Origin of the sequence: Nonomuraea sp. NPDC023979, from assembly GCF_040639085.1 — a bacterium.
In the GTDB taxonomy this organism is placed as follows: Bacteria; Actinomycetota; Actinomycetes; order Streptosporangiales; family Streptosporangiaceae; genus Nonomuraea; species Nonomuraea ceibae.
This window is the reverse complement of record NZ_JBEZZG010000039.1, coordinates 1-55,933: the sequence shown is the minus strand read 5'-3', so window position 1 is coordinate 55,933 and position 55,933 is coordinate 1. Positions and strand designations below refer to the sequence as shown.

The following is a 55,933-nucleotide window of genomic DNA, read 5'->3' as shown; positions in this document are numbered from 1 at the left end:
CCCCGCCCGGCGGGCGGCCGGCGTCGGAGCACAGGCGGTCGAGGTCGCGGCGGGCCTGGGGAGCCAGCCAGCCGTCGTCCGAGCGCACCTGGCCGGTGCCGACCATGAGCAGCGTCGTCGCCGCCGTGTCGTGCAGGGAGTTGGCCAGCTCGCGCTCCTCGGCGCGGACCGCCTCGGCCACCAGCGACGCGCCGCGCGCCCGTACGGCCTCGGCCGCCGCCCGGTCGGCGCGGCCGGCGGCGTGGTGGACGAGCACCCAGGCCAGCCGGGACAGCGCCGCCGCCGCGGTCGCCCACATGGCCTCCCTGACCAGCGACTCGCCGCCGGCCAGGGCGACGATCAGCGCCGCCCCGCCTCCGGCGGCCACCGCCGCCGCACCGCCGGCGGCGGGCGTGGTGTGCCACTGCCAGGTGACGCAGGCGAAGGTCACCAGCAGCCGCAGCCAGCCGGTGTTGGTGTCCTCGATGGCGCCGGTCCACGGCACGCTCGAATACAGGCCCAGCAGGACGAGCACGTCGAGGGCGACCGGCCAGGACCCCCGCCCGGCGCGCAGCCACCACGAGAAGCCGCACGTCCAGGCCGCCGCGACGGCGACCACGGCGGCGGTGGCGGCGAGCTGTTCGCCCTGGGCGCGGAACAGGGCGATCCCGCAGATCGGCGCCAGCGTGGCCAGGCGCACCGCGGCCGCGTAGCGGCGGCCGAAGCGCACCAGCAGCAGCGCCGCCTCCCCAGCCACCCGTCACCCTCTCCGCCGGCACCCGCGCGATCTCCGTGACGAAGCCTAACGAGGAAGAGCTCTCATGTTCGCGCTATCGCCAAGCTGCCTGCCCGCCTCCGGGTTGCGCGGTTGACTCGTGCGACCGCCCGTGCCTGGAGCGCGGCGGTCGCCTGCGCGGGCGAGCCCCCCGGCCCCGCCCGCGCGCTCGTGGGTCGTCAGGCGACGACGAGGGACTCGGCGGTGAACTCCCGCCCGGCGACGATCTCGGAGACGAAGCCGTCGGGCCCGACGGGACGGTCGCCGATCAGCGTGACCCGGTGCAGGGTCCGCTGGACGTCGAGGTGGTCGAGGTCCGACGGGGCGAGGTGGGCCGTGGCCCGGTTGTCCCAGAACGCCAGGCTGCCCGGCTGCCAGCGCCAGCGGACGGTGTACTCGGGACGGGTGATCTGCTCGTAGAGCAGGTCCAGGACCCGCCTGCTCTCCGGCTCGGACAGGCCGACGATGTGGTCGGTGAAGCCCGGGTTGACGAACAGCGCCCGCTCCCCGGTCTCGGGATGCACCCTGACCACGGGATGCACCGAGACCAGCAGGTTGTCGTTGATCCGCTTGGTGAGCCGGCCGTCCTCCTCGTCCGGCCGGTATCCGGCCAGGAAGCGGTGCTCGGCGCGCAGCCCGTCGACGAACGCCCGCAGCGGCGCGGACAGCCCCTCGTAGGCGGCCACCAGGTTGGTCCAGGTGGTGTCGCCGCCGAACTCCGGCACGGTCTCGGCCCGCAGGATCGAGGCGGCGGGCGGGTTGACCGCGGCGGTGACGTCGGTGTGCCAGCCGGAGGCGTAGGAGTAGCGCTTCTTGCGGTACAGCTCGCGGTAGCCGGGGCCGTAGCGCTCCTCGTAGCGGCGCGGGTCGATGGTGAGGATCTGCGGGAACCGCTCGGGCGGGGCGTCCTCGTGCGGGTGGGCGTGGGTGAGGTCGCCGAACTGGCGGGCGAAGGCGATCTGCCCGGCGTGGTCGAGGGTCTGGCCACGGAAGAAAAGCACCTTGTGGGCGAGCAGGGCCTGGCGGATCTCCTGGACGGTGGTGGGGTCCAGCGGGTGGGCGAGGTCGAGGCCGACGATCTCGGCGCCGATGTGCCCGGCCACGCGTTTGACGGTCAGGATGCTGGTCATGGCCTGATCGTGCGCCACATTTCCCACAAAAGCAATAGGCAATTAGGGGAATTCGGGTGGCGGATCTTCCGGCATCCCGACGGCGAGCCGCTGTTCGCGCGGCGGGCGGGGCGGGCCTGGTGTGGCGCAATCCTTCCGTTATCCCTATTTACCTACCTGCTTGCTAGGTTATAGCCCAGGCCGAACGGGAGGTGTGGAGATGGGACAGGTCGCGCGACGCCGGGCGGACCGGGCCAGACAGGTCGCCGACCTGCTCAGGCGCCAGATCGTGCACGGAGGCTTCCCCCAGGGCAGGCTGCCGCCCGAGGCCGCGCTGGCCCGCGAGTTCGGCGCCTCGCGCAACACCGTGCGCGACGCCCTGCGCCTGCTGCGCGAGGAAGGGCTGGTCGAGCGTTGCCCCGGCGTCGGCACCACGATCGCCGGCGAGAAGTACCCGCACGGCCTGCACCGGCTGCTCGGCCTCGCCGAGACGCTGGACGAGCACGGCCGGGTGACCAACCAGGTCAGGACCATGACGCTGATCGAGCCGCCGCCCGCCGTGCGCGCCCGGCTCGGCCTGCCCCCGGGCGAGCCCGTCGTCTACCTCGAACGGCTGCGCAGCCTCAACGGCCTGCCGCTCTCGCTCGACCTGACCTACCTCGTCCGCGACGCCGGCGAGCCGCTGTTCGACGCCGACCTGACCAGCAACGACATCTTCGTGCTGCTGGAGCGGATCACCGGCAGCCCGCTCGGCACCGCCGAGCTCACGCTGGAGGCGGTCAACGCCGACCCGCACACCGCGGCCATGCTCGCCGTCCCGCGCGGAGCCGCGCTGCTCATGGTCGAGCGGCTCACCCACCTGGCCGACGGCAGGCCCGTCGACCTGGAGTTCATCCGTTTCCGCGGCGACCGGCTGACCATGCGCGGGCAGCTCGACCGCGCCACCCAGGAGGAGGGGCGATGGCCCTGATCGACCAGCGGGTCGAGGTGCCCGTGACCATCGACGAGGCGCTGTGCGTCGAGGGCTGCACGCTGTGCGTCGAGGCGTGCCCGCTCGACTCCCTCGCGATCAGCGACGAGACCGGCAAGGCGTACATGTACGTCGACGAGTGCTGGTATTGCGGCCCGTGCGCCGCCCGGTGCCCGGTCGACGCGGTCACCATCAACATCCCCTACCTGCTGCGATGAGGACGACGATGACGCGCGTGCTTCTGGCGGCCCTCGTCCTGCTCGCCGCCGCCGGCTGCTCGGTCACCGGCGGCGGCGCCGACAGGACGACGGTCGTCGTCGGCTACCAGTCCAAGACCATCAACACGGTCACCGCGGGCACCCTGCTGCGCTCGCTCGGCTACCTGGAGAAGCGGCTCGGCGACCGGTACGCCGTCGAGTGGCAGGACCACGACACCGGCGCCCCGATCACCGCCAAGATGGTCGCCGGGAAGATCGACATCGGCTCGATGGGCGACTACCCCCTGCTCATCAACGCCTCCCGCACCCAGGGCGTCCCCGAGGCGCGCACCGAGCTGATCTCCACCACCGGCTACAACCTGCGCGGCGGCCTCAACATGGTCGTCGTGCCGCCCGGCTCCCCGGCGACGACCCTGGCCGACCTGCGCGGGGCCAAGGTGTCGGCCAGCGTCGGCTCCGCCGGGCACGGCACGCTGGTGCAGGCCCTGGAGAAGGCGGGCGTCTCCGGGGTCGAGGTGGTCAACCACCAGCCCGCCGTCGGCGCCTCGCAACTGGAGGCGGGCGGCGTCCAGGCGTACGCCCAGTTCGTCGCCTGGCCGGGGCTGGTGGTCTTCCAGGGCAAGGGCCGCCTCATCTACGACGGCTCCGCGCTGGACGTGCCGACCTTCCACGGCGTGGTGGTGCGGCAGGCGTACGCGAAGGAGCACCCGGAGGTGGTGGACGCCTTCCTCAAGGCGCAGCTGGACGCCACCCGCTACCTGCACGAGCACCCGCTGGAGGCGGCCGAGACCGTCGCGCGGATCACCGGCCTGCCGCCCGAGGTCGTCTACCTCTACAACGGCCCCGGCGGCATCTCCACCTTCGACGTCACGCTCAAGCCGCAGCTCAAGGCCGCCCACGAGCACGACGTGCCGTTCCTCAAGCGCATCGGCGACGACTTCGCCGGCGTGGACGTCGCCGCCTTCGTCAACGACTCCTACCTGCGCAAGGCGTACGGGCCGGACTACGACCGGGACGTGGCCGCCACCGCGAACCCGGCCGCGATCACCGGGACGGACCCGGTGTGCGGCGGCCCGGTCACCGACCCGGCGACGGCCTCGGAGCTGTGGCTCGACGGCGCCGCCACGACGCGGCCCGCCGCCACGCCCGCCTGCCTGCTGCGCCAGATCGCCGCCGCCCGGGCCGCCGGGACGGCCGTGCGCGCCGCGTACGTGCCCGACACCGTCACCGGCACCCGCTGGTTCGCCGGCCACGCCGTGTGGCTGCGCGCGGGCGCGGACTTCCTGCCCTTCACCACCGCCGAGGGCGCCGCCGCCTACCGCGCGGCGCACCCGGACGCCGAGCCGATCACGTACGAGGACGCGGTGAAGGCGGCAGGGAAGGCGGCGGGCAAGACGGCGGGCAAGACGGCGGGCAAGGCGGGTGACACGTGACCGGCTGGGCCGTCAGAGCGGCCTCCGTGCTGGCGGCGGCCGGGCTGTGGCAGGCGCTCACCGCCGCCGACGCCCGGCTGTGGCTCAGGTTCGACCGGCTGCCCACGCTCGACGAGATCGCGGGGGAGGCCGCCCGGCAGCTCGTCACCCCGGTGTTCGCGCTCGACCTGCTGCAGAGCCTGATCCGCATCCTCACCGGGTTCGGGCTGGCCACGGTTGCGGGCGTGGCCGCGGGCATCGCGCTCGGCAGGTCGCCGCGGACCCGGGACGTGCTGCTGCCGCTGCTGGAGGCGGTCCGGCCGATCCCGGCGATCGCGCTGGTCCCGGTGGCGATCCTGCTGTTCCCCACCGACGAGCAGGGCATCGTGTTCATCACGTTCGTCGCCGCGTTCTTCCCGATCCTGGTCAGCACCCGGCACGCCGTCCGGGCGCTGCCCACCCTGTGGGAGGACGCCGTCAGGACGCTCGGCGGGCGCCGCCTCCACGTGCTGCGGCACGTTGTGCTGCCCGGCATCCTGCCCGGCGTGTCCGGCGGGCTGTCGGTCGGGATGGGCGTGTCGTGGATCTGCGTGATCTCGGCCGAGATGATCTCGGGGGAGTTCGGCGTCGGCTACCGCACCTGGCAGGCGTACACGCTGGTGGACTACCCGGCGGTGATCGTCGGGATGCTCACCATCGGCCTGCTCGGCTGGCTCACCTCGGCCGCCGTGGAGCTGGCCGGGCGGCGGGTCACCCGCTGGCTGCCCCGGGCCGCGCGGGACGGTGTGTCATGACCGCGGTGCTGCCCGCCGTCGGGGCCGCGCCCGCCGGGATCGGGTTCACGCTGGAGGGGCTGGCGCTCGGCTACGGCCACGACCCGGTCGTGCGCGGCGTCGACCTGGACATCGAGCCGGGCGAGGTGCTGGTCGTCGTGGGCGCGTCCGGCTCCGGCAAGTCCACGCTGCTGCGCGCCCTGGCCGGGCTGCTCCCGCCCGCCGCCGGGACGGTCCGCGCCGGCGGCGCCGAGATCACCGGCACCTCGGCCGAACGGGCCATGGTCTTCCAGGACGACGGGCTGCTGCCCTGGCGCAGCGTGCTGCGCAACGTCGAGCTGCCGCTGCGCATCCGCAAGGTCGGCAGGCGGGAGCGGACCGCGGCGGCGCTGGAGTGGATCGACCGGGTGGGGCTGGCAGGGGCCGAGGGCAAGCTGCCGCGCGAGCTGTCCGGCGGCATGCGGCAGCGCGTGCAGCTCGCCCGCGCGCTCGTGGCCGCGCCCCGCGCGGTGCTGATGGACGAGCCGTTCGGCGCGCTCGACGCCCAGACCCGCGCCCAGATGCAACGCCTGCTGCTCGACGTGCTGGCCGGCACCCGCGCAACCGTCGTCTTCGTCACCCACGACGTGGACGAGGCGCTGCTGCTGGCCGACCGGATCGTGGTGCTCGGCGGACCCGGGAACGGGCACGGCATTCGCGCGTCCTTCGCCGTACGCGGCGCCGGCCGGGACGCCGGGCTGCGCGACAGGATTCTGAAGGAGCTGTAGATGGAGATTCCCTCGATCGACGACCGCCTGCACCTGGAGTGCGAGGTGCTCGTCGTCGGCGGCGGCACCGCGGGCACGATGGCCGCGATCACCGCGGCGGAGCGGGGCGCCCGCGTCCTGCTGCTGGAGAAGGCGCACGTCCGTCACAGCGGCGCGCTCGCCATGGGCATGGACGGGGTGAACAACGCCGTCATCCCCGGCAAGGCCACCCCCGAGGACTACGTCGCCGAGATCACCCGGGCCAACGACGGGATCGTCAACCAGCGGACGATCCACCAGACCGCCACCCGGGGCCACGACATGGTCCGCCGCCTGGAGCGCTACGGCGTCAAGTTCGAGAAGGACGAGTACGGCGAGTACGCGGTGCGCCGCGTCCACCGCTCCGGCAGCTACGTGCTGCCCATGCCCGAGGGCAAGGACGTCAAGAAGGTCCTCTACCGGGTGCTGCGCCGCCGCGACATCCGCGAGAAGGTGCGCATCGAGAACCGGGTCATGCCCGTACGGGTGCTCACCTCCGGCGGCCGGGCCGTCGGCGTGGCCGGGTTCGACACCCGGTCCGGGCGGTTCGTCACGGTGAGCGCGGGCGCGGTCATCCTGGCGACCGGCGCCTGCGGCAGGCTCGGCCTGCCCGCCAGCGGCTACCTGTACGGCACGTACGAGAACCCCGCCAACGCCGGCGACGGCCACGCCATGGCCTACCACGCGGGGGCCGAGCTCAGCGGCATCGAGTGCTTCCAGATCAACCCGCTGATCAAGGACTACAACGGCCCGGCCTGCGCCTACGTGGCCAACCCGTTCGGCGGCTACCAGGTCAACAACCGGGGGGAGCGCTTCGTCGACTCCGACTACTGGTCGGGCCAGATGATGGCCGAGGTGGCCGCCGAGATCGCCTCCGCGCGGGGGCCGATCTACCTCAAGCTCACGCACCTGCCGGAGGAGTCCATCGGGGCGCTGGAGAACATCCTGCACACCACCGAACGGCCCACGCGCGGCACCTTCCACGCCGGGCGCGGCCACGACTACCGCACCCACGACGTGGAGATGCACATCTCGGAGATCGGCCTGTGCGGCGGCCACTCGGCCTCCGGGGTGTGGGTGGACGAGCACGGCGCGACGACCGTGCCCGGCCTGTACGCGGCCGGGGACCTGGCCTGCGTGCCGCACAACTACATGATCGGCGCGTTCGTCTTCGGCGACCTGGCCGGCGCGCACGCCGCCGCCCGGGTCGCCGAGTCCGGCGGGTCGCCCGACACGCTGCCCGCCGATCAGGTCGCCGCCGCCCACGAGCTGGTCTACCGCCCGCTGCGCCACCCGGACGGGCCGCCGCAGCAGCAGGTCGAGTACAAGCTGCGCCGGTTCGTCAACGACTACGTGACGCCGCCCAAGACCGCCGCCAAGCTGGACCTCGCGCTGGAGTCGTTCGAGCGCATGCGCGAGGAGGTCGCCGCGATGGGCGCGCGCACCCCGCATGAGCTCATGCGCTGCGTGGAGGTCGACTTCATCCGCGACTGCGCCGAGATGGCCGCCCGCGCCTCGCTGACCCGCACCGAGAGCCGCTGGGGCCTCTACCACGAGCGGGCCGACCTGCCCGCCCGCGACGACGCGACCTGGCTGTTCCACCTCAACCTGCGCAAGCGCGACGACGGCGCGATGGAGTTCGTCAAACGCCCGGTCGAGCCCTACCTGGTGCCCGTGCCCGAGTACGCGCCCGTGGCCGCCGAACCGGTCGTGCTCGGCGCGCACACCGCCACCCCCGTACGGCGCGCCGCCGCCGCGCCCACCGGCCGGGCCGCCGTCGGCCGCTCGCCGCGCATCCTGGAGCTGCACCGGCTGGCCGAGGAGCAGCCCACCGCCGACCGGCTCGGCCCGTACCTGTCGGACCCCGACCCCAAGGTCAGGCGGGCCGCCGTCGCCACGCTCACCGAGGTCGTCCCCGAGGGCACCGGCGCCGCGCTGGCCGCCGCGCTCGGCGACGCCCACGGCACCGTGCGGCGCGCCGCCGCCACCGCGCTCAAGGAGCTCGTCGAGGTGCTGCCCGCCACGCCCGAGCTGGGCGCCGCCCTGGCCGGGCAGCTCGGCGGGGCCGACGCGGTGGTGCGGGCGTGCGCGCTCGACGTACTGCGCGCCCTGCGGCTGGCCGGGGCCGAGACCTTCGCCGCGGGGCTCGCCGACCCCGACCGCCGGGTGCGCGTCGAGGCGATCCGCGGGCTGGTCTCGCTCGACGAGGCCGACCGCGTCGCCGGGGCCGCCGCCGACCCGTCGCGCGAGGTGCGCGTGTGGGTGGCCAAGGGGCTGGGGCTCATCGGCAAGCCGTCCGCCGCGCTCGCCGCCCTCTCCGCGCTCGCCGCCGACGCCGACCCGCTCGTACGCGCCGCCGCGCTGGAGGCGTCGGGCGCGACCGGCGCCCCGCTCACCGCCGAGGCGGCGCGGGCGCTCCGCGACCCCGCCTGGGAGGTGCGGGTCGGCGCGGCCCGCTGCCTGGCGGCCGCCGAGGCGGAGACCGCCTGCGGGCCGCTCGCCGGGGCGCTGTCGGACGCCAACCTGGACGTGCGCAAGGCGGCCGTGCTCGCGCTGTCGCGCTGGGCGGGCAGGCCCGAGGTGGCCGAGGCGTTGCGCGCCGCCCTGTCCGACCCGGACGCCGACGTCCGCGCCCACGCCCGCGCGGCCCTGTCCGGCCTGGATGCCGACGCCCGCGCCGACGTCCAGGCCGACGCCCGCGCCGACGTCCAGGCCGACGCCCGCGCCGACGTCCAGGCCGACGCCCGCGCCGCCCTCCCCTGAGCCGGCCCGTACGCCACCGACGACCACGAGCCCCAGGAACCCCGGGGCGGACAGGAACCCCCGAGGGGTTGCGGAAGGGAACGACTATGCGTGGAGCAGGGAACGTCCAAGGGAGGGTCAGGGTCCGTGAAGCGCCGTGCGTCGTCGCCTAGTGTCGCGCCCATGTCGATCGATGAGAACGCCTTCCTGCCCGACCCGGACCGCTCCGTGGTGGCGGTCCCGCCGCCGTCACCCGGTGAGGGGCACTGGGCGGGCGCGCCGAGCGCCGTCGCGGCGGACGGGCTGATCTACCTCGCCTACCGGCTGCGCCGCCCGGTCGGGCAGGGGCGCGGGTACGCGGTGGTGGTCGCCCGTTCGGCGGACGGCGAACGGTTCGAGACGCTGACGACGGTCACGCGCGAGCGGATGGACGCCGAGTCGCTGGAGCGGCCCGCGCTGGTGCGCCTGCCGGACGGGCGCTGGCGGCTCTACCTGAGCTGCGCCACCGAGGGCACCAAGCACTGGCGGGTGGAGGTGCTGGAGGCCGCGGACCCGGCCGGGTTCGACCCGCGCTCGCGCGTCACCGTCCTGCCCGGCGACCCGAAGACCGGGGTGAAGGACACGGTCGTCGTCCAGCGGGACGGCGTCTGGCACCTGTGGGCCTCCTGTCATCCGCTGGCCGATTTCGACGAGGCCGACCAGATGGTCACCGACTACGCCACCAGCGCCGACGGCCTGGAGTGGACGTGGCACGGCACGGCGCTCAGCGGCAGGCCGGGCCTGTGGGACGCGCGCGGGGTGCGGGTGAGCGCGGTGCGGTTCGCCGGAGACCGGGTGCTGGCCTTCTACGACGGCCGGGCGGACGCCGCGGAGAACTACGAGGAGCGCACCGGCGTCGCCGTCGGCGCGGGCCCGGCCGAGCTGACGCCGGTGGGCGGGGCGCCCGCGGCCGCCTCCCCGCACGGCGGAGGCGGCCTGCGCTACCTGGACATCGTCGACCTGCCCGGCGGCGGCGTACGGCTGTACTACGAGTTCACCCGCGCGGACGGCGCGCACGAGCTGCGCACCGAGCTGCGCACCGAACTGCGCACCGAACTGCGCACCGAACTGCGCTGACCGGGCGGCGCGGCGTCAGCTCCGGCGGCCGTTGCGCGCCTGCCGCTGGCCGGGCGGCCGGACGCCGACGAGGCCGCCGGAGCGCGGCCGGTGCCGGAGCCAGTCGCCGTAGTCGTCGCCGGTGAGCTCCTGGAGCAGCCGGATGTCGTCGGCGAAGCAGGGGATGAGCCGCTGCCGCTGCTCCCACTCCAGCGGGCGGCGGGCCTGGCCGCGCCGCTGGAGCAGGCCCTCGACGGGCCCGGCCAGGGGCGCGGGCAGCCGTCTGCGGAGGGTGGCGAGCACGGCGTGCCGGGCGCCGGCCTGGGGGTGGGCGGTCACGTTCTGCCGGGGCACCTCGGTGAGCAGGCCGGTGCGGACGCCGAGGAAGGCGCAGACCTGGTCCAGGGTGGCGGCGGGCCGGTCGACGACGTCGCGGTAGCGGAAGATCAGCACCTGCTCGCGGGGGAACAGGCTGAACAGGTGGGCGAGCTGCTCGCCGTAGCGGCCCAGGCCGGTGTAGTGCCAGAAGTGCCCCCAGCCGTCGGCGATCCGCTTGGGCTCGGCCTCGCAGGCGCGCACCAAGTCGCCGATGGGCTCCAGCCCGGCCGACCACAGGTGTGTCCAGTTGGAGTGCGCCCGTTCGACCGGGTCCCGTAACGTCAGGATGATCTTCACGTCAGGGATCAGGGCGTGGATGCGCCGCTGGGCGGCCGTGTCGTACAGGTAGAAGGGGGTGGACTCGCCGGTGAGCGCGCCCGGGGGAGCGTCGGCGAACAGCGCCTCGTAGTCCGTGCGGCGCCAGACGTGCTCGCGGTAGGTGTCGGCGTCGCCCGGGCCGCCCGTGTGCGGGGGCGGGCCGTCGGTGAGGAAGAACTTCGGCTCCTTGACCCGGGACAGGAACAGGTCCGGGTGCCGCCGCAGCGCGGTGTGCAGGGCGGTGGTCCCCGCCTTGGGCACGCCGGCGATCAGGAAATCAGGCAGAGGCACGATCTTTCCCTTCACGAAGGAATAGATGCCTGATTTTCCTACCAATAGTGTGGGTTATTCAAGAGGGCCGGCCGTACGTCCCCGCTGAGCCCGAAAGTTCCGGGTCAGCAGCAGCGGCTCTCCGGCGCCGCCTCGCGCAGGTCCGATCGCCGCCGCTCGTACTCGCGCCGCGACATCGGCGTCCCGCCGTGGGCCGCGTGCGCGTCCGCGTACCGCTCGTAGGCCGCCGTCCCCGTCAGCTCGCGCACGTACCAGCGCAGGAAGCGCAGCGCCTTCACGACGACCGCGAGCCCGGGGTGGCGAACAGCCCCGACGGCGCGACGAGGGCCGACTCCACGTACGGGGCCTCCTTGAGCGGCAGCGGCTCGCGGGAGCGGAGCGCGCGCACGCACACCACGGCCGCGTCGGCGATGACGACCAGCACGAGCACGGCGAACAGCGCCGCCAGGACGCCGTCCACGGTGGAGTTGGTGACGACGGTCCGCATCTGGTCGAGGCTCCGCGCCGGGGCCAGCACCCGGCCCGCCGCCAGCGCCTCGGCGTACAGCTCGCGCTGCGCGAAAAAGCCGATCTTCGGGTCGGCGTCGAACACCTTCTGCCAGCTCGCGGTGAGCGTGACCGCGACGTCCCAGGCCAACGGCACGCCGGTCACCCACGCCCAGCGGAGCTTGCCCGACTTGATCAGCAGCGTCGTCGCCAGCGTCAGCGCCACCGCCGCCAGAAGCTGGTTCGCGATGCCGAACAGCGGGAAGAGCTGGTTGATCCCGCCGAGCGGGTCGTTGACCCCCGCCCACAGGAAGTAGCCCCACGCCAGCACCACCACGGCGCTGGTCGCCCACAGGCCCGGCTTCCAGCTCACCCGCCCGATCGGCTTCCACACGTTGCCCAGCGTGTCCTGGAGCATGAACCGCCCGACCCTGGTCCCCGCGTCGACCGTCGTGAGGATGAACAGCGCCTCGAACATGATCGCGAAGTGGTACCAGAACGCCTTGAACGCCGCGCCGCCGAACACCGCCGCCATGATCTCGGAGATGCCGACGGCCAGCGTGGGCGCCCCGCCGGTCCGCGCGATGATCGTGCTCTCCTCCACGGCCGCCGCCGCTGCCGTCAGGTCCTCGGGCGAGATCGTGAACCCGAGCCGCGCCACCGCCGCCGACGCGCTCTCGGCGGTGGACCCGAGCAGCCCCGCCGGGGCGTTCATCGCGTAGTAGAGCCCCGGCTCCAGCACGCTGGCCGCGATCAACGCCATGATCGCGACGAACGACTCGGTGAGCATCCCGCCGTAGCCGATCAGCCGGATCTGCGACTCCTTCTGGATCATCTTCGGCGTGGTGCCCGACGAGATGAGCGCGTGGAAGCCCGACAGCGCCCCGCAGGCGATCGTGATGAACACGAACGGGAACAGCGCCCCGGCGAACACCGGCCCGTCCCCGGTCAGCGCGAACTCGGTCACCGCCTCGTTGCGCAGCACCGGGGCCGCGACCACCACCCCCACCGCCAGCAGCCCGATCGTGCCGACCTTCATGAACGTCGACAGGTAGTCGCGCGGCGCCAGCAGCATCCACACCGGCAGCACCGAGGCGAAGAACCCGTACACGACCAGGCAGACGACCAGCGTCTGCGGGCTGAGCGTGAACACCCCGGCCAGCGCGGAGTCCTGCACCCAGCTGCCGCCCGCGATGGCCAGCAGCAGCAGCGCCACCCCGATGACCGACGTCTCGACCACCCGGCCGGGCCGCAGGACCCGCAGGTAGAAGCCCATGAACAGGGCGATGGGGATGGTCATCGCGATGGAGAAGGCGCCCCACGGCGAGGCGGCCAGCGCGTTGACGACGACCAGGGCCAGCACCGCCAGCAGGATGATCATGATGGCGAAGACCGCGACGAGCGCCGCCGCCCCGCCGATCGGCCCGATCTCCTCGCGCACCATCTGGCCCAGGCTCTTGCCGTCGCGCCGCAGCGAGAAGAACAGCACCACCATGTCCTGGACGGCCCCGGCCAGGATCACCCCCACGATGATCCAGATGGTGCCGGGCAGGTAGCCCATCTGCGCCGCCAGCACCGGCCCCACCAGCGGCCCCGCCCCGGCGATGGCCGCGAAGTGGTGGCCGAACAGCACCCGCCGGTCCGTCGGCTGGAAGTCCACGCCGTTGTCGAGCCGCTCCGCCGGCGTGGCCCTGCGGTCGTCGACGCCGAGCACCGTACGGGCGATGAACCGGGCGTAGAACCGGTACGCGATCGCGTACGAGCCGAGCGCGGCGGCGACCATCCAGACCGCCGACACGCTCTCGCCCCGCGACAGCGCCAGGACGCCCCAGGCGACCGCTCCGGCGATCGCGACCGCCGTCCAGACGACGATCGATCTGACCCTCGACATACGTGATCCTTTCTGACTGCGGGCGGGGGAGCGGCGCTCCTGTCGCAACCTAGAGACAACTGCGCAGCGTAGTCAGCCGATCACCGTATCCGGTCCTCACTCGTCGCGCCGGTCGGGCCACAACCAGCGGGTCGCCATCAGCGCGGCCAGCCCGCCGAGGAGGTTCATGGCCATCCGGGCCAGCGAGGCGGTCCACGGCTCCGGCCGGCTGAAGTCGCTGAGCAGCAACAGCATCACCGGCATCCAGATCGCCCAGTAGGCGTAGTTGGCCGCCCGGTAGGCGTGCGCCAGCGCCCCGGCGGCGCCCACGCACAGCGCGGTGACCAGCGTCGACGGGTGCCCGACGAGGATGAGCGCCGCCAGGGCGCTGCCGGCCAGGCTGCCCAGCATCCGCTTGGCGTAGCGGGTGCCGGTGGCCTCGGGCGTGGGCCGCATCGTGTTGAGGACGGAGGTCACCAGCCAGTGGCCCTCGGCGACGCGCAGCCCGAGGCTCGCGACCAGCGTCATGGCGGCGCCGACGAGCACGCCGAGCCGGGCGGCGTGCCGCAGTCTCGACCCGCCCGGCTCCGGCCGCGGGGAGCCGCCGCCCGACAGCCGGCCGAGCAGCAGCGCGACGAGCGCCCCCCACACCGCCCCGGCCGCCTGGGCCAGGCCGGGCACGCCCACGACGTCCGCCCCGCCCATGATCGCGACGAACAGGGTGGCGAGCGCGCCCGTCGTCCCCAGGATCGGCCAGAGCGCCCCGGCGACCGCGGAGGCCGTCACGGCCGCGGCCAGCAGCCACGGGTGCGCGCCGGTGAGCCAGGCGCACACGCCCGCCGCGGTGACCGCGACGCCGCGCACGAGCATGAGCCGGGGCAGCGGGAAGGCCGCCGGCATGAGCATGAGCGTGGTGGCCAGCGACATGGCGGCCCCGAACCCCGTGCCCACCCCTGTGCCCACTCCCGTGCCGGACCCCGTGCGGTCCAGCCAGGCCCCGGCGAGCAGCGGCAGCATGATCGACACTCCGGCCGCGACGCCCACCGGGACGTCCGGCCTGCCCTCCGGCCGCAGCAGGTCCCACGCCCGGCGCGGCCACCCGGCCGCTGCCCTCAGGGCTTGCGCCGGTCGGGAGCCGGGCTGCCGGTGATCATGCGCCGGGTGATGTCCCACAGCCGGTCCAGGGTCGCGCTGACGTGCGGGGTCTCCGCGCCGAGCAGCCTCGCCCAGGCGCCGGCGCCGTTCGGCAGCACGCTCGCCCCGCCCGCCAGCCCGCTGCCCGCCACCGCCTCGTGCAGGGCCCCGGCCAGCTCGCCGGCGTCCACGGCGGGCGTGATCGCGTACAGCGTGGACAGCACGCCGTGGCCGCCGAACATCGCGGGCCCGGTGACCGGCGCCCGCCCGGGGACGAGCCGGAGCGGATCGGCGAACAGCAGATCCCCGTCCGGCCCGTACGCCTCCAGGTCGTTGCAGAAGGCGGTGTACGCGTGCCGCTCGCCCCTGGCCAGCCGCCCGGCCAGCATGGTCTCGCCGACGACCACGCTCGCCCCGGCCCCGGCGCCGACCCGGGTGCGCTGGTAGAAGCGGGAGCCCTCGAACGGGATCACCGGGTCGGGCAGGTACTCGACGTACGCGCCCGGCCCCGCGGTGATCGTGACGAGCTGGGTGGCGTAGTCCTGCTCCATCCGGTAGACCTTCGTCGCCGCCTGCGTGGTCACGTGCACGCCGGCCCCCTCGCCGCAGGTCACGTCCAGCCTGTAGCGGTCGCCCTGCAGCACGCCGCCGCCCGTGGACATGACGATCACGTACGGCAGGTCGGGCCGCGCCGGGTCGAAGTAGAGCGGGCGCATGATCTGCAGCGGCGCCTTCTGGTAGTGACCGGTCAGCTCGCTCCGCCCGCCGCGCCGCTCGAAGGCCAGCTCCAGCACGCCCACCTTGCCGGGGCTGCCGACGGGCAGCGTGTCGGGCACGTGCGCGTGCCGCGCCACCTCCGCCGGCACGGACGGGATCGTGTAGTGGCCGGCGTCCAGCCGGTCTACCGGGCCGGCGAGCATGCCGGCCGGTGGCTGGTGACGAAGTCGGCGACCTCGGGCACCCCGGTGCCGCGCAGCGAGTCGGTGAGGACGACCGGCCGCCCCTCCCGGACCCGGAGGGCGTCACGCGTCATCACCTCCACGTCGGCGCGCACGTACGGGGCGATGTCCACCTTGTTGATGACGAGCAGGTCGGAGTCCGTGATGCCGGGCCCCCGCTTGCGCGGCATCTTGTCCCCTTCGCCGGTGTCCAGGACGAACACGTACACGTCCGCCAGCGCCGGGCTGAAGGTGAGGGTGAGGTTGTCGCCGCCGCTCTCGTACAGCAGCGTGTCGATGTCGGGGAAGCGCTCGACCAGCTCGGCCCCGGCGGCCAGGTTCATCGACGGGTCGTCGCGCACCGCCGTGTGCGGGCAGGAGCCGGTCTCCACGCCGACGATCCGCTCCGGGTCGAGCACGCCGGCGAGCGTGCGCTTGACGTGGTCGGCGTCCTCGACCGTGTAGATGTCGTTGGTGATGACGCCGACGCTGCGGCCCCGGTCGAGCAGGATGGGCACCAGCGCCTCGATCAGCGCGGTCTTGCCGGATCCGACGGGTCCGCCGATGCCGATCTTGCGAACGTTGTCCATGCGCGTTGCCTTTCAGGTGGTGAACAGGCGGGCCTCGGCCCGCTCGTGAACGGCGCTCATCGTGTCGGCGAGCGGCGTGGCGGCGTACAGGTCGAGCGGCCCGGCCGCCGCCAGCGCGTGCTCGGCGGCCCGCCCGATCGCGCCCGCCGCGCCCCACAGCGTGGCCTGGGCCTGCCGGAAGTCGAGCCTGCGCAGCCGGACGGCGGCGCTGACCCAGCTCGCCGCGAAGGCGTACAGGTCGCCGGTCACGGCGGCGTCCACCGGCACGCCGAGCCCCGCGTAGGCGGCGCCCAGCACGACGGCGTGGTTGCCCGGCGTGACCTTTTCGCCGGCCAGCCGGGCGAGCCGGTCCAGCTCCGGCGTGGCGAAGACCAGCGCAGCCGTCGTCAGGACCTGGTTGCCGGTCCTGACGGCGGCGGCCCGGATCTCCCGGTTGAGCTTGACGGCGTGCAGCCGCCGGTCCACCGCCACGACCGTGTCCCAGTCGCCCGCCGTCACCGCCCGGTGGACGAGCGCCAGCGCGGCCGCGTCGCCGGGACCGGCCGCGTTCAGCAGCACGTCCTCCAGCAGCGCGGCCACGTCGACCGGCCCGGCCTGCGCGTACGCCTCCAGCCCGTGGGAGAGCGTGTAGAGGCCGCTCGGGAAGGCCGAGTCGGTGAGCTGGAGCTGGGCGAGCAGGCTCATGCCAGGAAGAACAGGTGGTTCAGCGGCAGCTCCCGCGCCGGCGCGATCGTGGCGTGCTCGCCGTCGACGGTCACCTTGTACGTCTCCGGGTCCACGGTGATGACGGGCAGCGCCGAGTTGCGCACCATGTGCCGCTTGTCGACGGTGCGGGCGTGGCGCACCTTGCTGATCAGCCGCTGCAGGCCCAGCCGCTCCGGCACCCCGGCGGCGATCGCCGCGTCCGGCAGGAACGTCACGTTGCTCTTACGCTGCGCCATCCCCATCGCCCCGTACATCGGCCGGTAGTAGACCGGCTGAGGCGTCGGCAGCGACGCGTTCGGGTCGCCCATCTGCGCCCAGTTGATCAGCCCGCCCTTGACCACGAGCGCCGGCTTGGCCGCGAACGAGGTGAACGGCCACAGCACGATGTCGGCCAGCTTGCCGTCCTCCAGCGAGCCGACCGTCTCGGCGATGCCGGTGGTGCGGGCCGGGTTGATCGTCAGCTTCGCCAGGTAGCGCAGCACGCGCTCGTTGTCGTTGCGCTCGGAGTCCTCGGGCAGCTTGCCCCGCTGGTCCTTGCAGTGGTGCGCGGTCTGGAAGGCGCGGGTGAACGACTCGCCGATGCGGCCCATCGCCTGCGAGTCGGAGGAGAACATGCTGATCACGCCCATGTCCTGCAGCACCGTCTCGGCGGCGATCGTCTCCACCCGCACCCGGCTGTCGGCGAAGGAGACGTCCTCGGGGATGTCGTGGCTCAGGTGGTGGCAGACCATCACCATGTCGAGCAGCTCGTCGGCCGAGTTGATCGTGTACGGGAGCGTCGGGTTCGTCGAGGACGGCAGCGCGTTCGGCTCACCGGCGATGCGGATCATGTCCGGCGCGTGGCCGCCGCCCGCCCCCTCCGTGTGGAAGGTGTGGATCGCCCGGCCGTTGATCGCGCTGATCGTGTCCTCCAGGTAGCCGGCCTCGTTGAGGCTGTCGGCGTGCAGCGCCACCTGCACGTCGAACTCGTCGGCGACCCGCAGCGCGCAGTCCACCACGGCCGGGGTGGAGCCCCAGTCCTCGTGCACCTTCAACGCGCAGGCCCCGGCCCGGACCTGCTCGGCCAGTGCCGCCGGCATGCTCCCGTTGCCCTTGGCCATGATGCCGATGTTGACCGGCAGCGCCTCGACGGCCTGCAGCATCCGGCCGATGTTCCACGGGCCCGGCGTGCACGTGGTGCCCCGGGTGCCGTCGGTCGGCCCCGTGCCGCCGCCGATGAGCGTGGTGATGCCGTTGCTCAGCGCGGCCTGGGCCTGCTGCGGCGCGATCAGGTGGACGTGCGGGTCGATGGCGCCCGGGGTGGCGATCATGTTCTCGCCCGACAGGACCTCGGTGCCCGCGCCGATGATCAGGCGCCGGTCCACGCCGTTCTGGGTGTGCGGGTTGCCGGACTTGCCGATGCCGACGATCCGGCCGTCCTTGATGCCGATGTCGCCCTTGACGACGCCGAGCACCGGGTCCAGCACCACCACGTTGGTGATCACCAGGTCGAGGGCGATGGTGGCGTTCTGCGAGCCGGGGTCGGCCGACATGCCGTCGCGGACGGACTTGCCGCCGCCGTAGACGGCCTCGTCGCCGTAGTAGCCGGCCGAGTGGTCCTTCTCGATCTCGATCACCAGGTTGGTGTCGGCCAGCCGGACCCGGTCGCCCACCGTCGGCCCGAACATGTCCACGTACTGCTTGCGGCTCATCGTGCCCATGGCCGGTCAGCCCTTCTTCTTCTTGGCGGGCGCCTTCTTGGCGGCGGGCTTGCGGGCCGGGGCCTTGGCGCCGGTCTTGGCGGCGGTCCTGGCTCCCCGCTCCTCCTTCACGGCCTCGGGCTCCGGCTCGTCCAGGTAGCCCAGCTCGGCCAGCCGCCGCAGCGCGTGCGTGCGCGCGTCCCTGGCCCTGATGCCGCCGTCGAGCAGCCCGGCGAAGCCGACGACGCGCATGCCGCCGCCGTACTCGACGAGCGTGACCTGGCGGGTGTCGCCCGGCTCGATCCGCACGGCGGTGCCCGCCGGGATGTCCAGGCGCATGCCGAACGCCTTCTCGCGGTCGAAGCTGAGCGCCCGGTTGGCCTCGAAGAAGTGGAAGTGCGAGCCGACCTGGACGGCCCGGTCCCCGGTGTTGCGCACGGTCAGCGTGATCGTCGGCCGGCCGGCGTTGATCTCTATCGGCTCGTCGGCGTGGACGACCCTGTCGGTGTCCGTCATGATCTCTCCTCTGGTGAGCGGGGCGGGTGGTCAGCCGCCGATGGGGTCGTGGCAGGAAACGAGCTTGGAGCCGTCCTTGAACGACGCCTCGACCTGCATGAGCTTGAGCATTTCGCGCACGCCGGGCATGACGTCGCCGGCGCCGAGCACCTGCTTGCCGAGCTCCATGCACTCGGCGACGGTCTTGCCCTCGCGGGCGGCCTCCAGGACCGCGACGCTGATCAGCGCCACCGCCTCGCTGTAGTTCAGCTTGAGGCCGCGCTCGCGCCGCTTGCCCGCCAGGTCGGCGACCACGTAGATCAGCAGCTTGTCGATCTCGCGCGGGGCCAGGTTCATGAGCTCTCCTTAGGTGCTACTGCGGCGCAGGCCGGAGAAGACCGGCACCGCCGCCAGGAAGATCCAGGTGACTATGACGAAGGGCCAGGTCAGGGTGTGCCCGCCGACCGGCTCGAAGAGGTTGCCGACGAACGCGGTCAGCAGCGTCGCCGACACCACCCCCGCCAGCGCGTACAGCACGCCGAGCGGGGTCAGCGCGACGAACGTGCCGCAGAGCGCGATCCCGGTCAGCACGCCGTTGTAGCCGTACAGGCCCGCGCCGATGTCGGCCGCGGGCGCGCCCAGCAGCAGCGCCACGACGATGCCCACCGCGCTGGAGACCAGCGCGGCCAGCGCCACGACCCACCCGGCGAACAGGAGCCCGATCAGGAAGATCAGCCCGACGTACCACTTGTCCTGGAAGAACACCTGGCCGATCCCGTTGAGCAGCCCCTGCCACAGGTCCGCGAACGACACCTCCGGGCCAGGGAACCCCGCCGACGGCGGCGCCGCCAGGCTGCGCCCGCTCCACACCCGGTCGAAGGCCGGGCCGCCGATCAGCATCACCGTGGTCACCGCGCAGAACGGCGCCGTGAACGTCGGCAGGTCGTGCGGCGTGAGCAGCGCGTTGAGCGCCGCCGTCAGCACGCTGCCCATGACGGAGCCGACGACCACCAGCAGCAGGGTGATCCAGCGGGCGTCGAAGTACAGCACCAGCGCGACGCCGATCAGCGTCCCGTTGAACCCTTCGAGCCCGCCCGTGACGCGATCCCCGGAGACGCCGAGGAACCACGCGGTGAGCGTGGCCGCGACGGCGCCGACGAGACCGAAGACGCCGAACTGCCAGCCGCCCGCGAAGAGCGCGACGACGAAGCAGGCGGCGGTCCGGTAGTCGGTCTGGAACTCGACCTGACCGACACCCCGCAGGGAGGCCAGAGGCAGATCGGAGACGGTGGCGCGCACGGGCCGAAGCATCCCCATGACAGGCGCGTTCAAGCAGGTCAGCGGCATCTAAAGGTATTCCATTGACGGTTTCGATGCTCGCCCGGCCGATCATCTTCTGCCCTGGGGAAAGAGGTCGAGCGATGCCGCCAGGACTGAACACCGGAGACTCCGCATGGGTGCTCGTGAGCACCGCCATGGTGCTGCTCATGACCCCCGGACTCGCCTTCTTCTACGGCGGCATGGTCCGCGCCCGCAACGTCCTCAGCATGCTCTTCATGAGCTTCGTCTCCATCGCGCTGGTGACGATCCTGTGGTTCGGCTACGGCTACGGCCTCGTCTTCGGGCCGGACGTGGGCGGCGCGGGGCTGATCGGCTTCGGCGACCTGCGCTTCTCCGACATCGCGCCTGACATGCTGCACGGCCGGGTGCCCACGTTCGCCTTCGCGCTGTTCCAGCTCACCTTCGCCATCATCACGGTCGCGCTCATCAGCGGCTCGGTCGCCGGGCGGACCCGGCTCGGGCCGTGGATCCTGTTCTCGGTCGTCTGGGTGACGCTGGTGTACTTCCCCATCGCGCACTGGGTGTTCGACCAGGCGGGCTGGATCAACCGGTGGGGGGTGCTCGACTTCGCCGGCGGGCTGGTCGTGGAGCTCAACTCGGGCATGGCCGGACTCGCGCTCGCCGTCGCGCTCGGGCCCGGCGTCAGGTTCCGCAGGAAGGAGCCGCCGGAGCCGAGCAACATCCCGTTCGTCATGCTCGGCCTGGGCCTGCTGTGGTTCGGCTGGTTCGGCTTCAACGCGGGCTCGGCCATGGCCGACGGCCGGGTGGCGGTCAACGCCTTCCTCAACACCATGGTCGCCGGCGCGGCCGGGATGCTCGCCTGGCTGGTCATCGAATGGGTCCGCTACCGCCGCTTCACCCGGCTCGGCTCCGCCACCGGCGCGCTGGCCGGGCTCGTCGCCATCACCCCGTCGTGCGCGTACGTCAACGTCGAGGGCGCGCTGGTCATCGGCGTCGTCGCCGCCGTCGTCGTGTCGTTCGCCGTCACCTGGAAGCTCGTCCTCGGCTACGACGACACGCTGGACGTCGTGGGCGTGCACGGCGCGGGCGGCGTCGTCGGCACCGTCCTCATCGGCCTGTTCGCCACCGGCGCCACGGCGAGCACCACCAGGGGCCTGCTGTACGGGGGCTCGATCGGGCTGCTGCTCAAGCAGATCGCCGCCGTCATCGTGGTCGCCCTGTACTCCTTCGTCGTCACGTACCTGATCGGCAAGGTCGTCGACCGCCTCTTCCGCATGCGGGAGACCGAGGCCGAGCAGCTCGCCGGCTCCGACACCCAGTTCAGGGCGGAGAGCTGATGGCCGAGGACAGGCACCCGGCGCGCGCGCTCGCCTTCGTCGCGCTCGGCGGCGGCGCCGGCGCGGTCGCCCGGCACCTGCTCACCGAGACGCTGATGGGCGCCTCCCACCCGCTGCCGTGGCCCACGCTCGTCGTCAACACCGTCGGCTGCCTGCTCATGGGGCTGCTGACCGCCGAGCTGGCCGCGCACCCGCTGCACCGGCAGCCGCTGAAGATGCTGCTCGGCACCGGATTCCTGGGCGGGTTCACCACGTTCTCGCACCTCGTCGACGGCGTCCGGGAGCTGACCGCCGGTGGCACGCCCGGCTGGGCCGCCGTCTACCTCGTGCTCAGCGTCGGCCTCGGCCTGCTCGCCGTCTGGGCGGGCATACGCCTCGGGAGGAGCACGCGATGATGCTCGTCCTGGCCGTGTTCGCCGGCGGCGTGGCCGGCGCCCCCGCCCGCTACCTGATCGACTCGTTCGTCAAGAAGCGCGCCGGCACCGCCCTGCCGTGGGGCACGCTGGCCGTCAACGTGATCGGCTCGGCCGTTCTCGGCGTCCTCATGGGCATGACCTCGAACGGGGCTCTGCCGCACGCGGTGCTGTCGCTGGTCGGCACCGGCTTCTGCGGCGCGCTGACCACGTTCAGCACGTTCAGCACCGACACGTACAAGCTGCTCGCGGCCGGATCGACCGGCAGGGCGCTGGTCAACATCGGGATGAACCTCGTGCTCGGCGTGGCCGCCGTCTGCCTCTGCTACCTGCTCGGCGCGGCGCTCACCCGGCCGTGAAGCGGTGGACAGTCCGGACGCCGCCGGGTCAGGGTGGGGAGCATGCGACAGGAGGAGATCTGGGACGCCGAGACCGCGCGCCGCTACGACACGCCGGGCACCGGCATGTTCGCGCCCGAGGTGCTCAAGCCCGCGGTCGACCGGCTCGCCGCGCTCGCGGGCGGCGGGCGGGCGCTGGAGTTCGCCATCGGCACCGGCCGGGTCGCGGTGCCGCTGGCCGAGCGGGGGGTGCCCGTCACCGGCATCGAGCTGTCCCAGCCGATGATCGACCAGTTGCGCACCAAGGCGGGCGAGGCGGCGATCCCGGTGGTCGCCGGCGACATGGCGAGCGCGGTCGCCCCGGGCGCGTACTCGCTCGTCTACCTCGTCTACAACACGATCGGCAACCTGCTCACCCAGGCCGAGCAGGTCGCCTGCTTCCGCAACGCGGCCCGGCACCTGTCGCCCGGCGGCCGGTTCGTGATCGAGCTCTGGGTGCCCGAGCTGCGCAGGCTCCCGCCGGGCCAGCAGGCGATGGTCTACCACAGCGAGCCCGGCTACATCGGGCTCGACACCTACGACGTGGTGCGGCAGCTCGTCGTGTCGCACCACTTCACGTTCGGCGACGGGCGGCAGGCGGAGCTGTTCCGCACCCCGCAGCGTTACGTGTGGCCGGCCGAGCTCGACCTGATGGCGCAGCTCGCCGGGTTCGAGCTGGAGTCGCGGCACGCCGACTGGAGCGGGGCGGAGTTCACCGCCGACTCGCGCTCGCACGTGTCGGTCTACCGGCTCCCGCCCGCCTGAGCCGCCTGAGCCGCCTGAGCCGTCTGAGCCGTCTGAGCCGTCTGAGCCGCCCGTCGCGCGTCGGCCACGAGCGCGACGGCGAGGCCGGTGACGGCCAGGGCGAGCGCGGGCACGACGGCCAGCCGGGGCGCGGCCACCAGCAGCGGCGTGGCCTCGCTCACCATGCCGCCCCAGTCGGTGTCGGGCGGCGGCAGCCCGGCCCCCAGGAAGCTCAGCGACGTGACCGCGACCAGCGCCCTGGCGAAGTCGGCCGTGGCGACGGTCAGCAGCGGACCGGCCAGCTCCGGCCCGATCGTGCGCCGCAGCAGGTAGAGGCGTGACGCGCCGATGGCCCGCACCGCCAGCACGTGATCGGAGGCGGCCGCCTGCCGGGTCGCGGTGCGGGCGACGAGCCCGCAGCTCACCCAGCCGAGCGGCACCAGCGCGGCCAGCACCGTGCCGTACCCGGGCCGCAGCACGCCCGCCAGCGCGAGCGCCAGCGTGAGCCCCGGCAGGGCGAGCGCCACGGTCGCGGCGAAGCCCAGCAGCCGGTCCGCCACCCCGCCGGCCAGCCCGGCGGCGGCGCCCGTCACCGCGCCGAGCGCCGTCGTGGCCGCCGTCACCGCCAGCGCCACCAGCAGCGACGTACGGCCCGCGGCCGCCGTCCTGGTGAGCAGGTCGCGGCCGAGCTGGTCGGTGCCCAGCCAGTGCCCGCCACCGGGCGGCAGCATGGCCCGCCCCAGGTCGGGCGCGTGCGGATCGTGTCCCGTCACCAGCGGCGTGACCAGGCAGAACAGCACGACCGCCGCGAGCAGCGCCTGCCCGGCGCGTCCCCTCATCGCCGCCGCACCCTCGGGTCGCACGCCGCCAGGCACAGCTCCACGCACGCCAGCAGCAGCACGATCGCGGCCCCGGTGACGAGCACGTACGCCTGCACCACCGGCACGTCCCGCTGCCGGATCGCCGTCACCGCGAGCTGCCCCAGGCCCGGCCAGGCGAACAGCGTCTCCACCACCACCGCCCCGGCCAGCAGCTCGGCGAGCACCACCCCGGCGGCGGTGACGGCGTTCGGCGCGGCCACCCGTACGGCGTGCACCAGGACCGTCCGCCGCGCGCGCAGGCCCTTCGCGGCGGCCAGCCGGACGAACGGCTGCCGCAGCGCGTCGGCGAGGTCGGCGCGCAGCAGCCGCAGCAGCGTCGCCGCGCCCGCCAGCCCGAGCGTGAGCGCGGGCAGCACCACCGCGCCCGGCCCGGTGTCGCCGCCCGTGGGCAGCGCGCGCAGGCCGACCGCGACGACGCTGATCAGCAGGATGCCGACGATGTACGGCGGCACGCCCGTGAGCGCCGCCGTCACCAGAGCGATCGCCCGGCTGAGCGGCGCGCGCGGCCGCAGGGCGAGGCGGACCGAGGCGAGCACCGCGAGCCCCACCGCGACCAGGGCCGACGCCCCGGCCAGCCGCAGCGTCGCCGGGACCCGCGAGAACACCTCGGCGGCCACCGGGGACCGGTCGGCGTAGGACCGGCCGAGGTCGCCGCCCGCCACCCCGCCCAGCCAGCGCAGGTAGCGGGTGAACAGCGGCTGGTCGAGGCCGAGCTCGGCCCGCAGCGCCGCCACGCCGGCCGCCGTCGGCTGCACGCCGCCGCGCCGCAGGATCTCCTCCGCCGGGTCGCCCGGCGCCAGCGACGTCAGCAGGAACACCAGCACCGACACCGCCAGCAGCGCGAGCAGCAGCTCCGCGCCGCGCCGCAGGACGACGGCCGTCACCGTCGCGGGACGAGCGCGCCCAGGTCCACCACGTACGCCACGCTCTGCCGCACGCCGCCGACCCGGCTCGTCGTGACGATCGCGTTGTCCTGGTAGGCCAGCGGGATCATCGGCCGGTCGGCCGCGAGCATCCGCTGGACGCGGTGGTACAGCTCGCGCCGGCCGCCCGGATCGGTCTCGACGGCGGCCTCGTCGACCAGGTCGTCGAAGGCGGCGCTGCGGTAGCCGAGCCGCCGCTCGGTGTTCCACGCCGCGTCGGAGCGCAGGAACCGCCGGAACAGGTAGTCGGGGTCGCCGTTCGGCACGCTGTACGCGCTCAGGAAGACGTCGTAGTCGCCGGCCTCCATCACCGCCTTGGTGGCCTCGGCCACCGTCACCCGGGCGGGCAGCCCCGCCTGCTCCAGCGCGACCCGCAGCACCTCGGCGATGCCCGTATAGGGGAACTGCCCGGTCTCGGCGGACGAGACGAGGATCGACACCGGCTCGGCCGGCGCTCCGGCGGCGGCGACCAGCTCGCGGGCCCGTCCCGGGTCGTACGGAGCGCCGGAGCCCGGGGCGGCGAGGTCGCCGAAGACCGGCGACAGGAACGCCCCGCCCGCCGTCGCCGTGCCCCCGAGCAGCGTGCGCGCGACGGCCCGCCGGTCGATCGCCAGCTCGGCCGCCTCCCGTAACCGGGCGTCGGCGAACGGGCCACGCGAGGCGTTGAACGTCAGGTAATGAGTCAGCACCGACGGGCTGCGCACCACCCGGAAGCCGGGATCGGCGGCCACCGCGCCCACCTGCCCCGGCAGCAGTGCGCCCTTGTCGATCAGCCCGTCGACCTCGCCCGCCCGCAGCGCCGCCACGCGCGCGTTCGCGTCGGGGATCACCCGGACCACGATCCGGTCGTAGGCGGGCGCGCCGCCGTGGTGGTGCGGGTTGGCGGCCAGCACCGCCCGCTGCCCCTTCACCCACTCCACGAGCCTGTACGGGCCGGTCCCGACGGGCTGGCCGGTGAAGTCGCCCGAGGCGGCGAACGCCTTCGGCGACTGCACCATGCTGAAGAACCCGGCGATCCTGGCCGGCAGGTCGGCCACCGGTTCGGCCAGCTCGAACGTCACCCTGCCCGCCTCGGCCCGCACGTCGCGGAGCTTGCCGTAGGCCGCCTCCATCCCGGCGTCGAGGCTGAAGAACGCCGACTGGCGGGGCGCGATCCGCAGGAACCGGCGGACGTTGGCGACCACGGCCTCGGCCGTCAGCGGCGACCCGTCGCTGAACCGCACCCCGTCGCGCAGCGTGAACGTCCAGCGCCGCCCCCGCTCGGCCCGCTCCCACGAGACGGCCAGCGCCGGGACCGGCCGCAGCCGGTCGTCCACCGTCACCAGCGGCTCCCACACGCCCAGCGTCTGGTGCGCGTAGTACGGGTCCTGCGGCCCGGCGACGAGGTCACGCGGGGCCGCCAGCGTGAGCTGCCCGGCGCCTGCCTGCTCCGGCGCGCCGCAGCCCGCCAGGACCGCGCCCAGCAACGCCAGCAGCAGGATCGTGGCTCGTCCTCGCACCCTGATCTCCCGTCCGCGTCCCGGCCGGTCGGCATGCCCGGCACGCAAACGATAACCGTATTCAGTCGGTTTGAGGAGATCTCCGGAGCCATCGCCGCGGCACGAACAGCACGAGCAGCGCCGCCACCACGTGCACGGTGATGAACACGTACACCTCGGTCCTGGTCGCCGGGTGGCCGAGGCGCACGGTGATGTGGTCGGCCCACGCCCACACCTCGGGGATGGTCTCCAGGCTGCGGTTCATCAGGACCGCCACCAGGTCCTCCAGCCCCGACACGTGCAGGATCGACATCGCCAGGCCGGTCCGCAGCACGCCCTCCCGCGACCCGCCGCCCAGCCGGTAGGCCAGCAGCAGCGCCACGATGAGGAACGGCACGAACACCACGACGTGCAGATAGAGCTCCTCGAAGGTGCTCAGGCCCTCCTCGATGTCCATGGCCGCGATGAACGTCCCGGGCACGAAGTAGAGCAGGAAGCCCAGGAACAGCGCGGGCAGGACGACCAGGTGCAGCCGCAGCCTGCGCGCGGTCTCCACGTCCAGCCACGCGATGGCCACGATCGCGGCCAGTTGCGGGGTGAGCTTGACGAGGAAGCCCCACAGCGTGGTGATGTCCTGCTCGTAGGGCAGGACGAAGCGGACCAGCCCGGCCAGTGCGACGGCCACGAGGCCGGCGACGAGCGTCACCAGGTTGGCCCTGATCATGGTGATCACGGGGTCACTCCAAGGGTCGGGGTGCCGTGGCCGGGGCAGCGGCCGAGCGCGGCGGCCCCTTCCGGGACCACGTCGACCAGCGTCGGCCTGCGCCTGAGCAGCGCGGTGACCGCGGGCGAGCCGGCCGCGGGCCGGGCGTGGAAGCGCCGCCACAGCAGGTGGATTTCGCCGCACGCGGCGCGCGCGGCGTAGTAGCCGAGGTGCGGGTCGTGGATCAGGTCACCGGCGCCCGCCAGGCCGGTCCGCTCCAGCACGCGCGTCTCGACCCCGGCCAGCGCGGGCAGGAACTCCGCCACGGCCTCCCGCTCGCCGACCACGACCGCCCGCCCGGCCGTCTCGGCCAGGCGCAGGGCGGGCTCGTTCAGCTCGCGCCGCCGCCGCTCGTGCACGACGTCGGCGTCCGGATGGAGCAGCACGCCGTAGCGCCGGCCCGGGCCGAGCGCGCGACGGTCGAGCACGGCCCGGCGCACCTCCAGCACCGGCGCCCGGCCGCCCGCGCCCGCCACGGCCAGCGCGGCCCGCAGGTCACCGGCCGGGCCGATCCACGGGCTCGCCTCCGCGCCCGGATCGTAGGGCCGGGCGAACGGGCACAGGCGGTGGAGCTGACCGGCCAGCTCGGCGCTCGGGGTGGGCACCGGCTCACCGAGCGCCCGCCCGGCCCGTACCCACTGGTCCCGGTAGAAGGGGACGCGGGCGAACGCGGCGCGCACCGCGCGCCGGTAGGCCCGCTCCCACCTCACCGGGGAGAACCTGACCGCCGGGACTCCCGCCGCCGTGACCTCAACGGACATCGACGGTGATCAGCGCGTCGAGGTCGGGCGGCTCGTGGTCGACGACGTAGCCGAGCTTGGCGCGGCACTCGGTGTACGGCGCCACCGGGTCTCCCGGCCTGGCCACCACGACGACCTCGGCGCTGCCGGGCAGCGACTCCAGGCCCCGGATGGCGACCAGGGTGCCGGCCACGGGCGCGCGCAGCACCCGTACCGAGGCCGGTCCGCGCCGGGCGGACGTCAGGTCGGGACGCTCGCCGATCGCCAGGCGGACGGTCGCCTCGACCGTGTCCACGCCGTGCATCAGTCCGAGCGCCTCGCCCAGCCCGTTGCCGCCGATCCGCGCGCCCATCTCGATCAGCCGGACCTCGCCGCCGTCGGCGAACAGGTCGGCGTTGAGCGGCCCGTCGGTGTAGCCGATCTCCGCGCAGAGGAGTTCGAGCTGCCGGGCGACCTCCTTGTCGAGGGCGCCTGGGGGCAGCATGTCGTGGCCGATCGCGACCACCCCGGGCGGCTCGGTGACGCGCCTGCTCAGGCCGAGCAGGGCGACCTCGCCGTCCTGCAGCATGGCCTCCGCGCAGAGGTCCTGCCCGGTCAGCAGCTCCTCGATGACGAACCGGCCGCTGGGGGAGACGGCCGCCGCGTGCTCGATCGCCGGGCCCAGCTCGGCCTGCTCGCGGCAGACGGTGATGCCGCGCGAGCTGCCGGAGTCGACGGGCTTGACGATGACCGGCAGCGGCGGCCGGTCCTGCGGCCGGTCGGCGTAACGTGGTCCGGGCAGGCCGATCCGCTCGCACACCCGGCGGAAGTAGATCTTGTCCGTGGAGGCGCGCAGCGTCTCCTCCGGCACCCCGCAGGGCAGGCCGAGCAGGCCGGCCAGCTCGACCAGCGACGGAAGGTTGATGTCGCTGCCCGGAGCCAGGATGCCGGCCAGGTCGGCCCGGCCCCGCAACGCGGCCGCGACGGCGGCCACGTCACGGGTGCTGACGTGCAGGAACTCGTCGGCCTCCACGGCCCCCGGCGCGTCGGCCCGCATGTCGACGCAGATCGTCGCCAGGCCGAGCCGCCGGGCGGCGCGGAAGGCGCTGACCGTGCCGTCCGAGCCGCCGAGGACCACCAGGTGTCTCATGAAGGGCTGTTCCAGTGGGTGCCGCGGTTCTCGATGAACCAGTCGACGGTCTTGGCCATGCCCTCCGACAGCGACACGAGGGTGGCGGGGTCGATGCCGACCGCGCGCAGCGTCTCCGGGTCGGCGGTGACGGCGGTGTCCGGGGTCTCGCCCGGCCGCATCGGCAGGTCGACGATCGGGACGCGGTCGTGCCCGCGCTCCACGCACAGGTCGATGATCAGCTCGGCGATCGTGCGGATGCTCGCGGACTCGACGGGGCCGACCTCGACGACGTGGTCCAGGGTGTTGCCCGCGGCGGCGGCCTCGAGCGCCGACACCAGGCCGCGGGCGACGTCGCCGACCCAGACCATGTCGGAGATCTGCGTGCCGCCGCCGTAGAGCTCGACCGGCATGCCGGACAGCGCGCGGCAGATCACCGCCGGGGTGATCTTGCGTACCTTGCCGGGAGCGAAGGGCGGGGCGGCCATCTGGCGGGGGCCGTAGGCGTTGACGACGCGGACCTGGTTGACGCGGGTGCCGCGGTGCGCGTTGAACATGCGCACGAAACGCTCGACGGCGGTCTTGGAGATGGAGTAGCTGTTGTCCATCCAGTGGTTGCCGACGCAGATGTAGACGCCGGGCAGGTCGTACTGGGTGACGGCCTCGAGGAAGTTCAGGCCGCCGGAGAGGTTGGTCTCGGCCGCGGGGCGCGGGTTGTCGATGGTCTCCTGGGTGCCGAGGACGGCGGCGAGGTGGATGATCGCGTCGGTGTGCGCGGCCAGCTCGACCATCGCCGTGGCATCCCTGATGTCGCCGAGCATGAACTCGAAGCTTCCGGCGCCGCGATCGCGGTGGTCGAAGACGACGGGGGTGTGACCGCGGGTGGCTAACTCCTCACAGACGTAGCGGCCGATGAAGCCGTTACCTCCGGTGACGCCAACTTTCATGCTGTTTCCCCTGGTGAAACGCCGTGCACTGGTGATGCTCGGGCAGCAGATTCACGCACCAGGTGTTGATGCGCGTCCATGATCAAAGCAGACATATACTGCGATTCTTAACAGGCCATAAGTCTGATGCAGAGTTGTTATGCCTAATCCGAATAGGGCACATCGTGAAGTTCAGCTTCTTACAGCCAGGGCGAGACCCCGAGCCCGACGGCTGGGAAGACTTCCGCCGCGGCCACGACCTGACGGCCATCTGGTCCTATGACGTGATCCGCGCCTCCTTCGAGCGATCGTGGGCCCGGCCCCTCCTGTGCGTCGTCCACGAGGCGGGGCGCATCGTCGGCGCGGTGGGCGCGATCCGGTTCGGACGCGGGCCGCTCGTGCTCGACGTGCGCCTGCCCGCCCACTCCAACGGCCCCACCTGGTGCCTGCCCGGCGGCGCCGAAGGGCGCGAGCTCATCAGGGGCTTCGAGCGGGCCGCCGCAGCCGAGTTCGGCTGGCGGCTGGCCGGGGTCGTCTACCGGATGGTCACCGAAGCCGCGCTGCCGCTCGTCGCCAGGACCGGCGCCCTGGTCCGCCAGTCCCCGGGCACCACACAGCTTCCCGTACGCTGGCCCGCCCGCGACGGGTGGATCGCCACGCTCAGCCGCAACCGCCGCTCCACGCTGCGCCGCCAGATCAGGCGGATCGAGGAGGACGGCACGCTGACCGTCGTGGAGGGCAACGGCCGCACCGACCTCGACCCCGCCGAGCTGGCCCGGCTGCACGAGCGCCACGCCGCCCGGCTGACCGCGCCCACGACGCCGCGGGGCTGGGTGGCCGCCGCGCTCGACCGCCGCCTGCCGCTGACCGCCGCCTACTTCGCCGAGCTGATCCGGCGCGACGACGTCCGGACCGTCTCCTACCACGAGGGCGACCGGCTCCTGGCCTTCGCCGTCGTCTACGACCATCCCACCACGCCCATGTACGGGCCCTGGGCGGCCCTGCCCGCCGAGGAGGGCGGCCGGAAAGACCTGTACTTCGACAGCTACGTCCGGATCATCGCCCACGCGACCGCCGGCCGCGCCGAACGACTGTTCGCCGGCCGCGGGTTCGTCGACGTGAAGCGCTCGCTCGGCTTCGACTACCTGCCCATGCGGCTGGTGGCCGTCCCCCGGTGGGCGATCGGATGAGGGTCGAGCTGCTGGACCCGCGCCACGACCCCGAGCCCGGCGACTGGGAGGAGTTACGCCAGGCCGCCGGCCAGCGGGTGACCTGGCGGTACGACCTGCTGCGCGCCTACGCCTGGAGCGCCCAGGCGCCCCTCGCGCTGGCGGTGGCGCGGCGCGACGGCCGGGCCGTGGGAGCGGTGGCGGCCTCACTGCGGTCACCCAGGCTGCGGCGCGGCGCCTACGCCGACCGGCACGGACCCGCCGGCGTCGTGGACGTGCACGCGCCCGCCAACCGGTCGCAGAAAGGCTGGTGGTGGCGCGGCGACCCCGACCCCGACCTCCTGCCCGCCTGCACGCGCGCGCTGCGCCGCCACCTCGGCCCCGGCTGGCGGGGCACCGTCTGGCGCGAGGTGTCGGACGGCGAGGCCGCCCGGCTGCCCGGCCGGCTCGGGCTCCGCCTGCCGACCGCGCCGCTGGCCACGCTCGCCCTGCCCTGGCCCGACCTGGACCAGTGGTACGCCGTGCTCGACCCGCGCCGCCGCGACTCCCTGCGCAGGCGCGCCCGGACCATCGCCGCCGAACTGTCGGTTCGCGTCGGCCCGGCCGGCGAGCTGGTCAGCGCCGACGAGGCGGCCCGGATGCGCGCCGAGAACGACCTCAAGCACCGCAGCCGGCTCACCCCCGCCCCGCCGCTCCCGCTGCCCTACCTGGAGGCGCTGATCGGCAGCGGCGAATGCGTCGCGCTGACGTACCGGCGGCGCGGGAGGCTGCTCGGCCTGTCGCTCATCCTCGACCACGCCGCCTGGCCCATCTGCCTGAGCTGGGGCGCCGTCCCCGTCGAGCAGGGCGGGCGCAAGCACCTGTACTTCGACGGCTACGTCCGCATGATCGAGTGGGCCATCGGCGCGGGCAGGCGCGGCCTGGTGCTCGGCAAGGGGCAGGCCGAGGTCAAGAGCGACCTGGGCGCCGAACTGGTGACCTCCTCGGCGCTGGCGGTGCCGTGGTGAAGGGAGCCGCCGTGAGGTGCGTCCAGTGCGGGGACCCGCATCCCGTGCCGCTGCCGGGCCGCCTGCCGAACCGGCGGCGGCACGCCTGCCGCGCCTGCGGGGCCGTCTTCCGCGCGGCCCCGGTGGTGCTCCGTTCCGTGGCCGGCGACCCGCTGGAACCGTACCTGCCCGCCCGGATGATCCGATGGCTGCGCGAACGCGGCGACGACGGCCCGCCCGACCGGGCCGCGATGAACCGCTGGTACCAGGAGTTCGACGCGTTCGTGGCCAAGGCCAGGACCGACGACGCCGCCGCGGCGCTCCTGGCCGAGGTCAGCGAGATCCCGCTCGCCGACCTGCCCGCCAAGCCGCCCGCCTTCTCCCAGGTGTGCGCCGCCCTGCACGCCACCTGCTACGACCTGCCGCTCGCCGAGGCCCGCCTGGCGCCGGGCGACCCCTGGGCCGCCGAACGGCTCGCCCACGTGCGCGCCTGGTTCGCCGGGCCCGGCCGCCCGGCCACCTGGCCGGCGGCGCCACCGGCGGAGCCGCCGGACCCCGAGCTCGTCGCCGGCCTCCTCCCGCTGCCGGAACGCCTCGAACCCGCCCAGGTCAGAGCGCTGTTCTCGGCGCTGTTCCAGGTGGAGAGAGGACCGTCGCTGGCCGGGGTGATCGGCCGCTTCGGCGCCGCCGAGATCGAGGACGCGCTGCGCGCCTACCTGCGCGACGGCTCACGCCCGCTCCGCGACCGGGTGCTCGCCGACCTGCCCGCCGACCTGCCCGCCGGCCAGCCCGCCGACCTGCCCGCCGACCTGGACGCCGGATGACCGCCGCCGCCCACCGCATCGGGCTGCCCCGGCTCGTGACGCTCCTCGCCGGTCGCGCCGCCTTCCGGGTGATGCTGTACGGCTCGGCGGCCCTGCTGGCGCTGGCCTGGAGCCGGGCCGAGTTCGACGCGTACGGGGCGGTGATGGGGGCGGCCGGCTGGCTGTGCATGGTCGTCCAGTCGGGCGGCGAGAAGGCGGCGCTGAAGCTCATCCCGCGCGCCCGGCGCACCCGGGACGACCTCGCCGGGATGCTCCGCGTCCTGGTCGCCTACGTGCCGCTGCCGCCGCTCGCGGCGGCGCTGGCCGCGCTGGCCCTCGCCCCGGGGGAGCCGGTCACGCTCTACCTGCTGGGCGTCGCCTACTACGTGGCGCTGGGCTGCGGCATGCTCGGCGTCGCCCTGCACCGCGCGCTCGGCCGCTACACGCGCGACACCGTCCACTTCGCCGTGCTCGGCCTCGGGATGGGCGCGATGGCGGCGCTCGCCTTCCTCGCCGGGGTCGGCCCGGCCGGCTACCTGGCCGGGCTGCTGGCGCTGGTCACCGCGCTCAACCTGTCCCTGCTGCCCGGGCTGCCGCGCGCATCACGGCCCCGGCCGGGGCTGCGCCGCGTGCTCACCGGCACGGTGCTGCTGATGGGCGCCGCCGACGTGATGAACAACGCGATGATCGGCGTGCTCTTCGTCGAGCTCGCCCTCAGCCCGTACGCGGCCCACAGCGGCGAGCTGTACCTGGTCACGCTCGGCTGGGGGTTCGCGCTGTCGATCCTCTACACGGTGCAGCGCATCTACCAGCCGCAGCTCTCCCTGCGGGTGGCCGGCGGGGGAGCGGCCGGGGCGCGCGTGCTCGGGCGGCGCATGGCCGGGCTCGCCGCGCTGGGCGCCGCCCTCTGGCTGACGGCCGCCGGGTTCGCGCTGGCGGCAGGCGCGCACGGGCCGGTCGCGCTCGCCGCGCTCGCCCTCACGCTGCTGCCGATGCAGGCCCTGGCCAGCGGCGCCACCTTCGTCGTCGAACACACCGACCTACGGGCCAACGCCCGGGCCGTCGTCGTCGCCCTGGCCGCGGTCGCCGCGCTGGGCGCCGTGGCCGTACCCCTGACCGGGGCGGCCGGAGCCGTGTACGCGCTGGGGGCGAACCCGCTCGTCCTCGGCCTGGCGCTGTGGAGGGCGCGATGAGCACCGGGCTGACCGTGCTGGTTCCGTGCTACAACGAGGGCGCGCAGGTGGAGGTCGCCTACCGGGAACTCACCGGGGAGCTGGGGGACCTCGCCGACCTGCAGATCCTGTTCGTCGACGACGGCAGCACCGACGACTCGCTCGCCTACATCCGGGCGCTGGCCGGGGCCGATCCGAGAGTGGGATACCTGTCCTTCACCCGCAACTTCGGCATCGACGCCGTCACGGCCGCCGGCTACCGCTACGCCGCGTGGCCATGGATCGTGCAGTGCGACGCCGACCTGCAGGTGCCGCCGTCGCAGATCTGGAAGCTGCTCGACAGGGCAGCCGAGGGCTACGACGTCGTCTTCGGCCGCCGGGTGCGCCGGCGCGACCCGCTCCTGCGCAAGATCGGCTCGGCCGGGCTGCACTGGGCGGCGCGGGCCGTGTTCCGCATCGACATGCCGCGCGGCGCCTCCACGTTCCGGCTCATGCGCACCAGCGTCGCCCGGACGATCAGCGAGCTGCGCCTGCCCTGGTTCATGCCCGCGGTGCCGCTGGTGGGGGCCCGGCACACCGCGGTCGACGTCAGCCACCGCGAGCGCGACGCCGGGCGCTCCAAGCTGCGGCCCGCCCGGCTGGCCGGGCACGCCTTCGAGCTGTTCTTCGGCTTCTCGTGGCGGCCCCTGAACGCGCTCTACCTGGTGGCGGTGCTGGCGCTGGCGGCGGCGGCACTCGGGCTGGAGGCCGCGCACCTGCTGGTGTCCGCGGCCACGCTCGCCGGGGTGGCGGTGGTCGGCCGCTACGTCCACCGCGTCGCCCCCCGCCCGCCCGCGTTCTACGTCCGCGAGTCGAACCTCCCCGTACGTCCCGAGGACACGCTCACCGGCGGCGCCCCGACCCCGCCCCCGCCCGGCCGCGTCCCCCCGGGCGGCGACTGAGCCCTGCCCCGGCCCCCGTACCCGTCCGGTCGTAAGTGTGGACGGTGGATGGTGGGGGCCGGGGGTGGCTATGGGGTGGCCTGGAGGTAGGCCAGGACCGCCATGACGCGCCGGTTGTGGTCGTCGGACGGCGGCAGGCCGAGCTTGGCGAAGATGTTCGTGGTGTGCTTGGCGACCGCCTTGTCGGTGACGCGGAAGCGCGCCGCGATCGCCAGGTTGGACAGGCCCTCCGCCATCAGGGCCAGCACCTCCCGCTCGCGCGGCGTCAGCGCGGCCAGCGGCTCGTCCCGGCCGCGCCGGGTGAGGAGCTGCGAGACGACCTCCGGGTCCATCGCGGTGCCCCCGGCCGCCACCTGGCGCACCGCGCCGACGAACCCGTCGACGTCGCCCACCCGGTCCTTCAGCAGGTAACCCACCCCGCCGGACCGGTCCGACAGCAGCTCCCTGGCGTACAGCTGCTCCACGTACTGCGACAGGATCAGCACCGGCAGTCCCGGCACCCGGGCCCGCGCCTCCAGGGCGGCGCGCAGCCCCTCGTCGGCGAAGCCCGGCGGCAGCCGCACGTCGATCACCGACACGTCGGGGCGGTGCCGCAGCAGCGCCTCCAGCAGCATCGGGCCGTTGTCGACCGCCTCCACCACGGTGCAGCCGTACGCCGACAGCAGGCGGACCAGCCCGTCGCGCAGCAGGGCCAGGTCCTCGGCTATGACAACGCGCACGGCACCTCCATGATCAGCTCCGTCGGCCCGCCCGGCGGGCTGTCCACGGTGAGAGTGCCGTCGAAGGCCGACAGCCGGTCCTCGATGCCGCGCACGCCGGTGCCGAGGTCGCGGCGCACGCCGCCGTGACCGTCGTCGCCCACCGTCAGCCGCAGCACGCCACCGGTGTGCCGCAGCCGCACCCAGGCCCGCGACGCGCCGCTGTGCTTGGCCACGTTGGCCAGCGCCTCGGCAGCCGCGAAGTACGCCGCCGACTCGACGGGCGGCTGCGGGCGGCCGGGCAGCTCGGCGTCGACGTCGACGGGGATCGGGCAGAGCAGCGCGGACGCCCCGATCGCGCCCGGCAGGCCGCGGTCCGCCAGCACCGGCGGGTGGATGCCGCGCACCAGGTCGCGCAGGTCGGTCAGGGCCTGACCGGCGACCTCCCTGGCCTCGTCGACCGCGCGCAGCACCTCGTCCGGGTCGGCGGCGGCGCGCGCCAGCCCCAGGCTCATGCGGATGGCGATGAGCTTGGCCTGGGCGCCGTCGTGCAGGTCGCGTTCGATGCGGCGCAGCTCGGCGGCGTGCGCGTCGACGACCGCGGCGCGGGAGGCGGTCAGCTCCCGGATGCGCGCGTCCGGCGCGGGCCGCGCGTCGAGCAGCAGCCGCGCCAGCCGCGCCTGCCCGGTGCGGAACAGCGGCACGGCCAGCAGGGCCACGACCGCGATCGCCACGAGGGCCAGGCTGATGGAGTACGTGTTCAGCATGCTCGGGCGGGACGGCTGGAGCCGGAAGAACAGATAGTCGAGGGCCGCCAGCATCGCCCACACCACGGCCACGGGAGCCGGTCCGGACACCGCGTGCACGGCCAGCCACAGCACCTCCCGCCGAGCGGCAGCCGGGCCGCCCGCCGAGGCATCCACCGTGCCGCCCGCCGGTGCGTCCGCCGGGTCGCCGTCCCGGGCGAGCACCCGCCGCGCCCACCGGCGCTGATGCCCGGCCAGCCGCCCCACCGCCGCGCGCGCCCACGCGAGCGGCCGCCCGGTGAGCGGCGCCAGCGCGGCGCCCGACGCCAGCAGGGCGAGCAGGACGGGCGCGGCCACCCCGGTGGCGGCGTTCAGCGCCAGCGCCCCCACCCCGGCGACGGCGCCGAGCGCCCGCCGGGCGACGGTCTTCCTCCCCTTCACCCCTGCAGTCTGCCGTGCCCGCGAGCGTGCGGCGGTAGGTCTGCGCCTACCACCGGGGTGGTGAATTCCCACCCCGGAGGTGGACCGGCCCCCCTGGAGACCGGGCCCGCGCACCGCGAGGCTCGTTCCGGCCGACCATGCCGGACGAGGGGGAGACGTGATCGACGTACGGGGACTGACCATGCGCTACGGCCGCACGGTCGCCGTGGACGGGCTGACCTTCAGCGTGAGACCGGGCCTGGTGACCGGATTCCTGGGCCCCAACGGCGCGGGCAAGTCCACCACCATGCGGGCCGTGCTCGGGCTGGAGGTGCCCGCCGGAGGCGAGGCGCTGGTGGACGGGCGGTCGTACGCGTCGCTGCGCCGCCCGATGCGCACGATGGGCGCGCTGCTCGACGCCGGGGCCGTGCACGGCGGCCGGACCGCCCGCGACCACCTGCGCTGCCTGGCCCGCAGCAACGGCATCGGCGCCGGGCGGGTGGACGAGGTGCTCGGCCAGGTGGGGCTGACGGACGTGGCCGGGCGGCGGATCGGCGGCTTCTCCCTGGGCATGAAGCAGCGGCTGGGGATCGCGGCGGCGCTGCTGGGCGACCCGGCGGTGCTGATGTTCGACGAGCCGCTGAACGGGCTCGACCCGGAGGGCATCCGCTGGATCCGCGACCTGCTGCGGGCGCTGGCCGCCGAGGGGCGGACCGTCCTGCTGTCCAGCCACCTGATGAACGAGCTGGCGCTCACCGCCGACCACGTCGTCGTCATCGGGCGCGGCAAGCTGATCGCGGACACGGCGATCGGCGAGCTGGCCGGCCGCTTCCGCCGCGACGTGCTCGTCCGGGCCGCGGACCCGGAACGGCTGGCCGGGGTCCTGCGCGCGCACGGCGCCACCGTGACCCCCGAAGAGGCGCCCCCCGGTCCACCCGCACGCGACCCGTCCGTGCGCGGGCTGTCCGTGCGGGGGCTGGATGCCGAGGTGATCGGGGAGCTGGCGCTGGGCGCGGGCGTCGCGCTGCGCGAGCTGACACCGCGCGGCGCATCGCTGGAGGAGGCGTTCATGGAGCTCACCGAGGACAGCGTCGAGTACGGCGCCCGTACCGGGACGGAGCAGGGCCGATGACGGACGCGATCGCCGCCGAATGGCACAAGCTCCGCTCGCTGCGCTCCAACGCGTACCTGCTGGCCGTCTCGCTGCTCGCCGTGCTGGCCTGCGCCGGGGTGGCGTACCTGATCGGGCGCGGGTTCGACCGGCAGACGTTCGAGGAGCGGCTGGGCTTCACCGGCGTCGGCGCCGGGCTGGGCACGGGCCTGCCGATCGCCTACGTCGTGTTCGGCACGCTGGGCGCGCTCACGATCACCGCCGAGCACGCCACCGGCCTGATCCGCACCAGCCTGGCGGCGGTGCCGAGGCGGCAGGTGTTCCTGTTCGCCAAGGTGCCGGGCCTGGCCGCCGTCACCCTGGTCGCCGGTCAGGTCCTGGCGTTCGCCATGCACGGGGCCGCGCAGGCGGTCCTCGGCAGCCGCGCGGACCAGCTGCTGCTCGACGGCGGGACGCTGGGGACCTCGCTCGCCGAGCCGGGCGTGCTCGCGTCGGTGGCCGTCTCCGGGCTGTCCATGACGGCGGCGGCCCTCGTCGGGCTGGGGGCGGGCGCGGCGATCCGGTCGACGCCGGGCACCCTGGTCGCGCTCGTGCTGGTCTTCCTGGTGCTGCCCGTGGCCGCGCAGGCGCTGCCGTCGCCGCTGCGGGCCCAGGTGGGCTCGTACCTGCTGGAGAACCTGCCCGCGCAAGTCGCCGGGGTGGGCGGGCTGCTGCCGCCCGTCGCGGCGGCGGCGCTGCTCGCGGGCCACGTCGCCGTCGCGCTGGCGGCGGGCGCGACGGTCACGGCGCTGAAGGGCCGCAGGCTCAGGCCGCTGCTCGCCGGCGCGGCCGCGGTGCTGCTGACGGCGCTGACGGCGGTCCTGCCCACGGTGCTGCCGGCGGCCGGGCTGTCACCAGGGATGCCGGCAGAACCGGCGGTGGCGCCCGCGTCCGGTGACGCGGGCGGCGCGGCGTCCGCCCTGGCCTGGCGGCCGTGCGCGGACAAGGACGCGCCCGGGGACCTGCGGTGCGCCTCCGTCGAGGTGCCGCTCGACTGGCACAAGCCCGCCGGGCGCACGATCACCGTGCCGGTCGCGATGCTGCCCGCCTCCGGGGCGGGCCGCCGGATCGGCGTCCTGTTCTCCGTCCCCGGCGGCCCCGGCGGGTCGGGGATCGACGACCTGAAGCAGCACCACGCGCGGTTCGCCAAGCTGCGCGACCGGTTCGACGTCGTCAGCCTCGCCCCCCGCAACACCGCCGTCCCCGGCGGCCCGCTGCCGTACGCGTGCCTGTCCACCGGCCCGTGGATCACGCTGCCCGGCGACCGCGCCGAGTGGGCCGAGCTGGCGCGGGCGAACCGGGAGCACGCCGAGCGGTGCCGCGCCGCCGACCCGGAGCTGTTCGACCACATGGACTCCGCCTCCGTCGCCCGCGACATCGAGGCCGTCCGCGTGGCGCTCGGCGAGCCGCGGCTGAGCTTCCTGGCCAACTCCTACGGCGGCCACCCCGCCGAGGCGTACGCCCGGCTGTTCCCCGCCCGGGTGCGCGCGATGGTCCTGGACGGCGCCGCCGACCACCAGGAGCCGGTCGCCGCCACCGAGCCCGCCCTGTACGCGCGGCTGGAGCGGCAGCTGGTGCGCTTCGCCGCCTGGTGCCGGGCGGACACCGCCTGCGCGCTGCACGGCAGGGACGTGGCCGGGGTGTGGCGACGGCTGGTCACCGCCGCCGACCGCAAGCCGGTGCCGGTGCGCGGCGACCCGTCGGGGGCCGCCTACAGCGGGTTCGACCTGAAGGTCGCCGCCGGGCCCAGCTTCGTCTCGCCCGGCCGCGAGCCCGAGGTGCCCCGCTGGGTCCAGCTCGCCGCCGCGATCGAGAAGGCGGAGGGCGGCGACGCCTCCGGGTTCGCCGACTACGTCAGGCAGGCCACGGGCAGCGCCAAAGTGCCCGCGGCCGCCGGCCAGAACATGACGCACTGCCTGGACGGCAAGGGGTACGGGAGCTACGCCGCCTTCCGGGAGGCGCTGCGCGAGGCGGAGCGGGTGTCGCCGCACTTCGCCGGGCAGCGTTCGTGGTGGCCGCTGGCCTGCGCGGGCTGGCCCGCGCCGGTCACCAACCCGCCGGCGCCGCTGCCCGCGCGGGGGCTGCCGCCGCTGCTCGGGGTGGGGAGCTGGACGGACCACGACGAGGTGGCCCGCGCCGTCCGCCGGGTGCCGGGCTCGTCCAGCCTCCGGTACGAGGGCCACGGGCACACGCTGTACCTGTCCGGTCCTGGCGGCTGCGTCACCGCGCACGTCAACCGCTACCTGATCAGCCTGCGCCTCCCGCCGCCGGGCGCCACCTGCCCGGGCGCCGGGTGAGGGCCGCCCGCGATCACCAGGCGCGATCACCAGGCGCGATCATCCGGCGAGGGCGCGGCCGGTGGGGGTCGAGCGGTCGGTGCAGCCGGCGACGGGGCCCTCGTACAGCACGCTCCCGCCGTGCCGGCCCGGCCCCGGCCCGAGGTCCACGAGCCAGTCGGCCTGCCGGACGACGTCCAGGTTGTGCTCGATGACGACCACGGTGTGCCCCTGCGCGACGAGGTCGCCGAGGACGCGCAGGAGCGTGCCGACGTCGCTCGGGTGCAGGCCGGTCGTCGGCTCGTCGAGCACGTACACGGTGGGCCGCGCCGACTCCCGGAGCTCCTTGGCGATCTTGACGCGCTGGCACTCCCCGCCTGACAGCGTGCTCAGCGACTGCCCCAGGCGCAGGTAGCCGAGGCCGACGGCGGAGAGCTGGCGCAGCGCGTCCGCGATGGCCCGGTCGGGCAGCCGGTCGACGGCCTCGGCGATGGTGAGGTCGTCGACGTCGGCGATCGACAGCCCGTCCACGGTGTGGGCCAGGACCTCCGGGGTGAACCGGCGGCCCTCGCAGGTCTCGCACCGGACCTCCTGGCCGTCCATGAACGCCAGGTCGGTGTAGATCACGCCGAGCCCCTTGCACGCCGGGCAGGCGCCCTCGGAGTTGGCGCTGAACAGCGCGGCCGGGACGCCGTTGCGCCGGGCGAACAGCCTGCGGATCGCCGGGGCGATCCCGGTGTAGGTGATCGGGGTCGAGCGGCGGTTCGCGCTGACCGGCCGCTGGTCGATCACCGTGGCGTCGTGCTGGGCGACCAGCTCGTGGGCCAGGCTGGACTTGCCGGACCCGGCGACCCCGGTGAACACGGTCAGCACGCCTGTGGGGATCCGTACGGTGAGGTCGCGCAGGTTGTTGCGGGAGGCGCCCGCCACCGTGAGGTGGCCTGTCGCCTGCCGCGGGGCGGTGTTGACCGGCAGCCGCCGGGCCAGGGCGCGGCCGGTGGGCGTGTCCGCCTCCCGCAGCCGGTCGAACGGCCCCTGGAAGACGAGCCGCCCGCCGCCCGCGCCGGCGCCGGGCCCGATCTCGACGACCTGGTCGGCGTGCGCCATGACGGCGGGGTCGTGCTCGACGACGAGCACGGTGTTGCCCGTGTCGCGCAGCCGCTCCAGCAGCTCGATCATGGACTCCACGTCGGTCGGGTGCAGGCCCACGGTCGGCTCGTCGACCACGTACGTCATCTCGGCGAGGCTGGAGCCCAGGTGCTTGACCATCTTGATCCGCTGCGACTCGCCGCCGGACAGCGTCGTGGTCGCCCGGCCGAGCGTGAGGTAGCCGAGCCCGATCGTGACCATCGCCTCCAGCCGTTCCACCAGGGCGGCGACGACGGGCGCGACGCCGGGGGAGTCGATGGTGCGGACCAGGGCGGCGAGCTCGGTGATCTCCATGCGGGACAGCTCGCCGATCGTGCGGCCGAGCACGGTGGCCGTCCTGGCGGCCTTGGCGAGCCGGTCGCCGCCGCACTCGGGGCAGGTCCCGGCGCGGGTGAAGCGCCGGATGGCCTCCTGCTTGCGCTCGGACAGGTTGTCGGAGGTGTGCAGGTAGATGCGTTCGAACCGCTCGACGACGCCCTCGTAGTCCCGGGGCGGCCTGCTGCCGAGCGAGGCCGCGGCCTCGCCGCCGTACAGCAGCGCCTCGCGTTCGGCCGGGGTCCAGTCGCGGAGCGGGGTGTGGGCGTCGAAGGCGCCGATGTCGGCGTACCGGGAGTACCAGTAGCCGCCGTTGCCGAAGCCGGGCAGCAGGATCGCGCCCTCGGCCAGGGACTTGTCCAGGTCGAGGAAGCGGTCGACCGCGCTGACCACCACCTCGCCGAGCCCGGAGCAGGTGGGGCACATGCCGGCGGGCTCGTTGAAGGAGAACCGGTTCGACTCGCCCACGTACGGGCTGCTGAGGCGGGAGAACAGAAGCCGCAGGTACGTCCACGCGTCCGTGATCGTGCCGACCGTCGAGCGGGCGTTGCCGCCGATGCGCCGCTGGTCGATGACGACCACGGGGGTCAGGCCGCCGATGTGCTCGACGTCGGGGCGCGTCCACTTCGGCAGCCGGTTGCGGGCGAACGGCGGGAACGTCTCGTTGAGCTGGTGGCCCGCCTCGGCGGCGATCGTGTCGAACACCAGCGACGACTTGCCCGAGCCGGACACGCCCGCGAACACGACCAGCCGGTTGCGCGGGATGTCGACGTCCAGACCGGCCAGGTTGTTCGTCCGGGCTCCACGAAGGGTGATGGTGCGCGCTGTCATGCCGTCACGCTACGAGCAGATGTGGCCGGATTCTGACCGCGTCCGATGGCAGGATCGAGGCATGGCGGACGTCACCGAGCGCATGCTGGCCCTGCTGTCGACGCTGCAGACCGGGCGGCCGTTCGGCGGGGAGGAGCTGGCCCGGCGGCTCGGCGTCAGCCCGCGCACGCTGCGCCGCGACGTCGACCGGCTGCGCGGCTACGGCTACCCCGTCGAGACCCAGCCAGGGCCCGGCGGCTACTACCGGCTCGCGGCCGGGCGCACGATGCCGCCGCTCGTCCTCGACGACGACGAGGCGGTGGCCACGCTGCTGGCGCTCGCCTCGCTCGCCGCCGTCGGGGCGGCGGCCGAGGGCGGGATCGACGACGCCGCGACCCGCGCGTACGGCAAGCTGGACCAGTTCCTGCCCGCCCGGCTGCGCCCGCGCGTCGCGGCGGTGCGGGCCAGCCTGGAGACGAGCCCGCAACGCGCGCCGAGCGTGCCCGCCCAGCAGCTCGCGCTGGTCGCCGACGCGATCGCGCGCCGCGAGGTCCTGTCGTTCGCCTACACGGACGCGCGCGGCGGCCGGAGCGAGCGGCGGGTGGAGCCGTACCGGCAGATCCACCACCTGCTGCGCTGGTACGTGCTCGGCTGGGATCTCGGGCGCGGCGACTGGCGGGTGTTCCGCCTCGACCGGGTCACCGGCGCGACCGGCACCGGCGACCGCTACGAGCCGCGCCCGCTGCCCGCCGAGTCGGCCACCGACTACCTGCGGCAGGGGATCAACCGGGACAAGCAGGACGTCAGCGTCCTGGTGGACGCCCCGGCCGCCGCGGTGCTCGACGCGCTGAAGTTCCAGGACGCCGAGGTCCGCGCGCTGGACGACGGGCGGACCGGCGTCAGCCTCGCGCTGGACTCCTGGCAGTGGCTGATCCTCAACCTCGCCTTCCTGGACGCCGACTTCCGGATCACCGCGGGCCCGGAGTTCACCGCGGGCTGCCGTGCCTTCGCCGCTCGGCTCCTGGCCGCGACCGAGCCGGACTGACCGATCACACCAGCCCGGCGGCCAGCAGGAAGATCGCGATCCCGTGGGCGAGCGCGGCGGTGGTGACCCCGTGGCGCACGCGCAGGAACGCGCAGATCAGCCCTTCGTACAGGGTGAAGGCCAGCAGCGGCCAGCCGGCGTCGGTGACCGTCGAGGCGAGGAAGGCGTGGCAGGCGGCGAACAGCAGCGCCGACAGCAGGGCGGCGCGGGTGGCGTCCAGGCGCTGTTCGAGCCGTCCCTGGAGGAAGCCGCGGAACAGCACCTCCTCGGCGAGGTTGCCCGACAGGCTGAACAGCAGCAGCACTGGCAGCAGCGCGACCGCGACCGCGCCGCCGCGCCCGTCCAGGGGTGTGGTCAGCGACAGCAGCAGCACCGGCGCGGCGGCCAGCGCGCCGCCGCCCGCGCCCCACACGACCGTGCCGGGGCCGAAGCGCCCCCAGCGCACCAGCGACCGCAGCCCGGCGTCCAGCCGCAGCACCGCGACCGTCGCCGCCACCGTGCCCAGCCCGAACACCACCAGGACGCCCGCCTGGTCGGTGAAGCGCAGCCACGGGACCGCCCCCGCCGTGCCGATCCGCCAGAACCCGAGCGGGGTCATCGCGTCCCTGATCAGGATGAAGGCGAGCACGAGCGCCATGACGCGCGCGAGCGGGTCGCGCTCACCGCGCGCCAGCGCGTAACAGCCGCCGATCAGGAGCAGGCCGGGCAGCACCCGGGCGCCGTAGGCGAGGAGTTCGGGCAGCACAGAGGGCTCCGTTCACGAGGGGAGAGCGAAACGCCTTCAATAATGCGAGCTATTCTCAGTTTTCGGTACTCGCATTGGAGGGTCGTGCTCACACCCCGTAAACAGCCACGCCAGCAGCGCTCCAGGCAGACGGTCGCGGCGATCCTGGAGGCGGCGGCTCAGCTTTTCCAGAGGCACGGCTACGCCGGCGCCACCACGAACAAGATCGCCGAACGCGCCGGGGTGTCCATCGGGTCGCTGTACCAGTACTTCCCGAACAAGGACGCGCTGCTGGTGGCGCTGGCCGAGCACTACCTCGCCGAGAGCGCCGACCGGGTCGCGCAGGTCTTCGCCGGCGCGGCCGGGCGGCGGCCGTCCCTGTCGGCCCTGCTCACCGACCTGGTGGAGGGCGTGGCCGCGCTGCACACCGACCGGCCGGATTTGCACCGGCTGCTGTACGACCACGTCCCCCGCACCCCCGGCCTGGTCGCCCGCTTCCGGGACGCCGAGCGCCGGATCGCCCGCGCGCTGGCGGCCGAGCTGCGCCGCCTCGGAGCCGGTGGCCCCGATCCCGAGCTGAACGCGCTGCTGGCCGTCCAGGGCATCGAGGCCCAGTTGCACGGCGCGCTGCTCGACCCGCCGGACGGCCCCGGCCACGTCAGGGCGGTGGTGATGCTGTGGGAGCGTGCGCTCTCGGTACCCCCGGAGGGTATAGGATCTGGGCATGACTCCTGAGCGAAGGCTGCACGAGCATCTGACCCGGTGGCTCGGAGCCTGGCCGCCCGGCGGGCCGCTGGACGTCGTCGCCCATCCCGGGCGCGCGCTGCCCGCGTGGGACGGCGCGATCCATCCCGTGCTCGGGGTCGGCGGTCCCGGCGGGGGCGTGCTCTCGGTGCTGCCCGAGCACGCCGAGGAGGTCGCGAAGCTGCACGCCGACGACCCCGGCGGCTTCGGGCCGCGGGTCCCCGCGCTGCTCGGGCCGCCCGCCCGCGCCTGGTTCACCGCCGTCTACCGCTGGACGGCCCGGCCCGCGCCGCTGCCCGACGCCGGGGTGTGGGTGCCCGCCACCGATCCGGAGGTGCCCGAGTGGCTGCGGCCCTTCGGCGGCGAGGTGCTGGTGGCGCGCGACCCGCGCACGGGCGCGCACCTGGCCGGCGTGGGCGTCAAACGGCACGACCACCACGGGCGCGAGCTGGCCGTGGTGACCGAGCCCCGGGCGCAGGGGCGCGGGCTCGCCCGGCGGCTCGTCGCCCAGGCGGCGCGCCGGGTGCTCGACGAGGGGGCCGTGCCCACGTACATGCACGCGCCCGGCAACCTGGCCTCCGCGGCGGTCGCCGCCGCGGCCGGGTTCCCCGACCTGGGCTGGACGGCCTTCGGCGTCAGCGCCGCCCGGTAGAGACGGCGACAGCCCCCCGTCCCGGAGGACGAGGGGCTGTCTTCACGCTCTGCGGATCAGAGAACGGTCACGCCGACGGCCTGGGGGCCCTTGGCGCCCTGGTTGATGTCGAACTCGACGCGCTGGTTCTCCTCCAGGCTGCGGAAGCCGCCCGACTGGATCTCGGAGAAGTGGACGAACACGTCCGCGCCGCCGCCGTCGACGGCGATGAAGCCGAAGCCCTTGTCAGCGTTGAACCACTTCACAGTGCCCTGTGCCATTGCGATGTCTCCTCGTCAGAGATGGGTGACCCGCGGGATCGCGGATCGCCGGCCGGGGTTGTCTTTGCTGCGACCGCACCATCTCTCAAGAAGAAACAGCCGCCCGCCCGAAGGCGTGCGGGGCAAACCACATACACGGAACTGACCCGGCTGTTCTGTACAACGGCGGCGGCTCGCCGGTCATTCCCGGACCGCGTCCGATCAGGTGGACGGGGGGAGGGCCACGGTGACGCGGAGGCCGCCGTCCGGGTTCGGGACGGCCTCCACGCGCCCGCCGTGGGCGGCGGTGATGGCGGCGACGATCGACAGCCCGAGCCCCGCGCCGCCCGCCGAGCCGGTCCGGTCCGGGTCGAGCCTGCGGAACGGCTCGAACAGCTCGCCGGCCCTGCCCGGCGGGACGAGCGGGCCGGTGTTGCCGACGACCAGCCCGGCGGCCGGGGACAGCTCGACCAGGACGCGCCCGCCCCGATGGTTGTGCCGGACGGCGTTCTCCACCAGGTTGGCCACCAGCCGGGTGAGCATCACCTCGTCGCCCGCCACGACGACCGGGCCACCGGTGACGGAGACGGCGACCGTGACGTCCTTGTCCCGCGCCGCCGGCGACTGCTCCGCGACGACCTGCTCGACCACGGCCGCCAGGTCCACCGGCGCGGGCGCGTCGAGGCCGCGCTCGCCCTGGGCCAGCACGAGCAGGCCGTCGATGAGCCGCTCGGACCGCTCGGTGTTGCGCAGCAGCTCGGCCCGGATCCAGGCCAGCCGTTCCGGCGAGGGGTCGGCCAGGCCGACCTCGACGGCGGTGCGCTGGATGGCGAGCGGCGTGCGCAGCTCGTGCGAGGCGTTGGCGACGAACCGGCGCTGACCGGCCACCGCGCGCTCCAGCCGGTCGAGCATGGCGTCGAAGGTGTCGGCCAGCTCCTTGAGCTCGTCCTGCGGCCCGGTCAGCGCGATGCGCTCGTGCAGCGTCGACAGCGACAGCCTGCGGGCGGTGGCGGTGATGCGGTGCAGCGGGCGCAGCAGCCGCCCGGTGAGCCACCAGCACACCGCGAACGCCAGCACCGCGATCGCCACGAACGTGACGAGCGTGATGACCCGCTGGGAGTCCACCAGCTCCTGTTCGAGCTCGTCCGCCCGGACGAACGTCTCCACCCCGGGCGGGAGCAGGCAGGGGGCGCCCGGCTCGCACGGCCCTTCGGCCTTCCGCCGGACCGCCACGTCCTGGAGGTTCCTGCCGACGGCGTCCCCCTGGAGCCGCTGCGCCACCACCAGCGCCCCCAGCGTGATGACCGTGAAGATCCCGCCGTACAGCAGCGTCATCCGGGCCCGCACCGAGAGGCGGCCTAGCGGCCGGATCCGCCGCGGTCTCACAAGCGGTACCCGGCGCCCGGCACGGTGACGATGACCGGTGGCAGGCCCAGCTTGGCGCGCAGCTTGCTCACCGTCACCTTCACGACCGTGGTGAACGGGTCCGTCTGCTCGTCCCAGGCGCGTTCCAGCAGCTCCTCGGCGCTGACGGCGGTGCCGCGCGCCCGCATCAGCACCTCCAGCACCCCGTACTCCTTGCGCGACAGCGCCAGCGGGCGGCCGTCGCGGAACGCCTCGCGGGCGCCGGTGTCCAGGGTGATGCCGGCGTGCTCCAGCACCGGCGGCAGCGGCGGCCCGGACCGCCGGGCGAGCGCGCCGACCCGGGCCGCCAGCTCGTCGAAGGCGAACGGCTTGGGCAGGTAGTCGTCGGCGCCCAGGTTCAGGCCGGCGACGCGGTCGTGCACCGTGCCCGAGGCGGTCAGCATCAGGATGCGCACCGGGTCGCCGCGCTGGGCCAGCTCCTGGCAGATGTCGTCACCGTGCCGCCGGGGCAGGTCGCGGTCCAGGACCAGCACGTCGTAGGCGCCGGCCGCGAGCCGCTCCAGCGCGTCCGCGCCGTCGTAGGCGACGTCGACCGTCATCGCCCGGCCGCGCAGCCCCTCGGCCACGAGATCCGCCAGGACCCGCTCGTCCTCGGCCACCAGAATTCGCATGGTGGCATTCCCGCAGATCGGGGGTAAGAGCGCGGTTAACGCTCAGGCGAGCTGGCGGGCCTCCGTGCGCGCCGCCATCCGCCGCTCGAACCAGATCGAGGTGAACGGGGGCACCGCGCACGCCAGGCCGAGCACGACCGTGCCCCGGCTCCAGCCCGCCTCCCGCGCCGACAGGATCACGCCGAGCCCGTACAGCACGAACAGCGCGCCGTGGATCGGCCCGAACACCTTCACGCCGAGCTCGCCGGTCTCGGTCACGTACTTGAAGAACATCCCGACGAGCAGCCCGGCCCACGAGCACGCCTCGGCCACCGCCACGATCCGGAACCAGCGCAGCACGCCCCCACCACTTTCATCCGATTTTCGCGCTCACTCTACAGCCTGTAGAGGACGGCGGGCGCAGTCACTCCGCCGCGGGGACCTCGCCGTACGGGGGCGTCACCGCCCGGGAGCGCCGTCAGGGCCCGGGACGAAGGCCGGCGGTCTGGATGGCGCGGCTGATGTCGGTCGGCGTGAGCAGGCCGATCAGCCGGCCCGACGGGTCCAGCACCACGGCCCGCCCGTCGGCGCAGCCGTCCATCCGCGACAGCAGGCCGGTCAGCGGCTCGTCCGGGCGGGCGCTCGGCACGTCCCCGGCGGGACAGGCGATGTCGCTCAGCCGGGTCGTCTCCCGCGCGGCGGGCGGCACGTCCCGGATGCGGTTGAGCGTCACCAGGCCGAGGAAGGCGCCGCGCTCGTCGGTGAGCGGGTACGTGGACAGGCGGCTCGTCATGACCAGGCGCTCGATCAGCCCCGCGACGGTCTCGTCAGGACGGGCGACCACGGGCGGCCCGGTCATCACGTCGCCGACGCGGACGCCGCCCAGCGCCGAGGACACCTGGGTCTGCCGCTCCTCCGCGCCGGCGGCGTTGACCAGGAACAGGCCGATCAGCGCCAGCCACAGCCCCTGGAAGCCGAGGCCGGTGACGACCTGGAAGAGCCCGAGCGCGACGAGCGCGTACCCGAACACCCGGCCCGCGCGGGCGGCGGTGACCGCGGCGCGCGTCCGGTCGCCCGAGCGCGCCCACAGCGCGGCGCGCAGCACCCGGCCGCCGTCCAGCGGCGCGGCCGGGATCAGGTTGAACACGGCCAGGAGGACGTTCAGCCCGGCCAGGTAGAGGAAGACGCCCGCCGCCAGGGGCGCGCCGGACAGCAGCATCGCCACCGCGCCGCACACGATCCCGCAGGCCAGGCTGGTCAGCGGCCCCACCACGGCGATCTTCAGGTCGGCGCCCGGAGTGCGGGGCTCGCCGCGCAGCTCGGCCACGCCGCCGAGCAGCCACAGCGTGATCCTCGGCACCTCGATGCCGTGACGCTGGGCCACCAGCGCGTGCGCGAGCTCGTGCGCCAGCAGCGACGCCAGGAACAGCACCGCCGCCGCCAGCGCCGCCAGCAGGTAGAGCGCCGTGGCTCGGCCCGGGAACAGCGCGGGGAAGCTCCCGAAGGCCAGGCCCACGACCAGGATCGCGACGATGAACAGCACGCTGACGTTCAGCCCGACGGCGACGCCGCCGATGCGGCCCAGCGAGATCGACGAGCGCATCCGGCCTCCCAGGTCCTCACCCGTCCGGTACCCCGGTGGACGGGCGGAAACCTCAGGTCAGCCGGTGTGCGCGAGATCCAGGAACAGGGCGGCCGACCAGCCGAAGCCGCTCGTCGCCCGGCCCGCGCGGCGGCCGGTGCGCGGGTTCCAGTACTCGTACAGCCCGCCGCCGTCGCGCACCATCGCCAGCGTCCGCTCCCGCAGCTCGGCGGCCGTGTCCGGGTAGCCGGAGCGGCGCAGCCCCTCGACGAGCAGGTAGTTGACGTTCAGCCACACCGGGCCGCGCCACATCGCGTCCGGGTCGAACCGCGGGTCGTCGAACGCCACGGTCGGCACCGGCCGCTCGCCCCAGAACGACGGCGACGTCAGGTCCGCCACCAGCCGGTCCGCGACCTGCCGGGGGAGCCTGCCGGTGAGCAGCGGCATGAACTCCAGCGGCGTGCGCACGTCCACCTCGCCCCCGCCCACCCGGGTGACGAAGCGGCGGCCGTTCCACCGGCGCGCGACCATGCGGTCCACCAGCGCCTGCGCCCTCTCCCGCCACGGGCCCGGGTCACGGCCCAGCACGGCGGTGATGTCGCCGAGCCGGTCGTACTGGAGCGCCAGGTAGGAGTTCAGGTCCGGCGGCTCGGCGCGCGGGCCGTGGTCCCAGATCGGGCTGTCGTCGAGGCCGGAGGAGTACGGGTGCAGGTACTCGGCCAGGCCGTCGCCGTCGGGGTCCGAACGGGTGAACCACCACTCCTGGGAGCGGGCGAGCGGCTCGAACACCTCTGCCAGGAAGGCGGGGTCGGGGTCGGCCTCGTGGATCTTCCACACGGCCCAGGCGGTGAGCGGCGGCTTGGTGACCGGGACGACCGTGGGGTCCGGCGGGCCGCCGACGTGCTGGGCGAGCCTGGCCAGGTCGGAGCGGGGCAGGTCGGTGGTCTCGGCCAGCACGCCGTGGTCGTGCACCACGTCGGGGATCAGGCCGTCGGGGCGCTGGTTGTCGAGCAGGATGCGGATCTGCTCCCTGGCCAGGGCGGGGTCGGCGTGGCGGAGGGCGATGGCGTGGAAGTACGCATCCCAGTTCCATAAGCCGACATATCCGTACTTGGAGGGGATGAGGGATTCCCGGCCCCGGATCGGCACCAGGTTCACCGCCAGCGTCCACCACGCCTGCTCGGCCCGTTCCCTCAGGCCGGGCGGCACGGCGGGCATCCGGTCGAACCACGCCCGCCACCGCGCCCCGGCCGCCGCCACCACCGCCCCGCCATCCAACCCCGGCCCTCCGGGCGAGGAACCGCCCGGGGTGGGGCCTCCGGTGGAAGGGCCGCACACACTGGGGCCGTCCGGGGTGGAACCGTCCGGGGTGTGGCCGTCCGGGGTGGTGAGGGGGAGGACTCCGTCGATGGGGGCCTCGCCGCCGTCCCACACGGCGCGGGCGTCGCGGCCGGTGAGGACGAGCGTGTCCGGCCCGGCGAACGCCATCGTCACCCCGCCCGCGAACTCCACCCGGTCCGGCAGCGCACGCCGTACCGGAAGCTCCCGATCGCCCGACAGGACCCGCAGCCCCGTCAGGACGGTCGCGTCGGCGAGCCGCGTCTCGTACAGCGCCCTGGCGATCCACAGGGAGCCGTCGTCGGCCGCCATCACGAGCAGCCGGGAGCCCCGGTCGGTGAACGGGCGCTCGCGCAGATCCAGCATCAGCGGCCTCCCAGCCCGGACGCGGCCATTGAGTTGATGATCCTGCGCTGCCCGAACAGGAAGGCGATCAGCGTGGGCACCACCGCGATCGCGGAGGCGGCCAGGATCAGCCCGTAGTCCACGGCCATGCGCTGGCCGGAGAACTGGCTCAGCAGCAGCGGCACCGTGGCCAGCTCGGGGGAGTTCAGGAAGATCAGGGGGAAGAAGAACGAGTTCCAGGATGCCAGGAAGGCGATGATGCCGAGGGCGCCCAGGCCGGGCCGGATGTTCGGCAGCACCACGTTCCAGAAGCACCGCCAGCGCCCGGCGCCGTCGATCCTGGCGGCCTCCTCCAGCTCCACCGGGACGGCCCGGATGAACTGGCGCAGCAGGAAGACCGCGAACGGGTTCGCGACGGTGGGCACGATGAGCGACAGGTGGGAGTCGATCCACCCCAGCTCGGCCAGCATCAGGTAGAGCGGCACGACCGTCACCTGCGAGGGCACCATCTGGGTGGCCAGGAACACCACGAACAGCACCTCGGACCCGCGGAAGCGGATCCGGGCGAAGGCGTAGGCGGCCATGGCGGAGGTGAGCAGCGTCAGCGTGACGTTGATCGCGGCGATGTAGAAGCTGTTCCAGTACGCGAGGCCGAACGGCATGGCGCCGAGCGCGTCGGGATAGTTGGCCCAGCGCCACGGGTCGGGCAGCCAGGCCAGCGGGTCGTTCAGCATCTGGCGGACGCCCTTGAACGACGTCAGCAGCATCCAGACGAACGGGAACAGCATCGCCAGGCCGCCGACGGCGAGCGCGGCGTGCAGGGCTATCTGCCGGGGTCGCATGCGGGCCCCCTCACGAGTCGTAGTGGACGAGGCGCTTCTGCGCCGCGAACTGGACGAGGGTCACGAGCAGCGTCAGCACCAGCAGGATCAGCGCGGCGGCACTGCTCAGCCCGAACTGGAAGTCGCGGAAGCCCAGCTCGTACACCTGGTAGACGATGGTCCGCGCGCCGTCGTTGTCCTGGGGGTTGACCAGCACGTAGATCTGGTCGAACGCCTGGAACGAGCTGATGACGGCGACCACGGTGGAGAAGAAGATCGTCGGCGAGAGCAGCGGCAGCGTGACGGAGCGGAAGATCCGCACGGGGCCGGCGCCGTCCATGCGGGCGGCCTCGACGATCTGCGGCGGGATCGTCTGCAGTCCGGCCAGGAAGATCACCACGTTGAGGCCGAGCGACGACCAGATCGTCACCGCCGCGATGGCGACGATCACCCAGTCCGGATCGCCCAGCCAGTCGGGGGCGGTGATGCCGAACCACTGCTCCAGGCTCGTGTTGAGCACGCCGAACTCGTCGCCCGCGAGGATGATCTGCCACATCAGCGCGACGGCGACCGAGCTGGTGACCACCGGCAGGAAGTACAGCACCCGGTAGAAGCCGCTGCCCCGGACGTTGTTGAGCGCGACGGCGATCAGCAGTGCCAGGCCGAGCCCGGCGGGCACGGTGAGCAGCGCGAGCTTGACGGTGTTCCACACCGCGCGGCCGAACTGCGGGTCGGTGAGCACGGCGGCGAAGTTGGCCAGGCCCGCCCACTCCTTCTGCCCGAGCCCGTCCCAGTGCATGAACGCCAGCACCACGGCGAAGCACAGCGGCCCGACCAGGAACACGACCAGCGCGCTGACCTGCGGCGCCAGGAAGAACGCGGCCCACCAGCCGTCACGGTGGCGCACCCGGCCGGCGCGAGCCCCAGGACGGGCGCTCCCGGGGCGGGGCCCGGTCCGGGCCCCGGTGTCGAGCGCCACGGCTAGCCCAGCTTGCTCTCGACGAGCGAGCCCAGCTCGGTCATGCCCTGGTCGAAGGGCACCTTGCCGGTCCACACCTTCATCAGGTGCTCGTTGATCGCGGCGGTGAGACCGGGCACGGCCACCTCCTCGGGGTAGTTCGCGAACCCGGTGTCACGCACGTCGAGGAACGTCTGCGCGTGCGCCGGGTAGCCGTCGGCCAGCACGATCTGCTCGGCGCCCTTGATCGACGGCACCGCGCCGCCGCTCTTGAGCCGGATGAGCTGGCCCTCCTTGCTGACGAACTCCGTCAGGAACGTGAACGCCTCCTCCGGCAGCTTCGTCTCCTTGTTGATCGACAGGTAGGAGGCGGCGACGGCGCCCGGCATCGGCTTTCCGTCGGGCGAGGGGAACGGCACGATGTCGTAGTCGGCCAGCTCGCCGCCCTTCTTCAGCGAGTCGATCATCCACCGGCCGCCGGCGTAGAAGCCCACCTTGTGCTTGAGGAACTGCGTGCTCGCGCCGTTGCTGGCGGGCAGCAGGTCGGCGCTGAGGAACGTCTTGTCCTGGTAGCCCTTGGCCAGCGTGCGCAGCGCCTCCACGGACTTGGCGTCGGTGGCGGCGACGAACTTGCCGCCGTCCCACACCTTCCCGCCGAAGCCGTTGATCATCGAGTACGTGGAGCCGTACCAGTTCCAGAAGATGGACCCGGCCTTCCCCGCGGCCTTGAGCTTGGCGTTCATGGCCAGGTACGCGTCCATCGTCCACTGTCCGGCCTCGTGCAGGGCGGCGGGGTCCTCGGCGATGCCGGCGTCCTTGAGCGCCTTCTTGTCGTACCAGAGCACCTCGGGGTTGGTGTCGTTGGGGACGCCGTAGATCTGGCCGTCCTTCTTCGCGCCGCCGTACACGCCTTCGAAGAAGTCGTCCGGGCGGCTCTTGGAGGAGGGCCCGGCGAGCTTGTCGTTGAGCGGGGAGAGCACGCCCGCGGCGACGAACTTGCCGACGTTGTCGTCGCCGACGAAGAACACGTCGGGCGCGGTCTTGCTGGTGAGCTGGGTGAGCAGCTTGGGGTGGTAGTCCTCGTACTTGGCGACCGACTCCAGCTTGAGCCGGATGTTCGGGTGGCGCTTCTGGAAGTCCTGGGTGAACGCCTCGTACAGCTTCAGGTCCTCGGCCGATCCCCAGGTGGACCAGCGGACGGTGACAGGGCCGTCGCCGGTGCCGGGGACGTTCCCGCCGCCGCTGCCGCTGCACGCGGTGGTCGCGAGGGCGAGCACGCCCAGGATTGCGAGGGCACGCCTCATGGTGGACTCCTTCGGGGGGGGTTGTGCGTGGGGGGTGTGGGGGAGGTCAGGCGAGCCCGCCGCCGTCGACGACGAGGGCGGACCCGGTGACGTAGCTGGCGGCGTCGCTCGCCAGGAAGAGCACGGCCTGGGCGATCTCGTCGGGGCTGCCGGCGCGGCCCATCGGCCGGTCGGCGGCGTCGGCGTGGAAGGCCGTCCAGTCCTCGCCGAGCTGGCGCGCCTCGTCGCGCAGCATCGGCGTGTCGGTGTCGCCCGGGTTGACGGAGTTGACGCGGATGCCGGCCGCGGCGTGGTCGATGGCCAGGGCGCGGGTCATGTTGACCACGGCGGCCTTGGAGGCGCAGTAGGAGATGGCGTTGCCGCCGCCCTTGAGCCCCCACCCGGAGCCGGTGTTCACGATGGAGCCGCCGCCGGTCATCGCCGGGACGGCGTGCTTGCACATGAGGAAGACGGACCTGACGTTGACCGCCATGACCCGGTCCCACTCCTCCACGTCGAGGTCGAGCGCCGTGGTGCGGCGGATGATCCCGGCGTTGTTGAACAGCACGTGCAGGGCACCGAACGTGTCGACGGCCGTGCGGACGACCTCGCGGCAGTCGTCCGAGGCCGACACGTCGGCGCGCACCGCCACGGCGGCGCCGCCCGCCTCCTCGATCGCCGCCGCCGTCGCCTGCGCGCCGGGGCCGTCGATGTCGGCCACCACCACGCGGGCGCCCTCGCGGGCGAACAGCAGGGCCGTGGCGCGGCCGATGCCGGACGCGCCGCCCGTGACGATCGCGACCTTGCCGTCGAGCGTGTTCATCCGTCGTACTCCTCACTTGCCGCGCTGAGGCGGTAGATCGTGCTCTCGCGGTGCCCGGTGATCACCCGGACGTGCCCGCTCAGTGTTCTGTCGAGGTCCTCGTCGCCGCTGTCGGCGAGCAGGGGGCGGCCGTTCAGCGCGGCGAGCTTGGGCTGGGTGGCCAGGACGAGCAGCGTGGCCCCGGAGGCCCTGAGCACCCGGGGCGAGATCTGCTGGTTGCCCCGGCCCAGGACGAATCCCTGCCCGCCGATCACCGACAGCACCACCACCGTCTTCCCCCGGCTGACCAGGCCGAACAGCTCGGCCTCCGGCACGTCGGCGGCGATCAGCCGGCCGTCGCCGACCACGTCCACGCCGAGCAGCGTCGTGGCCAGCCCCAGCTCGTCGCCGACCGCCCGGGTGGTGGCGCCGGGGCCGAGGACGTACCGGACGCCGGGTCGCATCCGGGACACGACCTCGCGGGCGATCGCGCCGACCGTGGCCGGGGGAGTGCCGGAGGAGCCGGTCTTGCGGCCGGAGAAGGCGGTGCGGGCCCGCGGGACGCGGACGGTCCCGTACAGGCGGGGGCCGACCAGGCCGCGCCGGTAGCCGTCCTCGTCCAGGTCGACGACCTCGGCCTCGGCGGTGGGGCCGGGCCGGAACCCGGCCGCCACCAGGCCCGCCGTGGCGGGGCTGACGGCGAAGCATCCCGAGTAGACCTTGACCCCGGCGGGCACGCCGAGCACGGGCGGCGCCTGGTCGCCCAGCTCGCGCAGCGCGTCCAGCACGTCCCTGGCGGTGCCGTCGCCGCCCGCGAACAGCAGCAGGTCCACCCCGGCCAGCGCCGCCACGGCCCGCCGCGTGTCCTCCGCCGTGGTCACGGCCAGGGCGTCCGCGCCGCCGGGCCGGACGAGGGCGCAGGCGCCGCCGGCGGCGCGGACGGCGTGCTCGCCCATCGGGCCCGGCACGGTGACCAGGCGGGCCCCCGGGCGGCGGGCCAGCAGGGCGCGCACGGC

The 55,933-nt window shown here is 74.1% G+C and carries 55 protein-coding genes and 1 pseudogene (1 of these 56 cut by a window edge); 21 read left to right on the top strand and 35 right to left on the bottom strand.

Going from position 1 to position 55,933, the window contains the following annotated elements:
• Window positions 1-736: the 5' portion of an ATP-binding protein gene (locus tag AB0G11_RS41840; protein WP_357592392.1), read on the bottom strand. It extends 419 nt beyond the left edge of the window; the window shows 736 of its 1,155 coding nt (coding positions 1-736); its start codon is at window positions 734-736; its stop codon lies off the left edge, out of view.
• Between the two features lie 197 nt (window positions 737-933).
• Window positions 934-1,884, bottom strand: a complete 951-nt coding sequence (locus AB0G11_RS41835; RefSeq protein ID WP_219510642.1) for a TauD/TfdA family dioxygenase — start codon at window positions 1,882-1,884, stop codon at window positions 934-936.
• Between the two features lie 199 nt (window positions 1,885-2,083).
• Here AB0G11_RS41835 and AB0G11_RS41830 point away from each other — a divergent pair, with 199 nt between their 5' ends.
• The 7 genes from AB0G11_RS41830 to AB0G11_RS41800 all read left to right on the top strand — a co-directional run bounded on the left by AB0G11_RS41830 (window position 2,084) and on the right by AB0G11_RS41800 (window position 9,879).
• Window positions 2,084-2,833 (top strand): GntR family transcriptional regulator, encoded by a 750-nt coding sequence (locus tag AB0G11_RS41830; RefSeq protein WP_357592390.1) that lies wholly within the window; start codon window positions 2,084-2,086, stop codon window positions 2,831-2,833.
• Window positions 2,824-3,051, top strand: coding sequence for a ferredoxin family protein (locus tag AB0G11_RS41825; protein WP_219510645.1), 228 nt, complete (start codon window positions 2,824-2,826; stop codon window positions 3,049-3,051). The genes AB0G11_RS41830 and AB0G11_RS41825 overlap by 10 nt, the downstream gene beginning before the upstream one ends.
• An 8-nt stretch (window positions 3,052-3,059) precedes the next feature.
• Window positions 3,060-4,484, top strand: coding sequence for an ABC transporter substrate-binding protein (locus AB0G11_RS41820; protein ID WP_246646215.1), 1,425 nt, complete (start codon window positions 3,060-3,062; stop codon window positions 4,482-4,484).
• The gene (locus tag AB0G11_RS41815; protein ID WP_219510647.1) at window positions 4,481-5,257 is read left to right on the top strand and encodes an ABC transporter permease; all 777 of its coding nucleotides are present in this window, start codon (window positions 4,481-4,483) and stop codon (window positions 5,255-5,257) included. Before AB0G11_RS41820 ends, AB0G11_RS41815 begins: the two co-directional genes overlap by 4 nt.
• The gene (locus tag AB0G11_RS41810; RefSeq protein WP_219510648.1) at window positions 5,254-6,003 is read left to right on the top strand and encodes an ABC transporter ATP-binding protein; all 750 of its coding nucleotides are present in this window, start codon (window positions 5,254-5,256) and stop codon (window positions 6,001-6,003) included. Before AB0G11_RS41815 ends, AB0G11_RS41810 begins: the two co-directional genes overlap by 4 nt.
• Window positions 6,004-8,784 (top strand): fumarate reductase/succinate dehydrogenase flavoprotein subunit, encoded by a 2,781-nt coding sequence (locus tag AB0G11_RS41805; protein WP_357592388.1) that lies wholly within the window; start codon window positions 6,004-6,006, stop codon window positions 8,782-8,784.
• 162 nt (window positions 8,785-8,946) lie between these two features.
• A complete protein-coding gene (locus AB0G11_RS41800; RefSeq protein ID WP_357592386.1) occupies window positions 8,947-9,879 on the top strand; it encodes a hypothetical protein in 933 nt (310 codons plus the stop codon).
• A 15-nt stretch (window positions 9,880-9,894) separates the two neighbouring features.
• On the opposite strand, the gene AB0G11_RS41795 is transcribed toward AB0G11_RS41800, so the two are convergent.
• The 11 genes and pseudogenes from AB0G11_RS41795 to AB0G11_RS41745 form a co-directional block, all read right to left on the bottom strand.
• Window positions 9,895-10,845, bottom strand: coding sequence for a sulfotransferase (locus AB0G11_RS41795; RefSeq protein WP_357592384.1), 951 nt, complete (start codon window positions 10,843-10,845; stop codon window positions 9,895-9,897).
• Window positions 10,846-10,949: 104 nt separating this feature from the next.
• Window positions 10,950-11,123 (bottom strand): CstA-like transporter-associated (seleno)protein, encoded by a 174-nt coding sequence (locus AB0G11_RS41790; protein WP_219510651.1) that lies wholly within the window; start codon window positions 11,121-11,123, stop codon window positions 10,950-10,952.
• Window positions 11,120-13,222 carry a carbon starvation CstA family protein gene (locus AB0G11_RS41785; protein ID WP_357592382.1) on the bottom strand — a complete coding sequence of 701 codons (2,103 nt, stop codon included), beginning with the start codon at window positions 13,220-13,222 and terminating at the stop codon, window positions 11,120-11,122. The genes AB0G11_RS41790 and AB0G11_RS41785 overlap by 4 nt, the downstream gene beginning before the upstream one ends.
• 96 nt (window positions 13,223-13,318) lie before the next feature.
• A complete protein-coding gene (locus tag AB0G11_RS41780; protein WP_357592380.1) occupies window positions 13,319-14,374 on the bottom strand; it encodes an FUSC family protein in 1,056 nt (351 codons plus the stop codon).
• Entirely contained in the window at window positions 14,314-15,255 is a 942-nt protein-coding gene (locus tag AB0G11_RS41775) for an urease accessory protein UreD (RefSeq protein WP_357592378.1), read from the bottom strand. Before AB0G11_RS41775 ends, AB0G11_RS41780 begins: the two co-directional genes overlap by 61 nt.
• Window positions 15,237-15,863 (bottom strand): urease accessory protein UreG, encoded by a 627-nt coding sequence (ureG, locus tag AB0G11_RS41770; RefSeq protein ID WP_357592376.1) that lies wholly within the window; start codon window positions 15,861-15,863, stop codon window positions 15,237-15,239. The genes AB0G11_RS41775 and ureG overlap by 19 nt, the downstream gene beginning before the upstream one ends.
• Window positions 15,864-15,875: 12 nt before the next feature.
• Window positions 15,876-16,547, bottom strand: coding sequence for an urease accessory UreF family protein (locus AB0G11_RS41765; protein ID WP_357592374.1), 672 nt, complete (start codon window positions 16,545-16,547; stop codon window positions 15,876-15,878).
• Window positions 16,544-18,268 (bottom strand): urease subunit alpha, encoded by a 1,725-nt coding sequence (ureC, locus tag AB0G11_RS41760; RefSeq protein ID WP_357592372.1) that lies wholly within the window; start codon window positions 18,266-18,268, stop codon window positions 16,544-16,546. Before ureC ends, AB0G11_RS41765 begins: the two co-directional genes overlap by 4 nt.
• A gap of 189 nt (window positions 18,269-18,457) precedes the next feature.
• Window positions 18,458-18,763, bottom strand: a pseudogene (locus AB0G11_RS41755) (urease subunit beta); the annotation flags it as partial.
• 30 nt (window positions 18,764-18,793) lie between these two features.
• A complete protein-coding gene (locus tag AB0G11_RS41750; protein WP_357592370.1) occupies window positions 18,794-19,099 on the bottom strand; it encodes an urease subunit gamma in 306 nt (101 codons plus the stop codon).
• Window positions 19,100-19,108: 9 nt separating this feature from the next.
• A complete protein-coding gene (locus AB0G11_RS41745) occupies window positions 19,109-20,041 on the bottom strand; it encodes an urea transporter (protein ID WP_357592368.1) in 933 nt (310 codons plus the stop codon).
• Between the two features lie 122 nt (window positions 20,042-20,163).
• Between AB0G11_RS41745 and AB0G11_RS41740 the strand changes: the two genes are divergently transcribed.
• Genes AB0G11_RS41740 through AB0G11_RS41725 form a run of 4 tightly spaced genes read left to right on the top strand, consistent with a single transcriptional unit; the run spans window position 20,164 to window position 22,936 of the window.
• Window positions 20,164-21,381 (top strand): ammonium transporter, encoded by a 1,218-nt coding sequence (locus AB0G11_RS41740; protein WP_357592366.1) that lies wholly within the window; start codon window positions 20,164-20,166, stop codon window positions 21,379-21,381.
• A complete protein-coding gene (locus AB0G11_RS41735) occupies window positions 21,381-21,776 on the top strand; it encodes a CrcB family protein (RefSeq protein WP_357592364.1) in 396 nt (131 codons plus the stop codon). Before AB0G11_RS41740 ends, AB0G11_RS41735 begins: the two co-directional genes overlap by 1 nt.
• Window positions 21,773-22,153 carry a fluoride efflux transporter CrcB gene (gene crcB, locus AB0G11_RS41730; RefSeq protein WP_357592362.1) on the top strand — a complete coding sequence of 127 codons (381 nt, stop codon included), beginning with the start codon at window positions 21,773-21,775 and terminating at the stop codon, window positions 22,151-22,153. Before AB0G11_RS41735 ends, crcB begins: the two co-directional genes overlap by 4 nt.
• 42 nt (window positions 22,154-22,195) lie before the next feature.
• On the top strand, window positions 22,196-22,936 hold the full coding sequence (locus AB0G11_RS41725; protein ID WP_357592360.1) for a class I SAM-dependent methyltransferase: 741 nt from the start codon (window positions 22,196-22,198) through the stop codon (window positions 22,934-22,936).
• On the opposite strand, the gene AB0G11_RS41720 is transcribed toward AB0G11_RS41725, so the two are convergent.
• The 7 genes from AB0G11_RS41720 to AB0G11_RS41690 all read right to left on the bottom strand — a co-directional run bounded on the left by AB0G11_RS41720 (window position 22,915) and on the right by AB0G11_RS41690 (window position 29,755).
• On the bottom strand, window positions 22,915-23,754 hold the full coding sequence (locus tag AB0G11_RS41720; RefSeq protein ID WP_357592358.1) for an ABC transporter permease: 840 nt from the start codon (window positions 23,752-23,754) through the stop codon (window positions 22,915-22,917). The two genes, AB0G11_RS41725 and AB0G11_RS41720, sit on opposite strands and share 22 nt — an antisense overlap.
• On the bottom strand, window positions 23,751-24,680 hold the full coding sequence (locus tag AB0G11_RS41715) for an ABC transporter permease (RefSeq protein WP_219510658.1): 930 nt from the start codon (window positions 24,678-24,680) through the stop codon (window positions 23,751-23,753). The genes AB0G11_RS41720 and AB0G11_RS41715 overlap by 4 nt, the downstream gene beginning before the upstream one ends.
• Complete coding sequence (locus AB0G11_RS41710) at window positions 24,677-26,218, bottom strand: ABC transporter substrate-binding protein (RefSeq protein WP_357592356.1); 1,542 nt, start codon at window positions 26,216-26,218, stop codon at window positions 24,677-24,679. The genes AB0G11_RS41715 and AB0G11_RS41710 overlap by 4 nt, the downstream gene beginning before the upstream one ends.
• Window positions 26,219-26,279: 61 nt before the next feature.
• Complete coding sequence (locus AB0G11_RS41705; protein WP_357592354.1) at window positions 26,280-26,930, bottom strand: hypothetical protein; 651 nt, start codon at window positions 26,928-26,930, stop codon at window positions 26,280-26,282.
• A complete protein-coding gene (locus AB0G11_RS41700) occupies window positions 26,927-27,721 on the bottom strand; it encodes a hypothetical protein (RefSeq protein WP_219510661.1) in 795 nt (264 codons plus the stop codon). The genes AB0G11_RS41705 and AB0G11_RS41700 overlap by 4 nt, the downstream gene beginning before the upstream one ends.
• Window positions 27,711-28,829 (bottom strand): ATP-grasp domain-containing protein, encoded by a 1,119-nt coding sequence (locus AB0G11_RS41695; RefSeq protein ID WP_357592352.1) that lies wholly within the window; start codon window positions 28,827-28,829, stop codon window positions 27,711-27,713. Before AB0G11_RS41695 ends, AB0G11_RS41700 begins: the two co-directional genes overlap by 11 nt.
• A complete protein-coding gene (locus AB0G11_RS41690) occupies window positions 28,826-29,755 on the bottom strand; it encodes an NAD-dependent epimerase/dehydratase family protein (protein ID WP_219510663.1) in 930 nt (309 codons plus the stop codon). The genes AB0G11_RS41695 and AB0G11_RS41690 overlap by 4 nt, the downstream gene beginning before the upstream one ends.
• Window positions 29,756-29,919: 164 nt before the next feature.
• Between AB0G11_RS41690 and AB0G11_RS41685 the strand changes: the two genes are divergently transcribed.
• The 5 genes from AB0G11_RS41685 to AB0G11_RS41665 are packed head-to-tail and all read left to right on the top strand — an operon-like array spanning window position 29,920 to window position 34,805.
• Window positions 29,920-30,924, top strand: a complete 1,005-nt coding sequence (locus AB0G11_RS41685) for a GNAT family N-acetyltransferase (RefSeq protein ID WP_357592350.1) — start codon at window positions 29,920-29,922, stop codon at window positions 30,922-30,924.
• Window positions 30,921-31,910: a hypothetical protein gene (locus AB0G11_RS41680; RefSeq protein WP_357592348.1), complete on the top strand. Its 990-nt coding sequence runs from the start codon at window positions 30,921-30,923 to the stop codon at window positions 31,908-31,910. The genes AB0G11_RS41685 and AB0G11_RS41680 overlap by 4 nt, the downstream gene beginning before the upstream one ends.
• A gap of 11 nt (window positions 31,911-31,921) precedes the next feature.
• Window positions 31,922-32,713: a hypothetical protein gene (locus AB0G11_RS41675; RefSeq protein ID WP_357592346.1), complete on the top strand. Its 792-nt coding sequence runs from the start codon at window positions 31,922-31,924 to the stop codon at window positions 32,711-32,713.
• Window positions 32,710-33,885, top strand: a complete 1,176-nt coding sequence (locus tag AB0G11_RS41670) for a hypothetical protein (RefSeq protein ID WP_357592344.1) — start codon at window positions 32,710-32,712, stop codon at window positions 33,883-33,885. Before AB0G11_RS41675 ends, AB0G11_RS41670 begins: the two co-directional genes overlap by 4 nt.
• Window positions 33,882-34,805: a glycosyltransferase gene (locus AB0G11_RS41665; RefSeq protein WP_357592342.1), complete on the top strand. Its 924-nt coding sequence runs from the start codon at window positions 33,882-33,884 to the stop codon at window positions 34,803-34,805. The genes AB0G11_RS41670 and AB0G11_RS41665 overlap by 4 nt, the downstream gene beginning before the upstream one ends.
• A 68-nt stretch (window positions 34,806-34,873) precedes the next feature.
• On the opposite strand, the gene AB0G11_RS41660 is transcribed toward AB0G11_RS41665, so the two are convergent.
• Window positions 34,874-35,524 (bottom strand): response regulator transcription factor, encoded by a 651-nt coding sequence (locus AB0G11_RS41660; protein WP_219510669.1) that lies wholly within the window; start codon window positions 35,522-35,524, stop codon window positions 34,874-34,876.
• The gene (locus AB0G11_RS41655; protein ID WP_308126033.1) at window positions 35,509-36,690 is read right to left on the bottom strand and encodes a histidine kinase; all 1,182 of its coding nucleotides are present in this window, start codon (window positions 36,688-36,690) and stop codon (window positions 35,509-35,511) included. The genes AB0G11_RS41660 and AB0G11_RS41655 overlap by 16 nt, the downstream gene beginning before the upstream one ends.
• 157 nt (window positions 36,691-36,847) lie before the next feature.
• On the opposite strand from AB0G11_RS41655, the gene AB0G11_RS41650 reads away from it, so the two are divergent.
• Both AB0G11_RS41650 and AB0G11_RS41645 read left to right on the top strand, forming a co-directional pair.
• Window positions 36,848-37,801 carry an ATP-binding cassette domain-containing protein gene (locus AB0G11_RS41650; RefSeq protein WP_357592341.1) on the top strand — a complete coding sequence of 318 codons (954 nt, stop codon included), beginning with the start codon at window positions 36,848-36,850 and terminating at the stop codon, window positions 37,799-37,801.
• Window positions 37,798-40,116 carry an alpha/beta fold hydrolase gene (locus AB0G11_RS41645; protein WP_357592340.1) on the top strand — a complete coding sequence of 773 codons (2,319 nt, stop codon included), beginning with the start codon at window positions 37,798-37,800 and terminating at the stop codon, window positions 40,114-40,116. The genes AB0G11_RS41650 and AB0G11_RS41645 overlap by 4 nt, the downstream gene beginning before the upstream one ends.
• A gap of 39 nt (window positions 40,117-40,155) precedes the next feature.
• On the opposite strand, the gene AB0G11_RS41640 is transcribed toward AB0G11_RS41645, so the two are convergent.
• Complete coding sequence (locus AB0G11_RS41640) at window positions 40,156-42,390, bottom strand: excinuclease ABC subunit UvrA (protein WP_219510673.1); 2,235 nt, start codon at window positions 42,388-42,390, stop codon at window positions 40,156-40,158.
• A gap of 61 nt (window positions 42,391-42,451) precedes the next feature.
• Here AB0G11_RS41640 and AB0G11_RS41635 point away from each other — a divergent pair, with 61 nt between their 5' ends.
• On the top strand, window positions 42,452-43,414 hold the full coding sequence (locus AB0G11_RS41635) for a WYL domain-containing protein (protein ID WP_219510674.1): 963 nt from the start codon (window positions 42,452-42,454) through the stop codon (window positions 43,412-43,414).
• Window positions 43,415-43,418: 4 nt separating this feature from the next.
• Here AB0G11_RS41635 and AB0G11_RS41630 read toward each other — a convergent pair whose 3' ends face one another.
• Window positions 43,419-44,159, bottom strand: coding sequence for a CPBP family glutamic-type intramembrane protease (locus AB0G11_RS41630; RefSeq protein WP_308126034.1), 741 nt, complete (start codon window positions 44,157-44,159; stop codon window positions 43,419-43,421).
• 84 nt (window positions 44,160-44,243) lie between these two features.
• Between AB0G11_RS41630 and AB0G11_RS41625 the strand changes: the two genes are divergently transcribed.
• Both AB0G11_RS41625 and AB0G11_RS41620 read left to right on the top strand, forming a co-directional pair.
• Window positions 44,244-44,873, top strand: a complete 630-nt coding sequence (locus AB0G11_RS41625; RefSeq protein ID WP_308126035.1) for a TetR/AcrR family transcriptional regulator — start codon at window positions 44,244-44,246, stop codon at window positions 44,871-44,873.
• Window positions 44,863-45,534 carry a GNAT family N-acetyltransferase gene (locus AB0G11_RS41620; protein WP_219510676.1) on the top strand — a complete coding sequence of 224 codons (672 nt, stop codon included), beginning with the start codon at window positions 44,863-44,865 and terminating at the stop codon, window positions 45,532-45,534. The genes AB0G11_RS41625 and AB0G11_RS41620 overlap by 11 nt, the downstream gene beginning before the upstream one ends.
• 56 nt (window positions 45,535-45,590) lie before the next feature.
• Here AB0G11_RS41620 and AB0G11_RS41615 read toward each other — a convergent pair whose 3' ends face one another.
• From AB0G11_RS41615 to AB0G11_RS41565, 11 genes are all read right to left on the bottom strand, one after another.
• Window positions 45,591-45,794: a cold-shock protein gene (locus AB0G11_RS41615; RefSeq protein WP_219510677.1), complete on the bottom strand. Its 204-nt coding sequence runs from the start codon at window positions 45,792-45,794 to the stop codon at window positions 45,591-45,593.
• A 201-nt stretch (window positions 45,795-45,995) separates the two neighbouring features.
• Window positions 45,996-47,108, bottom strand: coding sequence for an ATP-binding protein (locus AB0G11_RS41610; RefSeq protein WP_357592339.1), 1,113 nt, complete (start codon window positions 47,106-47,108; stop codon window positions 45,996-45,998).
• 47 nt (window positions 47,109-47,155) lie between these two features.
• Entirely contained in the window at window positions 47,156-47,809 is a 654-nt protein-coding gene (locus AB0G11_RS41605; RefSeq protein ID WP_219510678.1) for a response regulator transcription factor, read from the bottom strand.
• Between the two features lie 42 nt (window positions 47,810-47,851).
• Complete coding sequence (locus AB0G11_RS41600; protein ID WP_357592338.1) at window positions 47,852-48,148, bottom strand: DUF3817 domain-containing protein; 297 nt, start codon at window positions 48,146-48,148, stop codon at window positions 47,852-47,854.
• Window positions 48,149-48,266: 118 nt separating this feature from the next.
• Window positions 48,267-49,391, bottom strand: a complete 1,125-nt coding sequence (locus tag AB0G11_RS41595) for a site-2 protease family protein (RefSeq protein ID WP_357592337.1) — start codon at window positions 49,389-49,391, stop codon at window positions 48,267-48,269.
• Window positions 49,392-49,448: 57 nt separating this feature from the next.
• Window positions 49,449-51,074 (bottom strand): glycogen debranching protein, encoded by a 1,626-nt coding sequence (locus tag AB0G11_RS41590; RefSeq protein WP_357592336.1) that lies wholly within the window; start codon window positions 51,072-51,074, stop codon window positions 49,449-49,451.
• Window positions 51,074-51,895, bottom strand: coding sequence for a carbohydrate ABC transporter permease (locus AB0G11_RS41585; RefSeq protein WP_357592334.1), 822 nt, complete (start codon window positions 51,893-51,895; stop codon window positions 51,074-51,076). Before AB0G11_RS41585 ends, AB0G11_RS41590 begins: the two co-directional genes overlap by 1 nt.
• Before the next feature lie 10 nt (window positions 51,896-51,905).
• Window positions 51,906-52,853, bottom strand: a complete 948-nt coding sequence (locus AB0G11_RS41580; protein ID WP_357592332.1) for a sugar ABC transporter permease — start codon at window positions 52,851-52,853, stop codon at window positions 51,906-51,908.
• Window positions 52,854-52,855: 2 nt separating this feature from the next.
• A complete protein-coding gene (locus tag AB0G11_RS41575) occupies window positions 52,856-54,136 on the bottom strand; it encodes a sugar ABC transporter substrate-binding protein (protein ID WP_357592330.1) in 1,281 nt (426 codons plus the stop codon).
• A gap of 46 nt (window positions 54,137-54,182) precedes the next feature.
• Entirely contained in the window at window positions 54,183-54,938 is a 756-nt protein-coding gene (locus AB0G11_RS41570) for an SDR family NAD(P)-dependent oxidoreductase (RefSeq protein ID WP_219510690.1), read from the bottom strand.
• Window positions 54,935-55,933 (bottom strand): NAD(+)/NADH kinase (locus AB0G11_RS41565; RefSeq protein WP_357592328.1); only part of this gene is annotated, 999 nt, incomplete at its 5' end. The genes AB0G11_RS41570 and AB0G11_RS41565, both read right to left, overlap by 4 nt.

Coding starts and splice junctions, on each gene's coding strand:
- AB0G11_RS41680 (WP_357592348.1), top strand. CDS start 30,921: ATGAGGGTCGAGCTGCTGGACCCGCGCCACGACCCCGAGCCCGGCGAC.
- AB0G11_RS41765 (WP_357592374.1), bottom strand. CDS start 16,547: ATGAGCCTGCTCGCCCAGCTCCAGCTCACCGACTCGGCCTTCCCGAGC.
- AB0G11_RS41595 (WP_357592337.1), bottom strand. CDS start 49,391: ATGCGCTCGTCGATCTCGCTGGGCCGCATCGGCGGCGTCGCCGTCGGG.
- crcB (WP_357592362.1), top strand. CDS start 21,773: ATGATGCTCGTCCTGGCCGTGTTCGCCGGCGGCGTGGCCGGCGCCCCC.
- AB0G11_RS41665 (WP_357592342.1), top strand. CDS start 33,882: ATGAGCACCGGGCTGACCGTGCTGGTTCCGTGCTACAACGAGGGCGCG.
- AB0G11_RS41640 (WP_219510673.1), bottom strand. CDS start 42,390: ATGACAGCGCGCACCATCACCCTTCGTGGAGCCCGGACGAACAACCTG.
- AB0G11_RS41720 (WP_357592358.1), bottom strand. CDS start 23,754: ATGAGGGGACGCGCCGGGCAGGCGCTGCTCGCGGCGGTCGTGCTGTTC.
- AB0G11_RS41775 (WP_357592378.1), bottom strand. CDS start 15,255: ATGCTCGCCGGCCCGGTAGACCGGCTGGACGCCGGCCACTACACGATC.
- AB0G11_RS41805 (WP_357592388.1), top strand. CDS start 6,004: ATGGAGATTCCCTCGATCGACGACCGCCTGCACCTGGAGTGCGAGGTG.
- AB0G11_RS41820 (WP_246646215.1), top strand. CDS start 3,060: ATGACGCGCGTGCTTCTGGCGGCCCTCGTCCTGCTCGCCGCCGCCGGC.
- AB0G11_RS41810 (WP_219510648.1), top strand. CDS start 5,254: ATGACCGCGGTGCTGCCCGCCGTCGGGGCCGCGCCCGCCGGGATCGGG.
- AB0G11_RS41835 (WP_219510642.1), bottom strand. CDS start 1,884: ATGACCAGCATCCTGACCGTCAAACGCGTGGCCGGGCACATCGGCGCC.
- AB0G11_RS41605 (WP_219510678.1), bottom strand. CDS start 47,809: ATGCGAATTCTGGTGGCCGAGGACGAGCGGGTCCTGGCGGATCTCGTG.
- AB0G11_RS41825 (WP_219510645.1), top strand. CDS start 2,824: ATGGCCCTGATCGACCAGCGGGTCGAGGTGCCCGTGACCATCGACGAG.
- AB0G11_RS41590 (WP_357592336.1), bottom strand. CDS start 51,074: ATGCTGGATCTGCGCGAGCGCCCGTTCACCGACCGGGGCTCCCGGCTG.
- AB0G11_RS41740 (WP_357592366.1), top strand. CDS start 20,164: ATGCCGCCAGGACTGAACACCGGAGACTCCGCATGGGTGCTCGTGAGC.
- AB0G11_RS41615 (WP_219510677.1), bottom strand. CDS start 45,794: ATGGCACAGGGCACTGTGAAGTGGTTCAACGCTGACAAGGGCTTCGGC.
- AB0G11_RS41635 (WP_219510674.1), top strand. CDS start 42,452: ATGGCGGACGTCACCGAGCGCATGCTGGCCCTGCTGTCGACGCTGCAG.
- AB0G11_RS41735 (WP_357592364.1), top strand. CDS start 21,381: ATGGCCGAGGACAGGCACCCGGCGCGCGCGCTCGCCTTCGTCGCGCTC.
- AB0G11_RS41800 (WP_357592386.1), top strand. CDS start 8,947: ATGTCGATCGATGAGAACGCCTTCCTGCCCGACCCGGACCGCTCCGTG.
- AB0G11_RS41830 (WP_357592390.1), top strand. CDS start 2,084: ATGGGACAGGTCGCGCGACGCCGGGCGGACCGGGCCAGACAGGTCGCC.
- AB0G11_RS41670 (WP_357592344.1), top strand. CDS start 32,710: ATGACCGCCGCCGCCCACCGCATCGGGCTGCCCCGGCTCGTGACGCTC.
- AB0G11_RS41700 (WP_219510661.1), bottom strand. CDS start 27,721: ATGTCCGTTGAGGTCACGGCGGCGGGAGTCCCGGCGGTCAGGTTCTCC.
- AB0G11_RS41610 (WP_357592339.1), bottom strand. CDS start 47,108: ATGACGCTGCTGTACGGCGGGATCTTCACGGTCATCACGCTGGGGGCG.
- ureC (WP_357592372.1), bottom strand. CDS start 18,268: ATGGGCACGATGAGCCGCAAGCAGTACGTGGACATGTTCGGGCCGACG.
- AB0G11_RS41575 (WP_357592330.1), bottom strand. CDS start 54,136: ATGAGGCGTGCCCTCGCAATCCTGGGCGTGCTCGCCCTCGCGACCACC.
- AB0G11_RS41725 (WP_357592360.1), top strand. CDS start 22,196: ATGCGACAGGAGGAGATCTGGGACGCCGAGACCGCGCGCCGCTACGAC.
- ureG (WP_357592376.1), bottom strand. CDS start 15,863: ATGGACAACGTTCGCAAGATCGGCATCGGCGGACCCGTCGGATCCGGC.
- AB0G11_RS41620 (WP_219510676.1), top strand. CDS start 44,863: ATGACTCCTGAGCGAAGGCTGCACGAGCATCTGACCCGGTGGCTCGGA.
- AB0G11_RS41690 (WP_219510663.1), bottom strand. CDS start 29,755: ATGAAAGTTGGCGTCACCGGAGGTAACGGCTTCATCGGCCGCTACGTC.
- AB0G11_RS41645 (WP_357592340.1), top strand. CDS start 37,798: ATGACGGACGCGATCGCCGCCGAATGGCACAAGCTCCGCTCGCTGCGC.
- AB0G11_RS41570 (WP_219510690.1), bottom strand. CDS start 54,938: ATGAACACGCTCGACGGCAAGGTCGCGATCGTCACGGGCGGCGCGTCC.
- AB0G11_RS41750 (WP_357592370.1), bottom strand. CDS start 19,099: ATGAACCTGGCCCCGCGCGAGATCGACAAGCTGCTGATCTACGTGGTC.
- AB0G11_RS41785 (WP_357592382.1), bottom strand. CDS start 13,222: ATGTCGAGGGTCAGATCGATCGTCGTCTGGACGGCGGTCGCGATCGCC.
- AB0G11_RS41695 (WP_357592352.1), bottom strand. CDS start 28,829: ATGAGACACCTGGTGGTCCTCGGCGGCTCGGACGGCACGGTCAGCGCC.
- AB0G11_RS41585 (WP_357592334.1), bottom strand. CDS start 51,895: ATGCGACCCCGGCAGATAGCCCTGCACGCCGCGCTCGCCGTCGGCGGC.